The organism is Pseudomonas cichorii, from assembly GCF_003700275.1.
GTDB classification, from domain to species: Bacteria; Pseudomonadota; Gammaproteobacteria; order Pseudomonadales; family Pseudomonadaceae; genus Aquipseudomonas; species Aquipseudomonas cichorii_B.
On the sequence record NZ_RBRE01000091.1, the window covers coordinates 57260 to 114930 of the forward strand.

At 60.7% G+C, this 57671-nt stretch carries 38 protein-coding genes and 1 pseudogene (2 of these 39 running past the window's edge); 26 read left to right on the top strand and 13 right to left on the bottom strand.

The annotated features are described in order from the left end of the window. Both ALQ04_RS24345 and ALQ04_RS24350 read left to right on the top strand, forming a co-directional pair. A protein-coding gene (locus ALQ04_RS24345) for a GntR family transcriptional regulator (protein WP_122318317.1) crosses the window boundary here: on the top strand, positions 1–556 show its 3' portion. Its footprint begins 197 nt before the window's first position; 556 of the gene's 753 nt are visible here — the last part of the coding sequence; its start codon lies beyond the left edge, outside the window; its stop codon occupies positions 554–556. 1 nt (position 557) lies between these two features. After that, the gene (locus ALQ04_RS24350) at positions 558–1121 is read left to right on the top strand and encodes an NUDIX hydrolase (protein ID WP_122318318.1); all 564 of its coding nucleotides are present in this window, start codon (positions 558–560) and stop codon (positions 1119–1121) included. 125 nt (positions 1122–1246) lie between these two features. On the opposite strand, the gene ALQ04_RS24355 is transcribed toward ALQ04_RS24350, so the two are convergent. Then, positions 1247–1534, bottom strand: coding sequence for a DUF1330 domain-containing protein (locus ALQ04_RS24355; protein ID WP_122318320.1), 288 nt, complete (start codon positions 1532–1534; stop codon positions 1247–1249). Positions 1535–1630: 96 nt separating this feature from the next. Between ALQ04_RS24355 and ribBA the strand changes: the two genes are divergently transcribed. The 5 genes from ribBA (at position 1631) to ALQ04_RS24380 (ending at position 6988) form a co-directional block, all read left to right on the top strand. Continuing rightward, positions 1631–2740, top strand: a complete 1110-nt coding sequence (ribBA, locus tag ALQ04_RS24360) for a bifunctional 3,4-dihydroxy-2-butanone-4-phosphate synthase/GTP cyclohydrolase II (protein WP_122318322.1) — start codon at positions 1631–1633, stop codon at positions 2738–2740. A gap of 311 nt (positions 2741–3051) precedes the next feature. After that, on the top strand, positions 3052–4077 hold the full coding sequence (locus ALQ04_RS24365) for an ABC transporter substrate-binding protein (protein ID WP_122318324.1): 1026 nt from the start codon (positions 3052–3054) through the stop codon (positions 4075–4077). Beyond that, positions 4062–5018 carry an ABC transporter permease gene (locus tag ALQ04_RS24370; RefSeq protein ID WP_122318326.1) on the top strand — a complete coding sequence of 319 codons (957 nt, stop codon included), beginning with the start codon at positions 4062–4064 and terminating at the stop codon, positions 5016–5018. Before ALQ04_RS24365 ends, ALQ04_RS24370 begins: the two co-directional genes overlap by 16 nt. 3 nt (positions 5019–5021) lie before the next feature. Next, positions 5022–5837, top strand: coding sequence for an ABC transporter permease (locus ALQ04_RS24375; RefSeq protein WP_122318328.1), 816 nt, complete (start codon positions 5022–5024; stop codon positions 5835–5837). Further along, positions 5834–6988, top strand: a complete 1155-nt coding sequence (locus tag ALQ04_RS24380) for an ABC transporter ATP-binding protein (RefSeq protein ID WP_122318330.1) — start codon at positions 5834–5836, stop codon at positions 6986–6988. Before ALQ04_RS24375 ends, ALQ04_RS24380 begins: the two co-directional genes overlap by 4 nt. Before the next feature lie 265 nt (positions 6989–7253). On the opposite strand, the gene ALQ04_RS24385 is transcribed toward ALQ04_RS24380, so the two are convergent. The 6 genes from ALQ04_RS24385 to ALQ04_RS26995 all read right to left on the bottom strand — a co-directional run bounded on the left by ALQ04_RS24385 (position 7254) and on the right by ALQ04_RS26995 (position 11079). Beyond that, on the bottom strand, positions 7254–7655 hold the full coding sequence (locus ALQ04_RS24385; protein WP_122318332.1) for a biopolymer transporter ExbD: 402 nt from the start codon (positions 7653–7655) through the stop codon (positions 7254–7256). A 1-nt stretch (position 7656) separates the two neighbouring features. Further along, positions 7657–8382 (bottom strand): MotA/TolQ/ExbB proton channel family protein, encoded by a 726-nt coding sequence (locus tag ALQ04_RS24390; RefSeq protein WP_122318338.1) that lies wholly within the window; start codon positions 8380–8382, stop codon positions 7657–7659. A gap of 83 nt (positions 8383–8465) precedes the next feature. After that, a complete protein-coding gene (locus ALQ04_RS24395; RefSeq protein ID WP_122318340.1) occupies positions 8466–9278 on the bottom strand; it encodes an energy transducer TonB in 813 nt (270 codons plus the stop codon). Positions 9279–9501: 223 nt separating this feature from the next. Beyond that, entirely contained in the window at positions 9502–10005 is a 504-nt protein-coding gene (locus ALQ04_RS24400) for a copper chaperone PCu(A)C (protein ID WP_122318341.1), read from the bottom strand. Then, entirely contained in the window at positions 10005–10610 is a 606-nt protein-coding gene (locus tag ALQ04_RS24405; RefSeq protein WP_122318343.1) for an SCO family protein, read from the bottom strand. The genes ALQ04_RS24400 and ALQ04_RS24405 overlap by 1 nt, the downstream gene beginning before the upstream one ends. A 91-nt stretch (positions 10611–10701) precedes the next feature. Further along, a complete protein-coding gene (locus ALQ04_RS26995) occupies positions 10702–11079 on the bottom strand; it encodes a DUF2946 family protein (RefSeq protein WP_183142269.1) in 378 nt (125 codons plus the stop codon). 343 nt (positions 11080–11422) lie between these two features. Between ALQ04_RS26995 and ALQ04_RS24415 the strand changes: the two genes are divergently transcribed. Then, the gene (locus tag ALQ04_RS24415; RefSeq protein ID WP_122318345.1) at positions 11423–13918 is read left to right on the top strand and encodes a TonB-dependent siderophore receptor; all 2496 of its coding nucleotides are present in this window, start codon (positions 11423–11425) and stop codon (positions 13916–13918) included. 7 nt (positions 13919–13925) lie between these two features. Here the strand turns inward: ALQ04_RS24415 and ALQ04_RS24420 are convergent, their stop codons facing one another. Then, the gene (locus ALQ04_RS24420; RefSeq protein ID WP_122318347.1) at positions 13926–14870 is read right to left on the bottom strand and encodes an AraC family transcriptional regulator; all 945 of its coding nucleotides are present in this window, start codon (positions 14868–14870) and stop codon (positions 13926–13928) included. A 146-nt stretch (positions 14871–15016) separates the two neighbouring features. Here ALQ04_RS24420 and ALQ04_RS24425 point away from each other — a divergent pair, with 146 nt between their 5' ends. The 11 genes from ALQ04_RS24425 to ALQ04_RS24475 all read left to right on the top strand — a co-directional run bounded on the left by ALQ04_RS24425 (position 15017) and on the right by ALQ04_RS24475 (position 42808). Continuing rightward, positions 15017–17020 carry a TonB-dependent receptor gene (locus ALQ04_RS24425; RefSeq protein ID WP_122318349.1) on the top strand — a complete coding sequence of 668 codons (2004 nt, stop codon included), beginning with the start codon at positions 15017–15019 and terminating at the stop codon, positions 17018–17020. A gap of 133 nt (positions 17021–17153) precedes the next feature. Further along, positions 17154–18938: an ABC transporter ATP-binding protein gene (locus tag ALQ04_RS24430; RefSeq protein WP_122318351.1), complete on the top strand. Its 1785-nt coding sequence runs from the start codon at positions 17154–17156 to the stop codon at positions 18936–18938. Continuing rightward, entirely contained in the window at positions 18935–20680 is a 1746-nt protein-coding gene (locus ALQ04_RS24435) for an ABC transporter ATP-binding protein (protein WP_122318352.1), read from the top strand. The genes ALQ04_RS24430 and ALQ04_RS24435 overlap by 4 nt, the downstream gene beginning before the upstream one ends. A 64-nt stretch (positions 20681–20744) precedes the next feature. Further along, positions 20745–26924, top strand: coding sequence for a non-ribosomal peptide synthetase (locus tag ALQ04_RS24440; protein ID WP_122318354.1), 6180 nt, complete (start codon positions 20745–20747; stop codon positions 26922–26924). Then, positions 26921–28147, top strand: coding sequence for an MFS transporter (locus ALQ04_RS24445; protein ID WP_122318356.1), 1227 nt, complete (start codon positions 26921–26923; stop codon positions 28145–28147). Before ALQ04_RS24440 ends, ALQ04_RS24445 begins: the two co-directional genes overlap by 4 nt. After that, entirely contained in the window at positions 28134–37673 is a 9540-nt protein-coding gene (locus ALQ04_RS24450) for a type I polyketide synthase (RefSeq protein ID WP_122318358.1), read from the top strand. The genes ALQ04_RS24445 and ALQ04_RS24450 overlap by 14 nt, the downstream gene beginning before the upstream one ends. Next, entirely contained in the window at positions 37670–38752 is a 1083-nt protein-coding gene (locus ALQ04_RS24455; RefSeq protein ID WP_122318360.1) for a Gfo/Idh/MocA family oxidoreductase, read from the top strand. The genes ALQ04_RS24450 and ALQ04_RS24455 overlap by 4 nt, the downstream gene beginning before the upstream one ends. 4 nt (positions 38753–38756) lie before the next feature. Then, entirely contained in the window at positions 38757–39521 is a 765-nt protein-coding gene (locus tag ALQ04_RS24460; protein WP_183142270.1) for a thioesterase II family protein, read from the top strand. A gap of 12 nt (positions 39522–39533) precedes the next feature. Next, positions 39534–41093, top strand: coding sequence for a (2,3-dihydroxybenzoyl)adenylate synthase (locus ALQ04_RS24465; RefSeq protein ID WP_122318364.1), 1560 nt, complete (start codon positions 39534–39536; stop codon positions 41091–41093). 15 nt (positions 41094–41108) lie between these two features. Beyond that, the gene (locus ALQ04_RS24470) at positions 41109–41432 is read left to right on the top strand and encodes an isochorismate lyase (RefSeq protein WP_122318366.1); all 324 of its coding nucleotides are present in this window, start codon (positions 41109–41111) and stop codon (positions 41430–41432) included. After that, positions 41429–42808, top strand: a complete 1380-nt coding sequence (locus ALQ04_RS24475) for an isochorismate synthase (protein WP_122318368.1) — start codon at positions 41429–41431, stop codon at positions 42806–42808. The genes ALQ04_RS24470 and ALQ04_RS24475 overlap by 4 nt, the downstream gene beginning before the upstream one ends. A gap of 110 nt (positions 42809–42918) precedes the next feature. Here ALQ04_RS24475 and ALQ04_RS24480 read toward each other — a convergent pair whose 3' ends face one another. Next, positions 42919–43473, bottom strand: coding sequence for a TetR/AcrR family transcriptional regulator (locus ALQ04_RS24480; protein ID WP_122318369.1), 555 nt, complete (start codon positions 43471–43473; stop codon positions 42919–42921). A gap of 178 nt (positions 43474–43651) precedes the next feature. On the opposite strand from ALQ04_RS24480, the gene ALQ04_RS24485 reads away from it, so the two are divergent. Further along, positions 43652–44812 (top strand): efflux RND transporter periplasmic adaptor subunit, encoded by a 1161-nt coding sequence (locus ALQ04_RS24485; protein ID WP_122318371.1) that lies wholly within the window; start codon positions 43652–43654, stop codon positions 44810–44812. A 33-nt stretch (positions 44813–44845) separates the two neighbouring features. Beyond that, positions 44846–47992, top strand: a complete 3147-nt coding sequence (locus ALQ04_RS24490) for an efflux RND transporter permease subunit (RefSeq protein ID WP_122318373.1) — start codon at positions 44846–44848, stop codon at positions 47990–47992. A gap of 82 nt (positions 47993–48074) precedes the next feature. Here ALQ04_RS24490 and ALQ04_RS24495 read toward each other — a convergent pair whose 3' ends face one another. After that, positions 48075–49649, bottom strand: coding sequence for a sensor domain-containing diguanylate cyclase (locus tag ALQ04_RS24495; RefSeq protein ID WP_122318375.1), 1575 nt, complete (start codon positions 49647–49649; stop codon positions 48075–48077). A 338-nt stretch (positions 49650–49987) separates the two neighbouring features. Between ALQ04_RS24495 and ALQ04_RS24500 the strand changes: the two genes are divergently transcribed. The 4 genes from ALQ04_RS24500 (at position 49988) to ALQ04_RS24515 (ending at position 52518) form a co-directional block, all read left to right on the top strand. Continuing rightward, complete coding sequence (locus ALQ04_RS24500; protein ID WP_122318377.1) at positions 49988–50767, top strand: DUF4198 domain-containing protein; 780 nt, start codon at positions 49988–49990, stop codon at positions 50765–50767. A gap of 16 nt (positions 50768–50783) precedes the next feature. Further along, positions 50784–51158 (top strand): hypothetical protein, encoded by a 375-nt coding sequence (locus ALQ04_RS24505; protein ID WP_122318379.1) that lies wholly within the window; start codon positions 50784–50786, stop codon positions 51156–51158. Positions 51159–51522: 364 nt separating this feature from the next. Further along, positions 51523–51735: a DUF6124 family protein gene (locus ALQ04_RS24510; protein WP_122318381.1), complete on the top strand. Its 213-nt coding sequence runs from the start codon at positions 51523–51525 to the stop codon at positions 51733–51735. Positions 51736–51996: 261 nt separating this feature from the next. Continuing rightward, entirely contained in the window at positions 51997–52518 is a 522-nt protein-coding gene (locus ALQ04_RS24515) for a hypothetical protein (protein ID WP_122318383.1), read from the top strand. A 1634-nt stretch (positions 52519–54152) separates the two neighbouring features. Here the strand turns inward: ALQ04_RS24515 and ALQ04_RS24525 are convergent. Then, positions 54153–55124 (bottom strand): carbon-nitrogen hydrolase family protein, encoded by a 972-nt coding sequence (locus tag ALQ04_RS24525; protein ID WP_122318386.1) that lies wholly within the window; start codon positions 55122–55124, stop codon positions 54153–54155. Between the two features lie 530 nt (positions 55125–55654). Between ALQ04_RS24525 and ALQ04_RS24530 the strand changes: the two are divergent. Then, a pseudogene (locus ALQ04_RS24530) lies at positions 55655–56274 on the top strand (tyrosine-type recombinase/integrase). A 160-nt stretch (positions 56275–56434) separates the two neighbouring features. On the opposite strand, the gene ALQ04_RS24535 reads toward ALQ04_RS24530, so the two are convergent. Together ALQ04_RS24535 and ALQ04_RS24540 are read right to left on the bottom strand one after the other, a co-directional pair. Continuing rightward, positions 56435–57223, bottom strand: coding sequence for a nucleotidyltransferase domain-containing protein (locus ALQ04_RS24535; protein WP_122318388.1), 789 nt, complete (start codon positions 57221–57223; stop codon positions 56435–56437). A 147-nt stretch (positions 57224–57370) separates the two neighbouring features. Further along, on the bottom strand, positions 57371–57671 hold the 3' portion of the coding sequence (locus ALQ04_RS24540) for an SDR family oxidoreductase (RefSeq protein WP_122318390.1). The gene runs 521 nt beyond the window's last position; only the last 301 of its 822 coding nucleotides appear in the window; its start codon lies off the right edge, out of view; the stop codon is at positions 57371–57373.

The following is a 57671-nucleotide window of genomic DNA, read 5'->3' on the forward strand; positions in this document are numbered from 1 at the left end:
GTCCGAGGGACTGGTAGAGTTCGCCGACGCCAAGGGGCCGCGAGTTGCCATCATTACCCTGGAAGATGCCTGCGATATCTACGAGCTGCGTTGCGTGCTCGAAGGCCTGATCGTCCAGCTCTTTACCCTGCGAGCCAAGGCCAAGGATATTCGTGCCCTGGAAAAGGCCCTCGAAGAGAACCGCAAGGCCCTCAACGATGGCGAGCTGCAGCAGGTCATCGATTCGGTGCAGAGCTTTTATGACGTGCTGCTTGAAGGCTCGGGCAATCACATCGCCGCCACCCAGTTGCGTCAGTTGCAGGCACGCATCAGTTATCTGCGCGCCACTTCGGTGTCACAACTCAACCGGCGCGGTGCCAGCAGCCAGGAAATGGAGCGCATGGTCGAGGCGATCAAGAGCGGCGATCCGCTGGCCGCGCATCAGGCGTCCGTCGATCACGTACGCAATGCCGCCACCGTGGCGCTGGAATACCTGAAGTCCAAGCAGGACGACGAAGCCAAGGTCCGCGACATCGTTGCCCCGGTCGCCATCAAAGAACCCCGAATAGGTCGCTGACATGCCTGCGCCGCGCTTTTGTCCGCAATGTGGCAGCTCTGATCTCGGTCAGCGCGTTCCACCGGGCGATACCCATGCGCGGCTGATGTGCAGCAGTTGCAACTACATTCACTACGTCAATCCGAAGATCATCGCCGGCTGCATCATCGAGCAGGAAGGCAAGTATCTGCTGTGCCAGCGGGCAATCGCCCCACGCCCCGGCACCTGGACCCTCCCCGCCGGCTTCATGGAAAGCGGCGAAACCACCGAGCAGGCGGCACTGCGCGAAGTCTGGGAAGAAAGCGGCGTGCGCGCCGAAATCATCTCGCCCTACTCCATCTTCAGCGTGCCGAAGATCAGCGAGGTGTACATCGTGTTCCGGGCCATAGCCCTGGAAATCACCGGCCAGTTCGGCCCGGAAACCCTGGACTACAAGTTCTTCGCACCCGAAGACATTCCCTGGGACAGCATCTATTACCCTGCCATCCGGCAAATCCTGGAGCGCTACATCACCGAACGCCAGGCCGGGGTTTATGGGCTCTACATGGGCAATGACGATACCGGGAAGGTGCATTTCATTCGCTGAGTGCCCCTGGGAACGAATTCATTCGCGAAGAGCCAGTACATTCAGCAAAAAATTCAGTGCCTGGAATACTGCCTTCGCGGATCAATCCGCTCCCATACATCCATGAAACCTGGCAATCCGCCGGGTCAAACGCCTTCGACAATCACGATCTCGGCCTTCGCCACACCCAGACGATGACTCATCGCTTGCTGATACTCGGCCGAGCGATAACAGGCCAGTGCCTGCTCGTACGACTCGAATTCGATGACCACAGTACGTTGCGGCGTCTCGCGCCCCTCGACCGCTTCAGAGCGCCCACCGCGTGCCATGAATTTGCCACCAAATAATTTGAACGCGGCTGGCGCTCGCTGGGTATATTCGCTGTACTGATCAGGGTCGGTTACGTCAACGTTTGCAATCCAATAGGCCTTCATCGCGATCTCACTGTTTCAATGATAGGGAATCTATGAAATATTCTGTCTTATGGTATACCACAAATTTTTAATCCATAACACCGAGAGATCCTGAGCATGGCGTTCGATCGCATCGAAGACATCATTGAAGACTACCGCCAGGGCAAGATGGTCCTGCTGGTCGACGACGAAGACCGCGAAAACGAAGGTGACCTGCTGCTCGCCGCCGACCGCTGCACCCCGCAGGCAATCAGCTTCATGGCCCGTGAGGCGCGCGGCCTGATCTGCCTGACCCTGACCGACGAGCATTGCCAGCGCCTCGGCCTGGAGCAGATGGTGCCCAGCAATGGCAGCGTCTTCGCCACGGCCTTTACCGTTTCCATTGAAGCCGCCAGCGGCGTCAGTACCGGGATTTCCGCCGCCGATCGCGCCCGGACCGTACAGGCTGCAGTCAACCCCACGGCCTGCGCTGATGATCTGGTACAACCCGGACATATCTTCCCGTTGCGCGCCCGCGAAGGCGGCGTGCTGACCCGCGCCGGGCATACCGAAGCCGGCTGCGATCTGGCGCGCCTGGCAGGCCTCACTCCCGCCTCGGTGATCGTCGAAGTGATGAACGATGACGGCACCATGGCCCGCCGCCCGGACCTGGAACTCTTCGCCGAAAAACATGGCATCCGCATCGGCACCATTGCCGACCTGATCCACTATCGCCTGAGCACCGAGCACACGGTCGTGCGGATTGGCGAGCGCGAGCTGCCGACCGTCCACGGCACCTTCCGCCTGTTCAGCTACGAGGACCGGATCGAAGGTGGCGTGCACATGGCCATGGTGATGGGCGATATCCAGCGCGATTACCCGACTCTGGTGCGCGTGCATGTGGTGGACCCGCTTCGCGATCTGGTAGGCGCCGAGTACACCGGTCCTGCCAACTGGACGCTATGGGCGGCGCTGCAGAAGGTGGCCGAAGAAGGACGCGGCGTGGTCGTGGTGCTGGCCAATCATGAGTCCTCCCTGGCCCTGCTCGAACGCATCCCGCAACTCACCCAACCGCCACGCCAGTACACCCGCTCGCAGTCGCGGATCTATTCGGAAGTGGGTACTGGCGCACAGATATTGCAGGATCTCGGCGTGGGCAAATTGCGCCATCTTGGCCCGCCCCTCAAGTATGCAGGACTGACCGGATACGATCTGGAAGTGGTTGAAAGCATTCCTTTTACAGGCTGACCGTCACCCTCAAACGGGTCACCCGGCAGTCTTCAAGGTGTAACGTTTAACCCAGTAAACAAAGGCTTTCAGGGGAAAAAATTTCAAAATAGCGGTGTTCCGGCAGGGCAAAATACTTGCACAAAGTTTGGAATACCATAATATGACATTCCGTAGACCGAAGGTTTTGTCAGGTGCCCCTCCTTGCGGAAGGACAAGCCCAAACAACAGCTCCTGACACGGTCGCCAGTTTCTCGGTCCACTGGACCTACTGCTCCCGAATACGCGGGCAAGAAAAGCCCGCTCAAAACACAACAAATGAGGGCGTGAAAATGGTGTTGAACAAACGTGCAACTGCAGCTCTTGCTGCTGGCGTGTTGGCTTTCTCGAGTCTCACAGCCATGGCCGCCGAAAGCGTCAACTTCGTCAGCTGGGGTGGCTCGACCCAGGATGCACAGAAGCAGGCGTGGGCGACTCCCTTCACCAAGTCCAGCGGCATCACCGTTGTGCAGGATGGCCCTACCGACTACGGCAAACTCAAGGCCATGGTCGAAAGCGGCAACGTGCAATGGGACGTCGTGGATGTGGAAGCCGACTTCGCCCTGCGTGCTGCCAGCGAAGGCCTGCTCGAACCCCTCGACTTCACCGCCATCAAGCGCGACCGTATCGACCCTCGCTTCGTCTCGGACCACGGTGCCGGCTCGTTCTTCTTTTCCTTCGTACTGGGCTACAACGAAAGCAAGGTAGGCGCCAAGACTCCGCAGGACTGGTCGGCCATGTTCGACACCAAGACCTATCCCGGCAAACGCGCCCTGTACAAATGGCCAAGCCCTGGCGTGCTGGAACTGGCACTGCTGGCCGACGGTGTAACCCCAGACAAGCTCTACCCGCTGGATCTGGATCGCGCCTTCAAGAAACTCGACACCATCAAGAAAGACATCGTCTGGTGGGGCGGCGGCGCGCAATCCCAGCAACTGCTGGCTTCGGGTGAAGCGTCCATGGGCCAGATGTGGAACGGTCGTGTCTACGCCCTGCAACAGGACGGCGCACCCGTGGGCGTGAGCTGGAAACAGAACCTGGTCATGGCCGATTTCCTGGTTGTCCCCAAGGGCGCCAAGAACAAGGCAGCAGCGATGAAGTTCATTGCCGAAGCGACCAGCCCCAAAGGCCAGGCCGACTTCTCCAACCTCAGCGCCTATGCACCGGTCAACCTGGACAGCATCCCGCGCCTGGACTCGACACTGGCACCCAACCTGCCAACCGCCTATGCCCAGGATCAGATCACTCTCGACTTCGCATACTGGGCCAAGAACGGTCCTGACATTGCGACACGGTGGAACGAATGGCTGGTCAAGTAAAAATGACGGCTATTGCTTCCCGTCAATCCAACCCGGCCGGTGGTGCGTCAAGCACCGCTGGCGCGGCTTGCACCAAGGCAGTGACGATGCAGTCAAAAACCACTTTGTCACAACGCTGGCGCGGCAGTCGCAATCTGCTGCCGGCACTGCTCTTTCTGGGGCTTTTTTTCTTCGCACCACTGATAGGCCTGTTGCTTCGCGGTGTGCTGGAACCGACTCCCGGCCTGGGCAACTACGAACAACTGTTCGCCAACTCCGCCTACGCCCGAGTGTTGTTCAACACCTTCTCGGTGGCGGGCCTGGTGACACTGTTCAGTCTGTTGCTGGGCTTCCCGCTGGCCTGGGCGATCACTCTGGTACCACGCGGCTGGGGCCGCTGGATCCTGAATATCGTGCTGCTGTCGATGTGGACCAGCCTGCTGGCCCGCACCTATTCCTGGCTGGTGCTGCTGCAGGCTTCCGGAGTCATCAACAAGACCCTGATGGCCATGGGCATCATCGATCAGCCGCTGGAAATGGTGCATAACCTTACCGGCGTGGTGATCGGCATGAGCTACATCATGATTCCGTTCATCGTCCTGCCGCTGCAGGCAACCATGCAGGCCATTGACCCGATGGTGTTGCAGGCCGGCTCCATCTGTGGCGCCAGTCCCTGGACCAACTTCTTCAGGGTATTCCTGCCGCTGTGTCGCTCGGGACTGTTTTCCGGGGGCTTGATGGTTTTCGTCATGTCGCTGGGTTACTACGTCACCCCTGCCCTGCTCGGTGGCGCGCAAAACATGATGCTGCCCGAATTCATCGTGCAACAGGTGCAGTCGTTCCTGAACTGGGGACTGGCGAGTGCGGCTGCCGCACTGCTGATCCTGATCACCCTGGTGTTGTTCTACTTCTACCTGAAGCTCCAGCCGGAATCCCCGGTCGGCGCCAGCAATGCGAGGTAAGCCATGCTCCTGACTCCCAATGCCATGAGCACGCGCCTGCGGTTCGGTCTGTACCTGACCACCGGCCTGATCGCGCTGTTCCTGTTGCTGCCGATCCTGTTCATCGTGCTGCTGTCGTTCGGTTCCTCGCAGTGGCTGGTATTCCCGCCGCCGGGCTGGACGCTGAAGTGGTATCAGCAGTTTTTCTCCAATCCGGAATGGATGGAGGCTGCGATGTCCAGCTTCAAGGTTGCCGTACTGACTACCATCAGCGCCGTCGCACTGGGCCTGCCGACCGCCTTTGCACTGGTACGGGGACGCTTCCCGGGCCGTGACATGCTGTATGGCATCTTCACCCTGCCGATGATCGTACCGCTGGTGATCATCGCCGTGGCCGTGTATGCGCTGTTCCTCAAGCTGGGCTATACCGGCACGCTGTTTTCGTTCGTGGTCAGCCATGTGATCGTCGCGCTGCCGTTCACCATCATCTCGATCATCAACTCGTTGAAGCTGTTCGATCAGTCCATCGAGGATGCCGCGGTGATCTGTGGTGCCTCGCGCATCCAGGCAATCATCAAGGTCACCTTCCCGGCCATTCGTCCCGGCATGATTGCCGGTGCGCTGTTCGCGTTCCTGGTGTCGTGGGACGAGGTGGTCCTGAGCGTGATGATGGCCAGCCCGACCCTGCAAACCCTACCCGTTAAAATGTGGACCACTCTGCGTCAGGATCTGACCCCGGTCATTGCAGTCGCTTCGACGCTGCTGATCGCCCTGTCGGTGCTGGTCATGTTCATCGCCGCGACCCTGCGTCGCCGCAACGAAGCCCGGAGTACCTCATGAGCGCCGTAATCAAAGACAACGCGCAACACGACCCGAAAACCCTGGTCAGCCTGTGCAACCTGAACAAGCATTACGGCGACTTCGCCGCCGTGGACAATATCGACCTGGATATTCAGGACGGTGAGTTCCTGACCTTCCTGGGCTCCAGCGGTTCGGGCAAGAGCACCACGCTGTCGATGCTCGCCGGGTTTGAAACACCAAGCTCGGGGGAGATCCTGGTCAGCGGAAAATCGCTGGTCAACGTGCCACCGCACAAGCGCGATATCGGCATGGTGTTCCAGCGTTATTCGCTGTTTCCGCACCTGTCGGTACGCGACAACATCGCTTTCCCGCTGGCGATTCGCAAACTGCCGGCGGCCGAACGCGAGAAGCGTGTCGATGCCATGCTCAAGCTCGTGCAACTGGAACAGTTTGCCCATCGCCGCCCTTCGCAGCTCTCTGGCGGTCAGCAGCAGCGGGTTGCCATTGCCCGGGCGCTGGTCTATGAGCCACGCATTCTGCTGATGGATGAACCGCTGGGCGCGCTGGACAAGAAGCTGCGCGAAGACCTGCAGGATGAGTTGCGTCAGTTGCATCGGCGCCTGGGCATCACCATTGTCTACGTGACTCACGATCAGGAAGAGGCCATGCGCCTGTCGCAGCGTATTGCGATTTTCAGCCATGGCAAGATTGTCGGTCTGGGGACCGGTTACGATCTGTACCAGAATCCGCCGAATGCATTTGTCGCTTCGTTTCTCGGTAACTCGAACTTTCTCAAGCTCAAGGCTCAGGGCAATGCGGTGGCGACTTTCGAGGGTGCGCCGCTGTCGATTCGCCTGACTTCCGGGCTGAAGACCGATCAGGACGTTTTGTTGATGATCCGTCCGGAGAAAGCTCAGGCGCTGAGTCTTCAACAGGCTGCGGCGACACCGCTGGAGCAGGGTTGGAACGAGGTCACGGCCAAGGTTACGGAGGTGCTGTTCCTCGGCGAAAGCCAGACTTGCGCAGTTGTCACTCCGGGTGGCACGGCCATGACGGTCAAGGCGCTGTCGGCCACTGGCCTGCAGTTGCAGACGGGTGATCCGGTCCGGGTTCGCTGGGCGACGGCTGATGCCTGTATCTATACCGAATGGGCTGAAGGCGATTTGAACAAGGCGGCCGGGGCGCATTGAGGTAGCAGCTTTTCGGTATTCCCGGCAGCACAGATGTATCAAGGCTGCTAATGGTTCCGCCTTCACGACGGGCCCCTTTGTTACGACAAAGGGGCGAAACCATGGACTCCGGTTCGGCCCAGCCTGACGGCTGGATTCCCTTGCGTCTTGGCCGCGAGCAATCTGTAGGCGCCAATTCATTCGCGAAAAACCCGCAGGCAAAAAAAAGGCCGTACCTACCTGGGAGTACGACCTTAAAAGCTTCACTGTCTTGAAGGGGGTTGCGCTATTTGGCGGTGATCACCGACAACTTGGTAATCCCTGCCCGTTCGATAGAGGCCATGGCCCGGGCCACTTCGCCGTAGTTCACATCGTTGTCGGCCTGGAGCTGTACGCGGACCTGTGCGTCTTTGGCCTTGGCGGCCTGCAGATTGGTTTCCAGCAGGTCGGCCTGGATTTCATCTTTGTTGATGAACACCTTGCCCTGTCCGTCGATGCTCACCACCAGCGGGTCTTTCTGTTCTGCCGGGGCGACGGCCTCGGTCTTGGGCAGGTTGATCGGGATCGAGTTGGTCAGCAGTGGCGCGGTGACAATGAACACCACCAACAGCACCAGCATCACGTCCACCAGCGGCGTCACGTTGATTTCGCTGAGCACTTCATCGCTGTCTTGAGTGGAGAAAGCCATATCAGGACGCCTCCTTCACTTTCTGGCCAGCAGCGGTAGCGCCATTCTTGGTCAGCACCGGATGCAGCAGGACACGGAAGGCATTTTTCTGCGCCAGGCTGTAGAAGTCATGGGCGAAGTCGTCCAGATCGGCAGCGGTCAGCTTGAGGCGACGCAGGAAGTAGTTGTAGACCAGCACTGCTGGCACCGCGACGGCGATACCGACACCGGTAGCAACCAGTGCCGCACCGATCGGGCCAGCCACCGTTTCCAGGCTCGCAGAACCCGCCGCGCTGATGCCCTTGAGCGCCGACATGATGCCCCACACCGTGCCGAACAGGCCGATGAAGGGCGAAGTGCTGCCGATACTGGCGAGAATTGCCAGGCCGGTTTCAAGCGAACGACGCTCACGTACGATCTGCTGGCGCAAGGCGCGCTCCAGACGATCCTGATGGTTGATCGACTGGCTGAGGTCAGTCTGCTGATTGCCCTCGTGCACCTGAATCGCCGCATAACCGGCCTGGGCAACGCGAGCGGCAGCGCCCGGTTGCTGATGGGCCAGCTCAGCAGCCGAATCGAGGCTCGAAGCCGCCCAGAACTGCTTGTGGAACTTGCGATCCTGGGATTTCAGGCGGGAAAACTGGACGCCCTTGAGCAAGGCCAGGCCCCAGGTTACGACGGAAAAGACCACCAGCAGCCAGATGACCGCGTGTTCGATTGATTCAAAAGGGGATGCCAGTAAGTTCATGTCTGTGCTCTCGTGCTGATACGTCAGGTCTGGTGTCGCGATGCTCCTTTTGTCAGGTGGCCCGCATTGAATCGTTGAAACCGTTATTTGATCTTGAAGTCGATGGGTACGCTGACCCAGCCGTCCTGGGCGACATCGCCCTGTTTGGCCGGAACGAAACTCCAGCGCTTGACGGCCGCCAGTGCGGCTTCATCGAGCGATTCACGACCACTGCTTTTCTGAATCTGGATCTCTCCGGGCTTGCCGCTGGCCAGTACATGCACCCGCAACAGCACCGTTCCTTCCCAGCCCCGGCGCATGGCCAGCGCCGGATATTCCGGAGCCGGGTTGCGCAGATAACCGGCGCTGGCCGAGGCCGGTGTCACCGGAGCTGGCGCGGGTGGTGCCGGAGGTGCAGGCGCGGCGACCGGTTGTGGCGGCGCAGGTGGCGCGGGAGGTTGCTCCACCGGCTTGGCAACAGGCTTGGGAGTCGGCGGCTTGACCACCGGTTTGGGTTTTGGCTTGGGCGGTGGTTTTACGGCCAGCTCATCCTCGACCGGAGGCGGCGGCTCGACCACAGGTTGTACGACAGGCTCGGGCGGCGGTGGCGGAGTTTCCACTACGGGCGGCGCGGGCCGGGAAAATTCGATGGTCATCGGCGGGATTTCCGGCGGTACGACCGGCAGCACAGGTGTCGGGGTCTGGCTCAGCCAGTAGATCACCGCGCCATGCAGTACCAGAGCAAATGCGCCGAGCAGAATGGCTTCACGGCGTGCCAGGATCGGCTTGGGCGTGCGGTGTAACCGCGACAGCAGCAAGGGTCCCCGGAAAGGACGCCCCAGATCGACCAATTCGCCGCTCGGCGTTTGGCGCCAAGGCACTTCATGTGCACTGGCTGCGGTCTGGACATTGCCCATTGATACACTCCTGCATTTTTTTCAATAAAAAATCCAGGTTCTGTTGGTATCAGTCACCTTTCAAAGTTGATAGCGCAGGGCAATCATCTCCGATCCTTCTTGCTCCCGAAAAGAATATTTAGTTCTCCTGTTATTCATAAAAAGAATATAAAAACACTCCAGCCATGAAAAAGCCCCGGCATGCACAAGCATGACGAGGCCTGGAGGAAGGAGCCTGGCGTAATCAGTGACCGCTATGATCACCGTGGCCGGAATGCCCCTGAGTCGTCAGCGCCCGGGCAGGCGCAACCACCTGGATCGACTCGCGCACGCCCTTGTCGTTTTCCACGGTCAGGGTCAGTGGCACTTTATCGCCCTCCTTCACCTGAGCCACCAGGCCCATGAGCATCACGTGATAGCCGTCAGAATCAAGCGTCACGGTCTTGCCGGCTGGCAGGTCGATGGACTTGACCTGCTGCATGCTCATCACATCGTTCTTCATGCTCATCTGGTGAATCTGCACGGTTTTAGCCGCAGGCGAGCTGACTTCCACCAGTTTGCCGCTGGTGGTCGAGGTGATGTTCATGAAAGCGCCGGTTGCAGGCTGGCCGGCAACCGTGGCGCGTACCCAGGCGTCGTCCACGGTGGTCTGCGCCTGTGCCGACAGGCTTGTGCCCAGCACGGACAGGGCCAGCAACAGGCTTTTGCAAGGAGTGACGTTCAGGGCATTACGAATCAGAGCATTCATCAACAGACTTCCATAAGAGTGAGCAGGTCTTCTGCACATTGTTGGGCGGTCAACTTGTGCGACAGTCCCAGGCGTAATACGCCACGGGTGTCGAATACATAACTGGTGGAGGTGTGGGAGATGGTATAGGTATCGCCCAGCGGCACCTTCTCGTAGAACACCCCGAATTCCTTGGCGGTGGCTGCGGTTTCTTCCAGCGTGCCGGACAACGCTATAAAGCTTGGATCGAAGGCCTTCACATAGGCATCGATAACCTTCGGCGTGTCCCGCTCCGGGTCCAGGGTAATAAACACCACCTGGAAGGTATCGGAATCGGCGCCCATCAGTTTCTTGATCTGCGCAGCACGGGCCAGCGCGGTCGGACAGACTGCCGGGCACTGGGTAAAGCCGAAGAACACCATTGGCATATAGCCGCGGAAACTCGACAGGCTCATCACCTCGCCCTGCAGGTTCCTGAGCTTGAAGTTGCGTCCCAGAATCTGGTTGCTCATGTCCTTGCCGTGCTTGAACGGCAAGGCATTGGAGTTATTGCAACCGGTCAGCACGCCAAGGCTCAGCAAGGAGAGGCCCGCGACCACTTCGCGACGGGTCAGGTATTGAGTCATGCACTACAGTCCTTTAAAGGGAAACAGGCAAGGCATGCAGCGCGTCACAGGCTTGATGCGCTACAGACAACCAATCAGGCAGGACCGGGAGTCAAGGCGCCTGAGGCACCAGCCCTGGCGAAGTGTGGCGGGAAGATTCGCGCATCAGCCCGGGCGGGATGAGCAGCCTGACATTGCGCGCGCGCAACAGCCAGCCCAGGCCGATGAAGAACACCACGATGCCGGTGAGTTTGCCGGCAAAGGTGCAGTCGAGCATGGCCAGTTGCATGACCAGCGCATGTCGGGTCTCGTCCGGTGCCGTCATCGACAGTGACGAGTCCGCCTGATCCCCACAGATTTCCGCAGCCGGTGCGGAAGAAAACGCCGCCAGCATCTGCCCGTGGCTGATGCTGCACATGAGGCCATTGAACAGGATGAAGCCATACAGCATCCAGGCAATGAGCGAGCGGTGGGTTCGGACGAATTTCATGGCGGCAAATTTAACATTCCCGCGCCCGGGCGAACACCGCGAATACGTAAGCGGCGTATGGCGCCGGGCACGAACCGTGCGGTTCCGGGCCATTGCCGCAGGTGCGACAAAGTGGCGCAGGCTGGGCAAACGAGATCAGCACGCGCGAAAAAGCAGGATTCGCCAAAGCTATAAATGCAATTTATGCATTATAAAAAACAACTTAAATTCAAATTATTAATAATTAGCTTATACCGAAAAGAACTTTCACATGACTCTTTCATAACCTTATATTCCGCCCACAGACCGACCCTTACCCGTGGAGGCTCAGAAAACTTTCCTAACCCGACAAGGATCACCCTCCATGGCCGTCACTGCCCGCGCCTGCGCAACACCTCTGCCCCCTCACCTTTTCAAAGGCATGGCCCTCATTGGCCTGGGGCTGATAAACCCGGTCCAGGCGGCTGAAGAATCCGGCACTGACACCCGTCTGGACAAGGTCACAGTGATCTCTACCGGGATTCGCGGCAGCGAACGCAGTGTGACCGACAGCCCAGCGCCCATCGATATTGTCACCAGCGAACAACTGCTCAAGACCGGACGCGCCGACCTGACCGAAGCCATCGCCAAGCTGCTGCCTTCGTTCAACTACGGCACCAACGTCGCGGGCTATAACTCCACCATCCGTCCCCTGTCCAACCGCAGCCTGGCACCGGCCTACACGCTGGTGCTGGTCAATGGCAAACGCCGTCATAACAGCGCCCTGCCCGCCAACGGTTCGACCGACAGCAGCGGCGCCAACTCGGTGGACATCGACATGATCCCCATCAGTGCGGTGGAGCGGATCGAAGTCCTGAAAGACAGCGCCGCCGCTCAATACGGCTCCGACGCCATCGCCGGGGTCATCAACGTGATCCTTAAATCCAGCTCCCAGGGCGGCCACCTGGGCGTGACCTACGGCAAGCTCTACAGTGGCGAAGGTGAAGTGACCAAGTTCGAGGGCAATAGCGGTTTTGAGCTGGGCGATGGCGGCTTTCTGCATCTGTCGGCCGATGCCCGCAAGCGCGGGGATGCCAGCTGGAATGAAAAGGCGACCAACAACGCCTACTTTCCCGGCGACCCGCGGGAAGCCACCTGGGATCGGGTCGGCGTCAAGAATGGCGACCCACAGATCAAGGCCTTCAACCTGGCCTACAACGCCGAACTGCCGCTGGATGAACAGACGCGGCTGTATTCCTACGGCACCTATGGGCAGCGCGACGCCATCATCAATAACTATTTCCGCTACCCCAACGGCAACGCCAACATCCCCGAACTGTTCCCCGATGGCTACTACCCGCTGAATAACCTGGACGACACCGACTATCAATACCTGATCGGCGCCAAGGGCGAATCCCTAGGCTGGAACTGGGACCTGAGCACCACCTACGGACGCAACAACAACCATCAATACAGCGACCGGACTATCAACCCGTCGCTGGGCCTCGCCACGCCGACCTCATTCGATGACCTGGCGACCTACCGTTTCGAGCAGTGGGTGAACAACCTGGATATCACACGCGCCTTCGATGGGCTGTTCGGCGTGCCCTTGCAGGTTTCCGCCGGGCTGGAACATCGCTGGGAACGCTTCCGCACCTTCTCCGGCGATCCTCAGGCTTATCAGGTGGGCGGCTATCGTTTCCCGGCCAGCCTGCCCAATGGCCAGCCCAACCCGCTGGCAGGTCAACTGGCGTCGATTGCCGCACAGGCTGCGGCCGTCATTTCCCCGCAGGACGCCACCAGCATCAAGCGCAATAATTATGCGGCCTATGTCGATTTCGGCATCACGCCCATAGAGCCACTGTTTATCGATCTGGCCTTGCGCGCCGAGCACTTCGATGACGACTCGGGCAACACCCTCAGCGCCAAGCTCAATTCGCGTTATGAGTTCACCGACACTTTTGCCGTACGCGGCACCGTGGGGACCGGCTTTCGGGCGCCGTCCCTGACCCAGATCGGCTACAGCATCTCCGACAACCGGGTCGGCGCAGCACCGGACGGCACCATCGTACCCGCCGTGACGCGCATCGCACCGGTCAATTCGGCGCTCGCCCAGGCGCTCGGTGCGACCACACTGGAGCCGGAAAAATCGCGCAATCTGGGCCTTGGCCTGACCTGGCAACCGGCAGCGCGTACCAGCCTGACCGTGGATGCCTACTGGATCGAAATCGCCGACCGCATTGCGCGCACCGAAAGCCTGTACGGCCCCGCACTGGCACCGATTCTCACGGCACAGGGCGTGGACACCAGCACCTGGACGTCCTACTACGCCAACGCCTTCGACACCCGGACCCGTGGCCTGGATATCGTGCTCGACCATTCGAGCCGCTATGGCGCCTTTGGCGATGTGCGCTGGAGCGCCGGATTCAACTACAACAAGACCGTGATCACCGAGGTCAAGAGCGACCCGGCCGCCCTGCAGGGACTGGGCGACAACACCGGCGGCAGCCTGACCTGGGTCGGCCGCGCCCGGGAAGGCGACCTGACCGATGCCCAGCCAAAGACCAAATGGGTATTGGGTGCCAACTGGACCCTCGGTGATCTGAACGTAAACCTGCAAACCACCCGCTATGGCAAGGTCAAGACGCTTCAGCAACTGGAAAGTGGCGACCGCAGTTTCGGTGCCAAATGGATCACCGACCTGGACCTTTCATACACCATCGAGGACAACATCACCCTCAGCCTGGGCGGCACCAATATCTTCGATGTGCGCCCGGACAAGAACGCGGTTGCCTCGGCCAACGGCCTGAACCTGTACAGCAACCCGCCCTTTTATCCAGGTGGCGGGTTCTGGTACAGCAAGATTGCCTATGACTTTTGAGCATGGGTCATAAAGGTTCCACTCCGGCCAGAATCGCCACCTCATCCATCCCGTCGGCGGCCAGTGAGCTGAAGTGCAACGGGTTGATGCCGTAGTAACGTCGAAAGACCTTGGCGAAGTGGCTGGCATTGGAATACCCGACCGCAGCCGCCACTTCGCTGACCGAGCCCTGCTGCTTGAGCAATTGCGCGGCCCGCTCGATACGGACCTTTTGCAGATAGCCATACACGCCGCTGTCATAGACGTCGCGAAAACCCTGCTTGAGCTTCTTGGTATTGAGTTCCACGCACTGGGCCAGCGACTCGATGGTCCACTCCTGTTCGGGATGGGCCTCAAGCAACTTGCGCGCTCGCTCCACCCGGGCCAGATCGCGACCACCGGCGTTCAGCCCCGTGAAACGCGCAAGGTCCTGAATATGCGCAGTCAGCTGTCCGAGCATTTCATAAGCCTTGCCACGCAGCAGCAGGTCCCTGGCAACGCCTTCCAGACGACAGCCGAGCATTTCCTGACCGATACGTCGGACCACATGCGGCGCAGGAAACTGCGCCAGCCGTGCAGAGCTGTCTGCGCTGCGGGTTTTCTCCCATGGGCCGTCGTACTCGAACAATTGGGTCGCCAGGTCCAGCATGCCCAGCCGGTGAGCGGCAAAGCTGATATTGACGCCGCGCCAGCGAGTGCCGGCGGGCACAAAACCCACGCCCTGCAATGGCACGGTCGAGTGAAACAGGCAGCAGTGATCTTCGCGCCAGCTCAAGGGAGAGGTGTCGGCAAAGCTGCGCCAGCCTGCGCAGTTGGCATGGTAGGAGACCGTCAACGAGGCTTCGCAAGAGGCGTCCAGGTGCCGGTCTTGCTCGACCTGCCATTCGATCAGGCGGATATCGAGTTCATCGCCCACCTCCTCGGTCAGCACCTTGGGCAACTCATAATCAGCGTGGTAATGATTGAGGCTCATGGGCACCTACTCTTTTGGGAATCAGACTCAAATGATAACACTTATCAACTATAGTGCCGATTGCGCGCATTAATACCCCGATCGCACGCGCAACAACATAACCATCGCAAGAAGATAGCGGCTTCCATTTACAGCCGAGTCTTCCCATGCAGCGCTCTATTCTCAGCATCGCGATCATGTGTGCCATATCCGGGCAAACCCTGGCGGACGATGTACTGACCTTGCCGGAAATGCAAGTGACCGCCAGCAAACGGACCCAGGCCCAGAATCAGACCGATCTGGCGCTGTCAGTGGCCAGCGATGCCGACCTTGAGCGTGCCAACGTCTATAACAGCGGCGATCTGGAACGGGTATTCCCCGAGCTGCTGATACGTAACACCGGCGCCAGCGTGTTTCCAAGCCTGAGCATGCGCGGGATTTCCTCTTCGGACCCTTACAATGCACCGGTCGCGGTCTACGTCGATGGCGTGCCGCAATATCTGGGCACCTTCAACCAGCAGTTGCTGGACGTCGAACACATCGAACTGCTCAAAGGACCGCAAGGCACCCTGTACGGCCGCAATGCTCATGCCGGGGCTCTGAACATCATTACTCGCCAGCCGGACAACACCCCGACCGCGACCCTTCAGAGCCGCTTCAGCAATCTGCATCAACAGGTCGCCGCCAGCGGCTCGGCACCGCTGATCGATGACAAGCTATTCATTCAGGGCACTGTCTACCATGACGACACCGATGGCGAGCTGACCGGCAGCGAGCACCATGGCGACAGCGACAACGGGGGCGGCAACGTCGCGCTGACATTCAGGCCCAACGAGGATTTCAGCCTGAAACTGGCCTATGCCCGTGACCGCCTGACCTCCTACAACGAGCAATACCTGGCTGACGCAACCTATGAAAAGCGTCGGGCCAGCGTGCCGCTGATGGAGTCGGTCTATGTCCGCCGGGTGGAAACCAGCAGCGCAATCATGGACTGGAATCTCAGCGACTCGCTGAAACTGACCTCCATCACTTCCTTGCAGAACTATCGCCACGAGCGGCTGTTCGGCGACATGGGGTTTCTCTGGCCGGAAAGCCAGCGCACCGTCAGCCAGGAACTGCGCCTCTCCACCCAGGGTGCCGACCGTGCCTGGGATGCAGTGGGCGGCCTGTACTGGCAGAAGAGTCGCAGCCATTCACAGCGCGAACCTGAAAATGGCGCGCCGTTGCTCGGTTCCTTCGGACTCGCCGACAGCCGTATCGAAAATACTGAAAAAGCCGTATTCGGTGAATTCACCTGGCATCTGGCGCCGCGCTGGGACCTGACTCTGGGCGCCCGCCACAGCGAGGAGAAAGCCGAAACCACCTACACCCAGGCCGATGCGCTGTTCACTCCGGGCTTCGTCTATACCGGCAACGACACCTTCACCAGCACCACCCCAAAAATCGCACTGGGCTTCCAGGCTACGCCGGATACCCGCCTGTATGCCTCGGTCAGCAAAGGCTTCAAGGCCGGTGGCTACAACCGCATCGGTTCGATCACCTCCGACTCGGTGGCTTACTCGCCGGAGAAATCGCTGAACATGGAAGTCGGCGTCAAATCCAGCCTGCTGGACAAGCGCCTGTGGCTCAACGCCGCGCTGTACCGTATCGATATCGACGATGTGCAGCAGTTCATCGGCGCCGCCGGCACCGGTACCCAGGCCTTGAGCAACATCGGCAAGGCGCGCAGCGAAGGCGCGGAAATGTCCCTCGACTGGCGCGCCGACGACGCCACGCTGATTCGCCTGGCCGGCACCGTCAATCGCAACCGCATGCTCGACTCCGACCGTCAGGGCAACAGCCTGACCTATACACCGGGACGCACCCTGCGCGCCTCGGCCGAACGCAGCTTCTACTTCGACAATCTGCTGGGCGAGCTGCGCCCCAGTGTCGGCATCAGTTACACCGGCCAGCACTACTTCGATGTCGACAACGAGGTTTCCCAAGGCGGCTACAGCCTGGTGGATGCACGCCTTGCCTGGCTGCCGAAACCGGATCTGGAGCTGGCGCTGTACGGCAACAACCTGGGCGACAAGGACTACCGGACTTACTCCTACATCTCCTCCGGCGCCCAGTTCAGCCAACCGGGCCAAGGCCGCGAGTTGGGGCTGAGCACCAGAATCACTTTCTGACACCCAAGGTGTAACGAGCGAAGCCAATCCCTTCGCTCTCTCAACGGGGCAGTACCTGCGGCCACGGCCTTTGAGCCGTCAGCCCGGCCCCGTGCACCCTCCTGAAAGGCCCGAAAAACCACAGGAATGTTGAATGAGCACACAACACGACACTGCCGACATAACGCCAACCGAACCCTTGAGCCATACCGGACTGCTGAAACTGGCCCCCGGCATGTTCGCCATCGCCATCGTTTGCGCCGTGGCGGCAACCCTGCTCAGCCTTGTGCCGCTGTGGTGCATCTACAGGATTGCCCAGACCCTGCTGAGCCCGGTTCCCGATGCGGCAAGCGCCTTTTCCTGGGGAGTGATTGCGCTGGTCGCAGTCGCCATGCGCTGGCTGATCATGACTGTCAGCCATGTCACAGCACACCTGGCAGCCTTTGAGCTGTTACGCCAGTTGCGCAGCCGGATTGCCCGGCGCCTGGGCGAAGTGCCCTTGAGCTTTTTCAGTCGCCACAACAGCAGCGACCTGCGCCGCACGCTCAACGACGATGTCGGCTCCCTGGAAGGCTTCTTTGCCCACTCACTGCCCGACTCGATCGCCGCAGCGGTAATGCCGCCCCTGAGTCTGATCGTGCTGTTCATCGTCGACTGGCGCCTGGCGCTGGCCTGTATGGCGCCGCTGCCGCTGGCCTTCCTGGCGCAGATGCTGATGGTCAAGGGCTCGGCCGAACGCATGGCCCAGTGGCAAAGCCTGCAACAGCGGATTTCCCAGAGTTTCAGCGAGTACCTGCAAGGCATTCAGGTGGTGAAAAGCTTCGGCCTGACCAGCCTGCGCTTCGGCACCCTGAGCAAGGACATTCGCGGTGCCGCCGACTGGGTGGCCGGTTTTGCCCGCAGGAGTTCGCTGTTCTGGGTGGTGTTCTCGGGCCTGCTCAGCGCCAACCTGATCATCGTCGCGCCGTTGGGCGCCTGGTTGCTGCTGGCCGGCAAGATCACTCTGGAAACCCTGCTGCTGTTCATTCTGCTGGCCCCTGCCGTGCTGATGCCATTGCTGCGCCTGACCTACATGCTCGGCGATCAGGTCCAGCGCAATGCAGCGTTGGCGCGCATCAACGACGTGTTGCTCAGCCCGCGAATGAGTGAAAACCCCAACGCACACATCCCCGCTGCGCCGCTGGACCTGCATCTGGAAAATGTCTGCCACGCTTATGGCGAAAGACAGGCACTGAATCAGGTCAGCTTTACCGCTCAGGCAGGCCAGTTGACCGCGCTGGTCGGCCCCAGCGGCTCGGGCAAGAGCACCGTGGCGCAACTGGTCTGCCGCTTGTTCGACGCCGACAGCGGCAGCATCACGCTGGGCGGCACGGAACTGCGCGACTGGCCGCTGGATGCCTTGCTGGCACGGGTTGCAGCGGTGTTCCAGCATGTTCATCTGTTCGACGGCAGCGTGCTCGACAACCTGCTGCTGGCAAAACCTGATGCCGATCAGGCCAGCGTCGAAGCCGCTGCCCGCGCCGCCTGTGCCCACGACTTCATCATGCGGCTGCCACAGGGTTACCAGACCTCCATCGGCGAAGGCGGCGCGCAACTGTCCGGTGGCGAACGCCAGCGTCTGTCGATTGCCCGTGCCCTGTTGAAAGACGCGCCGGTGCTGATTCTCGACGAAGCCACCGCCTATGCCGACAGCGAAAACGAAGCGCTGATCCAGCAGGCGCTGGCCAACCTGTGCCGTGGCCGAACCGTGCTGATGATCGCTCACCGCCTGCACACCGTGACCGCCGCGCAATGCATCGTGGTGCTGGATCAGGGCCAGGTGCGCGGCAGCGGTCGCCATGAACAGTTACTGGAAAGCTGCGAGCTGTATCGCCAGCTCTGGCAGGACCACACCCGTATTCGTCAATGGCAACTGAGCAGTGCAGGAGTACCGGCATGATTTCCAAACTGATGCGTGCCGGTGAACGCCTGGCCGGCCAGCGCGATCCTCATCTGAACCGGGGCCTGCGTCTCGCAGTACTCGAAGGCCTGCTGAGTGCGGCGCCCTATCCATTGTTGTACTGGCTGCTCGACGGCCTGTTCAACGGCACCGCCACAGGCCTCGGCGTGTTCTGGCTGGCGCTGGCGATGCTGGCCTGTCTGGTTGCACGAATCGTGGTCGGGGCAATCGGCACACCGCTGATTTTCACCGGTGCCTACGCCATGATGGCCAGCGCTCGCCTGCGCCTGGTCGACCATCTGCAAAAGTTGCCATTGGGCTGGTTCGGCAAGACCAACAGCGGCGAAATCAGTGCTCAGGTCACCGGCGACCTGGCATTGGTGGAACATCTCTGGTCGCACTTTCTCGGCGTGTTCGCCCTGTCGCTGGCGAAACTCGGCTTTCTGCTGATCTTCCTGTTCTGGCTGGAGCCGGTGCTGGCCTGTGCCGTGCTGACCATGCTGCCGTTGGCCTGCCTGGCCATCTATGTGGCGATTCGCAAGACCCTGCTGCATGCCGACCGCATGCTGGCCAGTAACAACCGCACCCAGGCCGCGCTGCAGGAATATATCCAGGGCATTGCGGTGATCCGCAGTTTCGGTCGCTTCGGCAGCGCCCTGCAACGTTTGAACAGGGTGATGGATGCGCAGCATCGGGCCATGGTCAGCATCGAACTCAAGCCGGCGCCCTGGGTTGGCCTGTTCGGACTGGTGATCGAAGCCGGATTCATCCTGATGGTGCTGCTCGGCTGCAACCTGCTGCTGGATGGGCAGTTGAGCACTCATAGCCTGCTGATCTTCAGCGTGCTGTCGCTGCCGTTGTATCGCCAGGCCATCGACCTGGGTTTCTCCACCCTGCTGCTGCGCTTCGGCCATCTGGCCTTGTCGCGCACCGAGCAGTTGCTGGAGCACAAACCGATGCCCGAGCCTGCTCAGCCACGTCAGCCCCAGCACTTCGATATCGAGTTCAAGAACGTCCGCTTCAACTACGCCGAACGCGACGCAACGGTGATTGACGGCCTTTCCTGTCATTTGCCGGCGGGCACCCTGACCGCTCTGGTCGGCCCCAGCGGCGCGGGCAAAAGCACCCTGGCGCATCTGGTGGCGCGGCTCTGGGACATCGACAGCGGCCAGTTGCAGATTGGCGGTATCGAGGCACGTGAGATTGGCAGCGAAAACCTGCAGCAACACATCTCGATGGTCTTCCAGGACGTCACGCTGTTTTCCGGCACGGTGCTCGACAACCTGCTGGTCGGCAAACCCGACGCCAGCGAACAGGAAGTGATCCACGCCGCACGTCTTGCCAGGGCTCACGACTTCATCGAAGCCCTGCCGGAAGGTTACGCCACCCGTATCGGTGAAGGCGGCGGCTGGCTGTCGGGCGGTGAACGGCAACGTCTTTCGATTGCCCGCGCACTGCTCAAGAACAGTCCGATCCTGCTGCTCGACGAGGCCACTTCCAGCGTCGATCCGTCCTCGGAAGCCGCCATCCAGTTCGGGCTCGATGCGCTGGTGCGTGATCGCACGGTGCTGGTCATCGCCCACCGCCTGCACAACATCCAGCACGCCGACCAGATTCTGGTCATGGATCGCGGGCGCATCGTCGAGCGCGGCTGCCACGACGACCTGCTGGCACTCGACGGCCTGTATGCCCGCCTGTGGCGGCAGCAAAGCCAGGCACGCCACTGGAACCTGAACACCTGAACCTACACAACGCGCCGCGCCAATACCTGCGCGGCATGAGTACTTGTCTGGATGGAGTCTTACCATGTACACATCGACCAGAAAAGCCTCGACTACGCACGCCACAGCGCTTGCAGAATTCAACCCCGCAACATTGGTTGATGAACTCGCCAAGCAACTCCGCCTGCCCGTCGACCAGCTACCAGGCGATGCAAATCTTCTGCGGCTGGGCCTGGATTCAATGCACCTGATGGCCTGGCTCAATCGCTTTCGGCGCCTGGGCTTCAAGGTGACCCTGAGCGAGCTTTATGATCATCCGACGCTGGAGGGCTGGCAAAACCTGCTGGGCAAGGCCGGCATCGGCAGCCAGAACCCAACGCCAGTTGCGGCCAGCGAAGCACTGCCGTGCATGACCGACGCCCAACCCTTCGCGCTGACTGCCGTGCAGCACGCCTATCTGGTCGGACGTTCCAGCGAGCAGCCATTGGGCGGTGTCGGCTGCCACCTGTATCAGGAGTTCGATGGCCGTGGTTTGACGGCACAAGTGCTGGAGCCGGCGATCTACCAACTGATCGAACGTCATCCGATGCTCAAGACCCGTTTTCTGGCCAACGGCCGCCAACAATGGCAGCCACAGTCGGCGTGGCCGGGGCTGAAGGTGCACGACCTGCGCCAGCACGACGAAACCTCGCGCCAGCAAACCCTGCTGCAACTGCGCGAGCAACTGGGCCATCGACGCCTTCAGGTCGAGCTGGGCGAAACCTTCGATTTCCAGCTGTGCCTGCTGCCTGAAGAGCAGCACCGCCTGCTGGTCAATATCGATCTGCTGGTCTGCGATGCGGCCAGCTTCAATCAGTTGTTCGAGGAACTGATTGCCCTGATCACCGAGCAACCGCTGCCCGCAGCATCCGACGAGTACGATTTCTGCAGCTACCTGACTCAGGTCCAGCGCAACGACCAGCAACGCATCGAACAGGCCAGGGCATGGTGGATGGCGCGTCTGGACGACCTGCCACTGGCCCCGCTGCTGCCGCTGGCGCAAGAACCCGAGCGCATCGAACAAGTGCGCATCAGCCGCCGTCGCGGGCAGCTGGACGCCGGGCAATGGCAGGTTTTCAAGGCACAGGCCGGCAAGCATGGCGTCACCCCGACCATGGCACTGGCCACGCTGTTCGGTGCAGTGCTGGGCCGCTGGAGCGGGCAACAGAGCCTGCTGCTCAACCTGACCCTGTTCGACCGCCAGCCGCTGCATCCAGCCGTAGCCGGAATGATTGCCGACTTCACCAATATCCTGCCGCTGCCTGTGGAGTGCGAAGGTCAATCCTTTGCCGAACTGGCACTGGCCAACCAGCGCTCGTTCGCGCAAGTTCATGAGCACAGCGCCTGGTCCGGCGTTGAAGTGCTGCGCGAACTCAAGAAGCGCCAGCGCCACCCGCACGGCGCGCCACTGGTGTTCACCAGCAACCTGGGCCGTCCGCTGTATGGCGAAGCCGAAGAAAGCACGCTTGGCGAACTGGGCTGGGGCATTTCCCAGACCCCGCAAGTGTGGATCGACCACCTGGCGTTCGAGCACCGCGGCCAGGTCATGCTGCAATGGGACAGCAACAACGCACTGTTCCCCGCCGGCCTGACCGACACACTGTTCGAGGTGTATTTCGAGCAGGTGCTGGCCTTGATTGCCGATCCGGCCGGCTGGTCGCGCCCGTTGCCGGAACTGATGCCCGCCAGCCAGTGCGTGGTGCGCGAACTGGTGAATGCCACCGCTCAACCGCTGCCGAGCGGCCTGCTGCATGATGGCGTATTTGCCCAGGCGCAACGCACGCCGCAGGCCATCGCCCTGATTCAGGGGCAACGCCAGTTGAGCTTTGCTGACCTGATCGAGCAGGCCAACCGTCTGGCGGGCAGCCTGCAAGCCAGAGGCGTGCAGGCTGGCGATACTGTCGCGGTCAGCATGCTCAAGGATATCGGGCAGATCATCGCCGTACTGGGCATCCTCAAGGCCGGGGCCATCTACGTTCCGGTGCCACCGGATCAGCCTCTGGCGCGACGCCTGGGAATCTATAAGGGCGCCGGAGTCAAATGCGTCCTGACCAGCGCCGATGAACCGCGCGAAAGTGAAATCGACAATCGTCTCGACTGGCAGCAGGCAATCCTCGCTGAGCCGCTGCTTCAGCAGGTTGAAGTCGATGTGCATCAGCCGGCCTACATCATCTACACCTCAGGCTCCACCGGCGAACCCAAAGGCGTGGTAATCAGCCATCAGAGCGCCCTGAACACCTGCGTGGATATCAGCCAGCGCCATCAGGTCGGCGGCAACGACCGGGTGCTGGCTCTTTCGGCGCTGCATTTCGACCTGTCGGTCTACGACATCTTTGGCGTACTGGGTGCCGGTGCCTCGATCGTACTGGTCAACGAACAGCAGCGCCGTGACCCGGCATTGTGGTGCGAACTGATCGTCGAGCATGGCATTACCCTGTGGAACAGCGTGCCGGCGCTGTTCGACATGCTGCTGACCTACAGCGAAGGCTTCGAGCTGCACAGCCCGGCGCATCTGCGCGTGGTCATGCTGTCCGGCGACTGGATCGGCCTCGATCTGCCCGACCGCTATCACCAGTTCCGTGCCGACGGCCAGTTCGTGGCCATGGGCGGTGCGACCGAAGCGGCGATCTGGTCCAACACCTGCACCGTGGCCCGCGTCGAACCGGACTGGCGCTCGATTCCCTACGGCCAGCCGCTGGCCAACCAGAGCTATCGCGTGGTCGACGAACTGGGCCGCGATTGCCCGGACTGGGTCGCCGGTGAATTATGGATCGGTGGCGTCGGCGTCGCCCAGGGCTACTTCAACGACACCGAGCGCAGCGCCCGGCAGTTCGTCGAAGTCGACGGTGAACGCTGGTATCGCACCGGCGACATGGGCTGCTACTGGCCCGATGGCACGCTGGAGTTTCTTGGGCGTCGCGACAAACAGGTCAAGGTCGGCGGCTATCGCATCGAGCTGGGCGAGATCGACGCGGCATTCAATCGTCTGCCAGGCGTCAAGAGCGCAATCAGCATGGCCCTGGGCGAACGGGAAAAAAGCCTGGTGGCCTTTGTCGTGCCGCAGGGCTCAAGCCTGTGCAGCCCGGTGCAAGCCGATCCGCGGACACCGACCGACTATGCCGACTGGTTGACCCCGACCGGCATGACGGATCTGTCGACAGCGCCGGATACATTGCTGGCCGACTTTCTGCTCCAGCATCTGGCCCTCAACGGCGTAAGTTTCGATGCGCCTACAAATCCTGACGAGGTAATGCAGGCCTATGCCTGTCCGCAGCAATGGTGCCCGCTGCTGGGCCGCTGGCTGGGCTGGTTGAGCGATCAGGGCCGCCTGCAGAGCAACGCCGATGGACAATGGCTGCGGGTAGCGATTGCCGAACCGGACACCAACAGTACGGACGACGAATCGACTTACGCCCTCAAGGAAGCCCTCAACGCTCACCATGACGCGCTCAGCGACATCCTGCGCGGCCAGCGCCAGGCCCAGACCCTGCTCGACCATCCGTACTGGTCCCCCGAGCATCTGTTGATGCAAAGCCGTGGCAGCAACGCAGCTCTGGAACAACTGGCAACCTCGATCACCCGCCTGAGCCAGCGCCTGCAACGCCCGGTGCGCCTGATCGAAGTGGGTGCCCGCAGCGCGCTGGGCGCAGTGCATCTGCTGCAACGCCTGAGCGCCAGCCAGGTGCAATACACCGCTCTCGATACGTCCCAGGCGCTGGTGCTCAAGGCCCGGGAACGCCTGGCCCGCTTCACCCATGCCAAGGCCTGTCGTGACAGCGACGCCGAACTCCAGAACCTGCTGCACAGCGCCGATGTGCTGCTGATCAACAACCAGTTGCACCGTATCGAGCAGCCGGAGCAGAACCTGCAACGCTGGCTGAAACTCTGCGCGCCGGGCGCTGCGGTCTATGTGATGGAACTGGCACAGGCTTCGCCACTGGCGCTGGTCAGTGCCGACCTGCTCAGCGACGGCCAGAGTGCCGCGCAACAACTGCGCGACACCGCCCATTGGCAGCACATGCTGACACAAGCCGGGCTGAGCGCCGGGCATAGCGATTGCCTGGGCGATCTGCAGCGGCTGGTACTGCGCGCCAGCGACAACCTGCAAAAACCCGACCCGACACGACTGGCCAAGGCCCTGGCAGACGAGCTGCCCAGTTATATGGTGCCGCAGCGTCTGTACTTCCTCGACGCCCTGCCGCTGACTGCCAATGGCAAGATCGACCACAAGGCTTTGTCTCAACTGTGCAAGCCTGGCGTCGAAGCCGTCGATGACACCCAGGCGCCGGGCACGCAAAGCGAGCAATTGCTGGCGCGGCTCTGGGAAGAGTTGTTACAGGGCGGCCCGGTGCATTGCCACAGCCAGTTCTTCCAGCTTGGCGGCGACTCGCTGCTGGCCACCCGACTGATTGGTGAACTGGGCAAGCACGGCTACCGCGCACGCCTCGATGACCTGTTCAACTTTCCGACCCTGCAGGCTTTCGCTGCCACTCTGGTTGCCGATCACAGCGCTCCCGCGACAAACCTGGAGCACGACCCGGCAGCCCGCTACCAGCCGTTCGCCCTGAGCGATGTGCAGGAAGCCTATCTGGTAGGGCGTCAACCGGGTTTCGTGCTGGGCGGCGTGGGTGCGCATTTCTTTGTCGAATTCAACGTCGAGCACCTGGATATCCAGCGTTTCGAGGCGATCTGGCAACAGTTGATCGCCCGCCACGACACGCTGCGCGCTGTGGTCCGTGACGGCTGCCTGCAAGTGCTGGAGCAGGTTCCGGCCTTTGCTGCGCAACGGCACCGCGTCAGTTCGCTGGAGGGTCCGCAAACCCTGGCGCTGCGCGAGCGTCTGTCGCATCAGGTGCTGAACCCCGAGCAATGGCCGTTGTTCGACGTGCAGATTGCTGAAGATGGTAGCAACCACAGCCGGATCTTCATCAGCCTGGACAACCTGTTGCTCGATGGCATGAGCATGCAGATTCTGCTGGCCGAGCTGGAAGTCCTGTATCAACAACCCGAGCGCGTGCTGGAACCCATCGATATCGGTTTCCGCGACTATCAGTGCCTGCGCGCCGCGCAACCCGCTGCCGTCAACGCCCAGGCTTACTGGCAGCGCCGGCTGGACAGCCTGCCCTCCGCGCCGCGCCTGCCATTGATGCGTGAGCCGAGCGAAATCGGCACACCACGCTTCGTGCGTCTGGCCGAGCGCATTTCGGCGGATACCTGGGAGCGCTTGAAAGCCCAGGCACACCAGCATCAACTGACCCCTTCGGGCCTGCTGCTCAGCGCCTTTGCCGCAGTGCTCTCGGCCTGGAGCAGCGAGCGCGAACTGTCCCTGAACCTGACCCTGTTCGACCGTCAGCCATTGCATCCGCACATCGACCGGGTTCTGGGCGACTTCACCTCACTGCTGTTGCTGGCCTGGCAACCGACGAATCACTGGCTCGGCAGTGCCCAGCGCCTGCAACAGCGCCTCTGGCGCGACCTGGCACAACGTGATCACTCGGCAATCCGGGTCATGCGCGAGCTGGCCAGACGCAACGGCATGGCCGCCGCACAGATGCCGGTGGTGTTCACCAGCGCGCTGGGCTTCGACAAGGGCCGTTTCATGGCCGAATCGTCCTGGCTCAAGCCGGTCTGGGGCATTTCCCAGACTCCGCAGATCTGGCTGGACCATCAGGTCTATGAGTCGGAGGGCGATCTGTGCCTGAACTGGGATGCGGTAGAAGCCCTGTTCGAGCCGGCCATGCTGCGCGCCATGTTCGAGCAGTACATTGCGCTGCTGCGCCAGTTGGCCGACCAGCCACAGGCTTGGGCCTTGCCGCTGGAACAACTGGTCGCGCGCAATCAGACCAGCGCCTTGATCACCGCCCTGCCACGCACGCCAACCGCGTCCGTAACAGTGGACAACGGCTGTCAGGTCGATGAGCACATCGTCGAGCTGATCCGCCAGTCGTTCAGCGATGTCATCGGCCTGAAGCTGCATGACGCCCGGCAGAACTTCTTCGATGCGGGGGCCAGCTCTCTGAAACTGGTGCAATTGCATATCCGCCTGAGCCAGCTGGGCTATCCGCAATTGCAGGTCACCGACCTGTTCGGCTATCCCAACGCCCATGCGCTGGCCCAGCATCTGAGCCAGGCACCTCTGGTCTCGGACGAGCAGGACGAAGCGCGCCGCACCCAGTTGAACCAGCGCAACGCCAGACGCCTGCGGCGCATCGGGAGTGTTTCATGAGCCGCTACCTGCCTTATTGGTGTTACTACCTGCATCAAGGCATGCTCACCGCCCTGATGCTGCAAGGGGTAGTCGGCTACTTCCGGCATCACGGGCTGGACCTGGCCAGCCTCAGCCTGTTGTCGCTGACGTTCCTGCCCTGGGTCGGCAAGTTCCTCTGGGCACCGTGGTGCGAACGTCACAGCATCAGCCTGCGTGGCAATCGCTACCTGGGCAGTCTGGTGCTGTTGCAACTGGCCATGGCCGTGACCTTGCTGGCCCTGGGCTTTCTGGCGCCGGAACACTCGATCTATCCGATCATGGCCGGTCTGATGCTGCTGGCGTTGCTGTCGGCCAGTCACGACATCTACGCCGACGGCATCACCATCACCACCTGTGATGCCGCCAGCCGTCCCTACGCCAATACCGCGCAAGTGGGTGGCAGCTATCTGGGCGTTGTGTTCGGTTCCTTCGTGTTCCTGTTTCTGGCCGAGCGCTGGGGCTGGCAAGCGGGCTTTACCGGGATGGCGGCGGTTTCACTGCTGCTGTTGCTGCCGGTGGGCCTGTTACCGGCCAGTTGGGCCTTGACCGAGCTGACAACGCGCCCAAGGCTGGATCGCAGCAGCTTCACCGCGCTGTGGCCCGCCCTGTGCCTGACCGCCATCTACTACCTGGCGATGCGCGGCCTGATGACCGTGCAAACCGTACTGCTGCTGGATCAGGGTTTGAGTCTTGGCGATCTGGGGCTGGTGTCGACGCTGTACGGCACCCTCGCCAGCGCCCTTGGCGTGCTGCTCGGTGGCTGGATGGCCAGACGCTTCGGTGCCTGGCGCTGCCTGTTGCCGGCCATGGCCATCCATGCCGCGATTGCCGTGGCGGCGGCCCTGGGTGCCACGCTCTACAACCTCACGACCTGGCTGGCGCTGTTCGCGCTGGTCAACGTCGCGGCGGCCATCAGCTTCGTCACGCTCTACAACCTGTTGATGGGCGTCGTGCGTCCACATCAACCGGCCTCGGACTATGCCTTGCTGCAATCGGTGGATGCCGCCATTGCCATGCTCGGTTCGATGGTCGCCCTGCAAGTCGCCCATCACCTGGGCTATCCATCGTTGCTGGCCATTCTGGCGGCCATTGCCTGCTTCTCCATGTGGCCTGCGCTGCGACTGCGTCGCCGCCTTGAACGCAGCCTATCCGTATCCAATTTCTCCGCTCCTGCCCAAGAGGTCATTCATGCACACCTTTGAAGAGTTCTATGGCACCAGTGAACCTGTCGCAGTCATTGGTCTGGCCTGCCGGTTCCCCGGTGCCGGCGACAGTACCGAGTACTGGCAGAACCTGCTGGCCGGCCGCGAATGCAGCCGCCGTTTCAGCCGCGAAGAACTGTTGGCCGCCGGGCTGGACCCGGCCCTGATCGACAACCCCGATTTCGTCAATGTTGCTTCGACCATCGATCAGCCCGAGCACTTCGATGCCGCGCTGTTCGGCTATTCACGCCAGGAAGCCGAGTCCATCGACCCGCAACAGCGGCTGTTCCTGCAGACCGTCTGGCATGCCCTGGAGCATGCCGGTTTTGCTCCGCGGGATATCCCGCACAAGACTGGCGTATTCGCTTCCGCACGCATGAGCACCTATCCGGGCCGCGACAATATCCGCGTTACCGAAGTGGCGCAGGTCAAGGGCCTGCAAGCGCTGATGGGCAACGACAAGGATTACCTGGCCAGCCGGGCCGCCTACAAACTCAACCTGCGCGGTCCGGCGCTGACCGTGCAGACCGCCTGCTCCAGTTCGCTGGTCGCCGTACACATGGCATGTGAAAGCCTGCGCAGTGGCGAATGCTCCATGGCCGTGGCGGGCGGAGTCGCGGTGTCGTTCCCGCAACAGGCCGGCTACCTCTACCAGCCGGGCATGATCTTTTCCCCGGATGGACGCTGCCGCCCTTTCGACGCCAATGCCCAGGGCACCTTTGCCGGTAACGGCGTGGGGGCCGTGACCTTGCGGCGCCTGGAAGATGCCCTGCGTGACGGCGATCCGATTCTGGCCGTGCTGCGCGGCAGTGCGATCAACAACGACGGCCACCACAAGGTCGGCTACACCGCGCCGTCGGTAGTCGGCCAGCGTGAAGTGATCAGCGATGCGCTGCTGCTGGCCGATGTCGAATGCACCAGCATCGGCATGATCGAAGCCCACGGCACCGGCACGCCACTGGGCGACCCCATCGAAGTCCAGGCCTTGCGCGATGTCTTCGCCGCACGCAGCGATATCGGTGGCTGTGCGCTGGGCTCGGTCAAGGGCAACCTCGGGCATCTGGATACCGCAGCCGGGATCGCCAGCCTGATCAAGACCGTGCTTGCCGTCAGCCATGGACAAATTCCGCCGAGCATCAACTTCGCCCAGGCCAACCCTGCACTGCAACTGGACAACAGCCCGTTCCAGGTGCCGGTGCAAGCGCGGGACTGGCCGGCAGGACCACGGCGCGCCGGTGTGTCTTCGTTCGGCATCGGCGGCACCAACTGCCACGTGATCGTCGAAGCCATGCCGGAAACCCTGCGCAGCGTTCATCCGCAACCGGAGGCCGGCGCCCTGCTGCTGAGTGCCGCCAGCCAGGCATCGCTGCGGCAACTGGCAGGCCGTTATGCCCTGCAACTGAAGAACGGCAACTCAGCGGCCAATCTGGCGCATACCGCGCTGCATGGTCGTCAGCTCGATCTGGCCTATCGTCTGGCCGTGCCGCTGCATGATGAAACAGCCCCGGCCCTGGAAGCCTTCGCCCAGGGCGAACGCGATGCCCTGCTGCACGATGGTCATGCGCAACAAGGCACTCAACTCTGGCTGTGCAGCGGTCAGGGCAGCCAATGGGCCGGCATGGGCAAAAGTCTCTACGGTCAGGCCCGGGCCTTTACCGAAAGTCTGGACCGCAGCTTCGCTGCCTGCGCCGCACACCTGCAACCGTCGCTGCAATCGGTGATGTTCGGCGAGCACGACGCGCTGATCGACCGCATGGATTACGCCCAGCCGGCCATCGTCGCCTTTGAGGTGGCCATGGCCGCCCATTGGCGTGAGCAAGGCCTGACCCCGGAGTTGCTGGTTGGCCATTCGGTCGGTGAGTTTGCCGCAGTGGTCATTGCCGGCATCTACCGTCTCGAAGACGTGCTGCCGCTGGTGATTACCCGTGGTCGGCTGATGAACCAGAGCGCCGCCGACGGCGCGATGCTCGCGGTGTTCTGCGACGAGGCGAGTCTGGAACCACTGGCCCGCCAGCATGGGGTCGAGATAGCCGTGCATAACGCCGAACGGCATCTGGTGGCCTCGGGCAGTCGTCAGGGCATCGAGGCCTTGGCGCAGACACTGCAAGACCAGCAGATTCGCCATAACCGCCTGAGCGTGGCCGGTGCAGCACACTCGCAATTGCTCGACCCGATCCTCGACGAGTTCCAGCAGGCCTGCGCCCGCTTACAGGCCAACCCCGGCAGGATTCCGCTGATCTCGACCCTGACCGGCCAACCCTTGACCCAGGCCGAACTGAACAGCGGCGATTACTGGCGCAGGCACATGCGCGAGCCGGTGCGTTTCCATCAGGCGCTGCAACTGGCGTTGCAAGGCGGCGTCAGCATCGGTCTGGAGCTTGGCTCCGATGCACCGCTGACCGGCATCGGCAGCCGTCTGGAACAACCGGGCGTGCACTGGATCGCCAGTGCACGACGCCACAAGCCGGCACAAGCTGTCTTGCAAGACAGTCTGCTGCGCCTGTTCGCCGCCGGTGCCAATCTGGCATGGCGCGAATTGCTGCCCAGCAGCGGACAGCGTATCCAGGCGCCGCTGTATGCCTTCGATGAGCAACGCTACTGGTGCGATACGCCACGCCAGGCACTTGCCGTGGCGCAGCAGGATCCGCTGCTGGAAGCCGGTCGCAAGGCCGTTATTCAGGAAGGAGCGAGCCTCGACCTGCCGCGCCTGGAACGCCTCTACGAGTGCGTAACCAGGCTGCATGCCATCTATGTCGACCAGATGGTCCGCCAGTGCGTGGGCGAGCGCATCGACAGCGGCGCTGCGGCGCTGGATATCCTGCGCGGCGGACGCTTGCTGCCGCGTCACCGGCAACTGCTGGTGCGCCTGCTCAATGCCTGCGTGGAAGACGGCTATTACGCACTGGAACAAGGCAGCTATCGCACGGCCAGTCTGGTGCCTTACGAACAGCGTGCGGCCCTGCTCAAGGAACTGCGCGACTGCTGCGAAGGCCTGGACGTGATCGCCGAAACGGTCGAGCGTGCCGGTGAACAACTGTTCGCGATGATGAATGGCTCGGTCGAACCGGTAGCCGTGATTTTCCCGGAAAGCGCCTCCAGCGGCGTGGAAGTGCTGTATCAGCAGTTCAGCTTTGGTCGCTATTTCAACCAGATCGCGGCAGGCGTGATCACCGGGCTGGTCAATCAGCATGAGCACAATGGCGGTGGTCCGTTGCGCATTCTGGAGGTCGGTGGCGGTACGGGCGGCACCACAGCCTGGCTGTTGCCCGAGCTCAGGAACGTGGCGGATGTACGTTATTGCTTCACCGACATTTCCGCGCTGTTCAGCCGTCGTGCCGAAGAAAAGTTCAGCGAATACGATTTTGTCGACTACGCCCAGTTCGACCTGCAGAAGCCGGCCAGTGAACAGGGTTTCCAGGTCGGGCACTATGACCTGATCGTCGCCGCCAACGTGATTCACGCCACCCAGCACGTGGGCCAGACCCTGCAGAATCTGCGTCCGCTGCTCAAACCCGGCGGCGGTCTGTTGATGCGCGAGATCACCCGCCCGATGCGCCTGTTCGACTTCGTGTTCGGCCCGCTGGTGCTGCCGCTGCATGACGAACAGGCGCGTGGCGGCGAACTGTTCCTGAGCACCGGGCACTGGCAGCAGCAATGCAGGGAAAGCGGTTTCGAGCGCCTGGACTGGCTGCCGGACGATGGCAGCGCCACGGCCAATATCAGCGAACATATTCTGCTGGCCCGCACCCAGGCCGCGAACATCACCGCCAGCCCGGCCAGTGCCGGTCATGACAGTGGCAGCGCGGTCCTCGGTCGGCAACTGGGCGAAAGCCTCTATCAAGCCGACTGGCGCGATTGCACCGGCCAGCCACAACGCTGGCAGAACCGTCTGCTGGAAGCCTGTAAAGAACTGACAGCGCGACATGGCGACCCGCGCCAGGTGCCGGTCTTCGCGCAGAGCCCGGACCTGCCCGAGCGGCTGGACGGTCTGGCGCTGGAATGGTGTGCCAGTCCGTTCGGCATCGCCCGGGTCACCCTCAAGCAGCGCAACGAGCAAGGAGAATGGCAACTGCTGGCCTGTGCCGATAATCAGCCTGCGACCAATAACTCCTTGCCGGCCCTGAAAGCCGCACCGGGCACCCATTACGCCTGGCAGTGGCGGACACTGGAGGCGCGAGACGCCTGTGTTCCCGCACTGCGCATTGAGCCCGCCAGCGCCCGCCCGGCACTGGCGGCCATAGGTCTGGCCCATGATCCCGAGGCCGAGACTTGTCTGCTGATCGTGGAAAGCGGCGAGCTGCAAAGCATCAGCGCCGATGTGCTCAATGCCTTGAGCCAGAATACCGATCAACCTTTGCTGGTAGTCACCCGCAACGCTTGGGCACCGACTGCCGACAGCGCTGTAGCCCCTGAACAACGGGCGATCTGGGGGCTGCTGCGGGTTGCCAGTGCCGAACAGCCAGACCGTGAACTGGCGGGTATCGACCTGGATGGTAGTGACGACTGGCAGCCATTGTTGGTGGGGTTGAATGCGGTATTCGCGGATAAATCCGCTCCCACAGACACCACACAAATCCCCCTGACCGAACGCTGGATCGCCATCCGCAATGGTCAGGTTCACGCCCAGAACCTGGCCGTGCAAACACACCCTGCCGCCAAACTTCCCGCACAAAGCTTCAAGGGCAATGGCTGGCATGTGGTAACCGGGGCCTTCGGCGGGCTTGGCCGCTTGAGTGTCGAGTGGCTGGCGCATCAGGGCGCGCAACGTATTGCCCTGCTCGCCCCTCGCTGCCCTGAAGACGCCGGGCAGTGGTTCGCCCGCCTGCAACAGCAGCACAACTGCGAGTTGCGCTGGCTGGCCTGCGATGTCAGCGACCCGGCCGCACTGGGCATGTGCCTGGAAGACCTGCAGATCGACGGCGGCCTCAACGGCGCGATTCATAGCGCCGGGCTGCTGGACGATACGCCGCTGGCCAATCTTGACAGCCAGCGCATGCAGCCGCTGTTGCAAGTCAAATGCGCGGCGGCCAGCCAGTTGCAGTCGGCACTTGCCGATCAGGGCCGCTACCTGCTGCTCTACTCCTCGGCCGCCGCCAGCCTTGGCGCGCCGGGCCAGGGCGCCCACGCACTGGCCAGTGCCTATCTGGACGGTCTTGCCGAATCCAGCCCGCAATCCGGCCTGCGCACCATCAGTATTGCCTGGGGCGCCTGGGGCGAAGTCGGCCGCGCCGCCGAAGACCAGTTGCATGCCAAGCTGGCCCAGGCCGGCATGGGCACACTGCAAACCGGTGAAGGCCTGTGGCATCTGGAACAGGCCATCATGCGCGGTGCGCCATGGCATCTGGCGATGCGCGTGGAGCATGAGCGCATCGACCCGCGTCGACGCCTGTTCTCTCAGGCAACCGAGCAACCGGTGGTCCGGGCGCAGGCCAGCAATACCCGGCAGACCGACGCCATTGCGACACCGGTCCTGAGTGGTGAAGCACAGGCTGATCGGCAGGCCCTGAGCCAATGGCTGAGCGCTTCGATCTGCCGTCAGTTACGACTGGGCTCCGACTCGGCACCGGGCGAAAACCAGGACCTGATGCAACTGGGCCTCGACTCGTTGCTGTTCCTGGAACTGAGCAGCGATATCCAGCGCCAATTGGGCATTCGTCTGGACGCCGAACAGGCTTATCGCGACCTGAGCATCCGGGGCCTGAGCGCCCTGCTGCTGGCCGCTGCCGGGCAAGCGCCGGTCGCCTCGAACGCCGCGCAGATCGTGCCCGATCCGGCTGCACGCTTCGAGCCGTTCCCGCTGACACCGATCCAGCACGCTTACTGGCTGGGCCGTACCGACCTGATCGAATACGGCGGCGTGGCCTGTCATGTGTTGTTCGAGTGGGACAAGGCCTATGCCGACTTCGACCTGCAGCGTTTCGAGCGCGCCTGGAATGCGCTGATCACTCGCCATGACATGTTGCGCATGGTGGTCGACAGCGACGGTCGACAACGCATCCTTGAACAGACGCCGTGGTACAGCCTGCCGCGCAATGACCTGCGTGACCTGCCTCAGGAGCAACAGCAACAGCGTTTGCTGGGCATTCGTGAAGAGATGTCCTATCGCGTGCTGCCGGCCGACCGCTGGCCGTTGTTCGAGGTCACGGTCAGTGAACTCGACAGCGGGCATTGCCGCCTGCACATGAACCTCGATTTGCTGCTGTTCGACGTGCAGAGCTTCAAGGTGATGATGGATGACCTGGCCACCGCTTATGCCGGCCAGGATCTCGCACCGCTGCAATTAACCTTCCGCGACTATGTGCTGACCGACCTGGCGCAGCGCGACAGCCTGCAATGGCGCCAGTCCTGGCGCTACTGGCAGGACACTCTGGAGCACTTGCCAGCCGCGCCACAGTTGCCGATGGCCGCCAGCGCGCAACAGGGCCAGCCACGTTTCCGTACCCTGCAGGCCACACTGGGTGCAGAGCACTGGAGCCGCTTCAAGCTGCAATGCCAGCAATCGGGAGTGACGCCTTCGGCGGCGCTGCTGGCACTGTTCGCCCAGACCCTGGAGAGCGTCAGCCGCACACCGGACTTCACCCTCAACCTGACCTACTTCAACCGCCGTCCGCTGCACCCGCAGGTCCAGCAGTTGATCGGTGACTTCACCTCGGTGCTGCTGATCGACTTCCAGCTGGGCCACGGCGACAGTCTGCGCCAGATCATGGAAACCACTCAGGCGCGCTTGTGGCAACGTCTGGCCCACACCGGCGTCAACGGGGTGGAACTGATGCGCGAACTGGGCCGTCGTCAGGGCCATGGCCGACAACCGGCCATGCCGGTGGTGTTCACCAGCATGCTCGGCATGTCGCTGGACGGCAAAGCCATCGATCAGGCCATGACTTCGACCCTTGGCGATCCGGTGCACGTGTTCACCCAGACCCCGCAAGTCTGGCTCGACCATCAGGTCATGGAGATCGACGGTGAACTGGTGTTCAGTTGGTACTGCATGGAAGAGGTGCTGGCCGACGGTCTGATTGACAACCTGTTCGAGGCTTACAGCGGGCTGTTGCAAACCCTGGCCAGCCAGCCGCAGGGCTTCGATGAACTGCCTGCCCTGCCGCGTCACGACTGGTCGCTCAACCTCGATGGCGAGCGCTTCGATCCGCAGGCACTGGAAGCCCATTTGCGTCGTGCCACCGGCGTGCAAGGCGCGAGGGTCAGTGTCGACAACGATGGCCGCACGCTGCTTGGTGAACTGGTCGCCAGGGAGCCGCTTGCCCTTGATGACAGCATCCTCTCCCCGCTGCCTCTGCCATTGAGCGAGTTGCCGGACCTGAGCGAGGCCCAGCGTCAGGAAGTCGACCGGACCTGGCAGGCACTGGAAAGCCGTGCGCGCCAGGGCATTCTGGCAACCCTGCAAAAACACGGGCTGTTCACCGAAGCCGGTCAGAGCCACGACCTGGCTCAGGTAATGACCCGTCTGGGCGCCTTGCCACAATTCGCTGGTCTGTTGCGTCAATGGCTGGCCATGCTATGCCAGCAAGGCTGGGTAAAGCAGGACGGTCAACGCTATCTGACCGTGCAACCGCAAGCAGCCCCGGCAACAGAGCAGACCCTGCCCGCTGCCGACTGGAGCCAGACGCTTTCGACTTATCTGGAGGCCTGCATCGAGTTGCACGGCGAACTGCTGCGCGGTGATCGCTCGCCGCTGAGCCTGTTGTTCGGCAACAGCGATGCGGTGGTCAAGGCGCTGTACAGCAATAACCCGGTCCTGCATTGCCTGAACAGTACCCTGGCGCTGACCGCCAGGGCGCTGGCCGGTAAACGGCGTGATCTGCGGGTGCTGGAAGTCGGTGCCGGAACCGGCGCGACAACCAACCATCTGTTGCCGATGCTGGAAAGCCATCTGAGCGAATACCGCTTCACCGATGTGTCCAGCCTGTTCCTCAAGCAGGCTCAGGAACGCTTCGCCGCCTGGCCGCAACTGACCAGCTCGATTCTGGACCTGAACCAGCCTGTGGATTTCAGCCAGCATCCCGCGCAGGGCTACGACCTGATCGTTGCCGTCAACGTGATGCACGATGCCTCCCACGTGACCCGTTCGCTCAAGCGTCTGCATCGTTTGTTGCGCAGCGGCGGGCATTTACTGCTGCTGGAAGCCACAGAGCGCGACAGCGCACTGCAACTGGCCAGCATCGGCTTCATCGAAGGCCTGAGCAACTTTGAAGATGAGCGCAGCGAGGACGACAAGGCAATGCTCGACCTGCCGCGCTGGCGCAGCGCCGTACAGGCCTCGGGCTTCAGTTGGGTGATGAACTGGCCAGAACAGGCCAAGGACAGCATGCGTCAGCACTTCATGCTGGCCAGAGCCGAAGGCAATACTCATCTGGATCTGCAAAGCCTGCAGGCCGCTATTGAGCAGCCGACCCACTGGCCGCTGGCCTTGCGTCAGGTCGAACATTTCAGCACCGCAACCACCAGCCAGGCTGACCAGGAAACTGCAGCACACGCCAGACCCACGGCAGTCGTCGACCCGACAGTGCTGAGCGCCGTTTGCGGCCTGTGGCAGGAACTGCTCGGGCAGACGCTGGACGCCGGGAGCGACTTCTTCCTGAGTGGCGGCGACAGCCTGATTGCGACCCGCATGATTGCGCGCCTGAACCGCATGGGCTATCCCGGCAGCAGCCTGCGCAACCTGTTCGACAACCCGCGTTTGGGCGACTTCTGCGCCACCCTGAAGAGCACCGAAACCCGCCCCGACGATAATCCGCTGGCGCTGGCCCGTGGCCGCAACAAGCTGCCGCTGTTCGTGTTCCATGCCTCGGATGGTGAAATCGGCGCTTACCTGCCGCTGGCTCAGGCGCTGGATCTGCAGGTTTTCGGCCTGCAGGCCGCCGATGCCCTGGCCAGTCACTCCTTGCAGGAACTGGCAGCGCACTACGTACGAGCCATTCGCCGCCAGCAGGCCAGCGGGCCGTATGTGCTGCTGGGCTGGTCCTACGGAACCTTCGTCGCCGAAGCCGCAGCCCATCTGCTGCAAGGCGATGGACAACAGGTGCGGCTGATCCTGCTCGATCCGGTCTGCCGCCAGGACTTCCGCTTCGAGAACCGTTCGGGCCTGTTGCGCCTGATGGCTCAGGGCGCGAAGACCATCGAGTTGCCAGACGACCTGGAGCAACTCTCGCCGTCCAGGCAACTGGAGATTTTCATGGCTAACGCAACCCGGGCCGGCGTGTTGAAAAACCCGCCGGAGCCAGAACAGGCGCAGCAATGGCTGCAACGCATCGAGCACTTGATGAAGTTGCTGAGCGGCCATTCACGCCCGCAAAACCTGAGCATTCCCTGCCTGTGGCTGACCGCCGAAGGACGTCCGCAGCACTGGCAGCCTGCCGAGCAGGACTGGCAGGCCTGGGCACCGCAGGCGCGCCGCGAATCCATGGCCTGCGATCACTGGCAACTGCTGCTCGAAGCGCAACAGGTCGAGCGCACCGCCAGCGTCATCAACGCCTGGCTGGCAGAAACCCATGAGGAGCATCAAGCATGAGTACACCTTTGAAAGTCCTGATCGTCGGGGCCAAATTCGGTGAGCTGTACCTCAACAGCTTTCTGGACGAACAACCCGGCCTGCAACTGGCCGGCCTGCTGGCCAAGGGCAGCCCGCGCTCCAGGGCGCTGGCCAATGCCTTCGGCATCCCGCTGTACACCGACATCGAGCAATTGCCGAGGGATCTGGACATTGCCTGTGTGGTGGTGCGTTCGGCAATCGTTGGCGGGATCGGCGGCCAACTAACGGAAAGCCTGCTGCGCCGTGGCCTGCATGTGATTCAGGAGCATCCGGTGCACCCGGACGAAATCGCCCGCCATCAGCAACTGGCCACCGAGCTGGGGCGTCACTACATCGTCAACAGCTTCTACCCGCACACCGAAGCCGGTCGCTGCTGGACCGGCGCAGCCCAGCGGGTCAGCCAGTTGCTGGACGGCCAGAAACCGAAACTGGCGCAACTGACCACCAGTCGCCAGTTGCTCTATTCGAGCCTGGACCTCCTGCTGCAAGCCCTGGGCTGCGAACTGGCGGAACAAGTCAGTGTGAACCTGGTGGATCGCGACGCGGATTTCCATACCCTGTCGCTCAACCTGCCCGACAGCCGCGTGCTGCTGCGCCTGCAAAGCTGGATGGACCCGGACGATCCGGATCTGCACAGCCTGGTCATGCACCAGTTGACCCTGGCCTGGAGCAGCGGCTATCTGTCGCTGGACGCCAGCTATGGCCCGGTCAACTGGACCCCCGCGCTGCACACCGAAAATCACAGCGATGACCGCCAGACGCTGTACGCCAGCAACGCCAACTACCTTGAGCGGGCCACGGCATTGCCGCTGCACCCGGCAGCCAGTCACTGGCGCAGCGCTCATGAAATCGAAGGGCCGGCGGGCGTCGGCTGGCTGTTGCAACGCATGGCGGCCTATATCCAGGGCGAACCGGTCGCCGCCAGCCTGAGTGCCGACTATCAACTGGCACTGGCCCGGCTCTGGCAGGAAACCCTGCGTTGCGCCGGACCTGCCGAGCAGCGTCCAGCACCGCCACCGAGAATCATCGATGCGGCGCAACTGCGGGCGGAGGTCTGAGTCCATGGGCATGTTGCGACCTTATCTGCAGGCCGGGCACTCCGACACCCATGTGCTGCTGTGCCCGTTCGCCGGGGCCAGCGGCGGTGCTTTCCAGAGCTGGCGCGGCCTGGATGAGCTGGGCCTGGACCTTTCCCTGGCGATCTATCCGGGCCGCGATCAGCGCATGCATGAACCTTGCGTGCGCCAGGTCCTGCCACTGGCTGAAAGCCTTGCCGCAGAAATCCAGGCATTGAGCAACCCGCAGCGCCAGAAGCTGATTCTGGCCGGGCACAGCATGGGCGCCCAGGTGGCGTTCGAGACCTGCCTGCTGCTGGAAAAAGCCGGTACACCGCCCGCCGGGCTGGTGTTGTCGGCCTGCCATGCGCCGCACCTGAGCGGCAGGCGCCTGCTCAGCCATCTGGATGACCAGCGCTTTATCGAGCAACTGGTCGCCATCGGTGGTTGCAGCGAAGCGCTGCTGGCCGACCGAGACCTGCTGATGCTGTTCATGCCTTTGCTGCGTGCCGACTTCCAGGCCACCGAGAGCTATCACCGCCTGCTGGATCCGCAGCGCCAGCGGCTGCGCACCCCGACTCTGCTGCTGCACGGCAGCCACGATCCCGAGGCGGATGCCGAGGAAGTCGCGGCCTGGAGCCAGTGGTTGTGCGGCGACCACCAGCAGCACGTCATGGCTGGCGATCACTTTTACCTGACTCAGCGTCCCAGGGCCTTTGCGGCCCGTGTTCTCGGTTTTATCGAGAACAGCATCAGCCCTTTCCATCACTAACGGAAACCGGACATGAATACCACACACGATCCGCTGCAACCTTACCTTGACCTGACCCTGCCCCAGCGTTTGCTGCATTGGGCACAGATCCAGGGCTCGCGCACTGCGCTGGTATCCGGCACGCAGCGCATGAGCTACACGCAACTTCACCAACGGGTCGAACGCCTGGCCGGCGGCCTGTCGGCACTGGGCATCGTTGCCGGTGACCGGGTCATGCTGCAATTGCCCAACAGCATTGCTTTCGTCAGCGCCTTTTTCGCGGTGATGCGCATCGGCGCACTGCCGATCCTGACCATGCCCACCCAGCGCGCCCAGGATATCGAAGCGCTGTGCCAACTGGCCGAGCCGGTGGCCTACCTGATCCCCGAGCGCATCCGCGAATTCGATTACCGGGAAATGGCAGCAGGCATCGTCGAGCGCCAGCCTTCGCTGCGCCATGTGATCGTCGATGGCGAGCCGGGCGCATTCACGGCGCTGTCTTCGCTGGATGCACCCTCTCCCGCCTGGCCGATCATCGACACACGCGACACCGCGCTGTTGCTGCTTTCCGGCGGCACCACCGGCACGCCCAAGCTGATCCCGCGCAGCCATGCAGCCTACGCCTACAACTTTTCCCTCTCGGCAGAGCTGTGCGAAATCGACAGCAGCAGCGTGTACCTTGCGGTGCTGCCGACCGCGCATAACTTCACCCTGGCCTGCCCGGGCATTCTCGGCAGTCTGGCGGCGGGCGCCACGGTCATTCTGGGACAAAGCGCCAGTTGCGATCAGGCCATGCCGTTGATCGAACGTGAGTCGGTCACCCATGTGGCGCTGGTTCCGCCGCTGGCGCAACTCTGGGCACAAGGCCGGGAATGGGAAGACAGCGATCTGTCGAGCCTGAAACTGTTGCAGGTCGGCGGCTCGCGACTCGACCCGATTCTGGCCCATCAACTGCTGGACGCCCTCGACTGCCGTCTGCAACAGGTGTTCGGCATGGCTGAAGGCCTGCTGTGCTACACCCGCCCGTCCGACTCGCTGGAAGTGGTGCTCAATACCCAGGGCCGTCCGTTGTCGCCCCATGACCAGGTGCGTCTGGTGGATGCCGATCTGCAGGACGTTGCGCCGGGCCAGACCGGCGAACTGCTGACCCGTGGCCCCTACACCATTTCCGGTTATTACCGCGCCGAAGCGCACAACGCTGTCAGCTTCACCCGGGATGGCTTTTACCGCAGCGGCGACCTGGCGCGCTGGACGCCGGAAGGCAATCTGGTCGTCGAAGGCCGGATCAAGGAACAGATCCAGCGCAGCGGGGAAAAGATCTCCGCCGCGCTGATCGAATCCCACCTCAATACCCTGCCCGAAGTCGAAGCCGCCGTTGTGGTTGCGGTGCCGGACAGCCTGCTTGGCGAACGCATCTGCGCCTTCATTCTTGGCGAACAGCCACCGGGCGCGGCGCAGCAGGTACGCGAGCAATTGCGTGAATGCGGATTGGGCGAGGACAAACTGCCCGATCAGTTCGAGTGGGTCATGGCCTGGCCATTGACCGCCGTGGGCAAGATCGACAAACGCCAACTCGCCGTCATGGCCCAGTGAATCCGGGAGTCTTCCATGAGTGCCATCAAGTCCGCATCAGACTGCCAGAGCCTCGGTGATATCCGCCAGGGCATCGACAGCATTGACCAACAGATCGTCAACCTCCTGGCCCGGCGCCTGACCTATGTCAAGGCGGCCACCGGCTTCAAGGCCAACGAGCAGAGTATTCCGGCCCCAGAGCGTGTTGCAGCCATGCTTGAAGAGCGTCGCCAATGGGCCGCCGAAGCAGGATTGCCGGTCGATCAGACCGAAGACTTTTTCAAGGACCTGATCCACTGGTTCATCAACCAGCAGATCACTCACTGGCGCAGCCTGCATCCGGAGGCAAGTGAACAATGAACCTGCTCCCTTCCTTCGACGGACTGCTGGAATGCCTGAACGAAGCCCGCCAGCGGGTCAGTGCGCAGCGGCCTCTGGTGCTGGCGTCGTTCTCGACGCCTTCGCCGGAAGTCGAGCCGCTGAGCCTGTTCAGCGCCAACCGCCAGCACCTGCAACCCGCCAGCCTTTGGCACGTCAAGGCTCAGGCGCAATATCGCCTTGGGCTGGGCCTGGCCCATGAGTTCACCGCCGACAGCAACGACAGCTGGCCAATGCTTGAGGAACGCTGGCACGGTATGGCGACAAATGCCGTGGTGCATGGTGCGCATCGACCGGTGCTGTTCGGTGGTTTTGCCTTCGACCGGCACCATCACCGAACCCGCTTGTGGCGCGACTTTCCCGATGCCGCGCTGACCCTGCCGCGCTTCGAGCTGCACGAGCAAGAAGGCCAGACCCGGCTGATCGTCAATGTGCTGGTCGGGCAAGATACAGCCTGTGCGCCGTTGGCAGAAAGCCTGGCCAGCGAATGGGCGAGCATTCTTGCCCGACCGGTGCCCGGCGATTGTGCGCCCGCCGACAACTATGTACGGCTGTCGATGGCTCATCTGTGGAAACAGGACGTGAGCAATGCGGTAAGCCGCATCCAGCGCAGCGATCTGCAAAAGGTCGTGCTGGCCCGCTCGCAGAATGTGCCGGCCGCACAGCCGGTGCATGTGGTGATGCAGAATCTGCTGCGCAAACAGCCCAATGCCTACCTGTTTGCCTTCGCCCGGGACAGCAGTTGTTTCATCGGCGCGTCGCCCGAATGCCTGCTGACCGTGCAGGGCAACCGGTTGCAGACCATGGCCCTGGCCGGTAGCGCACCGCGCGGTCAGAACGCCCCCGACGATGCCCGGCTGGGAGAGCAGTTACTCGCCAGCCAGAAGGACAACGCCGAGCATGCCATGGTGGTCGCCAGCCTCAGGGAATGTCTGGACCGGCATTGCCTGGAACTGGAAATTGCCCGGCAACCGCGCCTGCACAAACTGGCGCATATCCAGCATCTGCTGACCCCCGTCCAGGGTACGCTTGCGCCGGGTGCCAGCCTGCTGGCCATCGCCGAAAGCCTGCACCCGACTCCAGCGGTGGGCGGACTGCCGCGTAATCAGGCGCTGGAATACATACGCAATCATGAACATCTGGATCGGGGCTGGTACGCCGGGCCGGTGGGCTGGCTGGATGATCGCGGCAGCGGCGAGTTTGCCGTCGCCCTGCGCTCGGCCCTGCTCGATGGCAACCGCGCAACACTGTTCGCCGGATGCGGGCTGGTCAGTGAGTCGGAGCCGGAAAGCGAATACCGCGAGAGCGACCTGAAGATGCAGACCATGCGTGAGGCGTTGGCAAGGATCCAGGCCTGACTGGCACTCCAGGGAGCGAATTCATTCGCGAAGAGGCTGGTACATCCATCCATGATGTGGCGCCTGAAGACAGTCTTCGCGGATAAATCCGCTCCTTGCTGCTGGAGTGGCTATTTCACTGCCGCGCCCTGCAGGAAGAACTGCATCAGCAACGGCGCCATGCCAGAGCGGGCCACGCGGCCGCGGCGTTCGGCATCGACCAGGCCGAACAGCAGCGATGCAAAGCTTTCGGTCAGCACCGGCGCGCTGATATCGATTCTGAACACGCCCTCACGCTGGCCGCGCAGGAAGAAGGCATCCAGCGCATCCGAATATGGCATCCAGCGGCTGCCGCCACAACGCTCGTCCAGGGAATCGGGGCGCCACTGGAAGCACAGGAACACCAGCATTTCCCGATGGGTCAGGTGCCCTTCGATCAGGCGGTTCAAGGCATCGAGCGGTGCCGCATGTACCAGGTCGGACGCTTCAATGACCTTGTTCATCAAGGTCGAGCCATGGTTGAGCAACATTTCGATGAGGTTGCTGCGCGTCCCGCAGAAACGATTGAGCGTGGCCTTGCTCACTCCGGCAGCCTGGGCAATGTCCTTGACCGTACCGGCCGGGTGATCGACGAGTGCGATAGCCAGGGCTTTCAGGAGTTTTTCATCAGCAGCGGGTAAATCCATTGGGTGCGTCTTCACTCGTCAAAATGGCATGGCGGGCATTGTGCAGAAAAAGCTCATTTTCTCAAAGGACGTTAACAATTACTCACAAAAGATCCATATGAGTCAATATTGACTCATGTGACTACAAAAATAGATCATTCGCAACTTTAGCGACTAATGGGCCATGCCCGGGTGGAAAATGAGTACGTTGCGCGAATGGCGTGTTATTCCGGTAGTCACGCTGCTGGCCGCTCTGGGTCTGGCAGGCTGTGAACAAGAAGCCCAACCGGGCTTGGGAGCATCTGGCGCACCTCGGGAAGTCGAATCCATTGCCGTGAAGACCGAGTCTTTCACCGTGGTGAATGAGCTTCCCGGACGTATCGAACCCGTCCGGGTCGCGCAAGTACGGGCGCGGGTCGCGGGTATCGTGCTGAGCCGCAACTTCGTCGAAGGCGCCGATGTAAAGGCCGGCGACATCCTGTTCCAGATCGACCCTGCGCCGTTCAAGGCTGCATTGTCCAAGGCCCAGGGCGATCTGGCGCGTACCGAAGCGACGCTGTTCGAGACCCAGACCACGGTCAAGCGCTACGAACCGCTGGTGAAGATCGAAGCAGTCAGCCAGCAGAATTACGACACCGCCAAAGCCGCGCTGCAGAACGCCATTGCCGCCAAACGCTCGGCCCAGGCCGATGTCGAGACGGCCAGGCTGGACCTCGGCTACGCCACGGTCAAGGCGCCGATTTCCGGCCGCATCGGTCGTGCCACAGTGACCGAAGGTGCGCTGGTCGGCCAGGGCGAAACCACGTTGATGGCAACCATCCAGCAACTGGACCCGGTGTATGCCGACTTCACCCAGCCGGTGGCCGATGCCTTGCGCATGCGCACCGCGATCCAGAACGGCAACCTGCCAAAAGGCGGTGAAGATGCCCTGTCGCTGAGTGTCGAAGGCACTGACTACCAGAGCCGTGGCACCCTGTTGTTCACCGACATTGCGGTCGACCGCACCACCGGCCAGGTTTCCCTGCGTGCGCGCTTCGCCAACCCCGAAGGCATCCTGCTGCCGGGCATGTATGTGCGGGTTCGCACACCACAGAGCATGAACGATAACGCGATTCTCATTCCTCAGCGCGCAGTCAAGCGCGGTAACGATGGCGCCGCCCATGTGCTGGTCATCGGCCAGGACGGCACGGTCGAGAACAGAGCGGTGCAGACCGGCGCAATGCAGGACTCGCGCTGGCAGATCACTGAAGGGCTCAAGGCAGGCGAGCAGATCATCGTCGGCAACATGAGCGGTCTCAATCCTGGCGACAAGGTAGTCCCCAAATCGCAACCCGCTCCACAGCAGGCCAAGGCCCAGTAAGGCCGACTTCAGCGCGATCGAGGATAACGTTCTATGTCCCTGTTTTTTATCAAGCGCCCCAACTTTGCGTGGGTTGTCGCCTTGTTCATCCTGCTGGCGGGCCTGATGGCCCTGCCCGCCTTGCCCGTGGCGCAGTACCCGGTGGTGGCACCGCCGCAGATTACGATCACCGCCACCTACCCCGGCGCCTCCGCCAAGGTACTGGTCGATTCGGTCACCAGTGTCATCGAGGACGAACTCAACGGCGCCAAGGGGATGCTGTATTACGAGTCGACCAGCAACTCCACCGGCAGCGCCGAAATCAACGTGACCTTCAATCCGGGCACCAACCCGGACATGGCTCAGGTCGAAGTGCAGAACCGCATCAAGAAAGCCGAAGCACGCTTGCCGCAGCCTGTGCTCAGTCAGGGCTTGCAGGTCGAACAGGCCAGCTCCGGGTTTCTGATGATTTTCACCCTGAACTACAAGGAAGGCTCGGGCAATCAGGACACCGTTGCCCTGGCCGACTATGCGGCCCGCAACATCAACAATGAAATCAGCCGCGTGCCCGGCGTCGGCAGGCTGCAGTTCTTTGCCTCAGAAGCCGCCATGCGCGTATGGGTCGACCCACAGAAACTGGTGGGTTTCGGTCTGTCCATTGACGATGTGAATGCTGCAATTCAGGGCCAGAACGTTCAGGTACCCGCCGGCAGTTTCGGCAGTACACCCGGCTCTTCCCTGCAAGAGCTGACCGCGACCCTGGCGGTCAAGGGCACGCTGGATAACCCCGAGGAATTCGGGCGCATTGTGCTGCGCGCCAATCAGGATGGTTCCACGGTGCATCTGGCCGATGTCGCACGCCTGGCCGTGGGCAGCCAGGATTACAACTTCGAGTCGCGCCTGAACGGCAAGCGCGCAGTCGCCGCCGCAGTCCAGTTGTCGCCGGGCGCCAATGCCATCGAAACCGTAAGAGCGGTCAAGCAACGCCTGACCGAACTGTCGGCCAACTTCCCGGATGATGTCGAGTTTTCGGTTCCCTACGACACCTCACGTTTCGTCGACGTGGCCATCGACAAGGTGATCTACACCCTGATCGAAGCCATGGTGCTGGTGTTCCTGGTGATGTTCCTGTTCCTGCAGAACATCCGTTACACGCTGATCCCGACCATCGTGGTGCCAGTCTGTCTGGCCGGTACGCTGGCGATCATGTACCTGCTGGGTTTCTCGGTGAACATGATGACCATGTTCGGCATGGTCCTGGCCATCGGTATTCTGGTCGACGACGCGATTGTGGTGGTCGAGAACGTCGAGCGGATCATGGCCGAAGAAGGCCTTTCCCCGGCGGCAGCGACAGTCAAGGCGATGGGTCAGGTATCGGGCGCGATTCTGGGCATCACCCTGGTGCTGGCTGCGGTGTTCCTGCCGCTGGCGTTCATGGGCGGTTCGGTCGGGGTGATCTACCAGCAGTTCTCGCTGTCGCTGGCAGTGTCGATCCTGTTCTCCGGCTTCCTGGCCCTGACCTTCACCCCCGCGCTGTGCGCCACCCTGCTCAAGCCGATCCCGGCCGGGCATCACGAAAAACGCGGCTTCTTCGGCGGCTTCAACCGCCTGTTCGGCAAACTCACCCAGCGTTACGAGCGCCTCAATTCCAGCATGGTCAAACGCTCTGGCCGCTACATGCTGGTGTATGTCGGCATTGTCGGCCTGCTGGGTTTCTTCTACCTGCGCCTGCCGGAATCCTTTGTGCCGGTCGAAGACCAGGGCTACCTGATCATCGATGTGCAACTGCCACCCGGCGCAACCCGGGCGCGTACCGATGCGACTGCGCAGTTGCTGGAAAACTACATGGTTTCCCGGGAAACCACCGCTTCGATCACCATGCTGCTGGGCTTCAGTTTCTCGGGCATGGGCGAAAACGCCGGCCTGGCCTTCCCGACGCTCAAGGACTGGTCCGAGCGTGGCAAGGGGCAATCGGCCGCCGACGAAGCCGCAGCCTTCAACCAGCAGTTCGCCGGGCTCAGCGACGGTACGGTCATGGCCGTGACGCCACCGCCGATCGAAGGCCTCGGCACTTCGGGCGGCTTCGCCCTGCGCCTGCAGGACCGTGCCGGCCTGGGCCGTGAAGCCTTGCTGGCGGCGCGTAATGAACTGCTCGGCAAGGCCAATGGCAACCCGAAGATTCTCTACGCGATGATGGAGGGTCTGGCCGAAGCGCCGCAACTGCGCCTCAATATCGACCGCGAGAAAGCCCGCGCCCTGGGGGTGAGCTTCGAGTCGATCAACAATGCGCTGTCGACGGCGTTCGGCTCTTCGGTGATCAGTGACTTTGCCAACGCCGGTCGTCAGCAGCGAGTGGTGGTGCAGGCCGATCAGGACTCGCGCATGACCCCTGAAAGCGTGCTGAAACTGCATGTGCCCAACAGCAGCGGCACGCTGGTGCCGCTTGGCGCCTTCGTCACCACTCACTGGGAAGAAGGCCCGGTGCAGATCGCCCGCTATAACGGTTATCCGGCATTCAAGATCGCCGGTGATGCGCCGCCGGGTGTGAGTACTGGCGAGGCCATGGCTGAAATCGAGCGGATTGTCGCCGAGCTGCCACCGGGCATTGGCTATGAATGGACCGGCCTGTCGTATCAGGAAAAAGTCGCCAGCGGCCAGGCCACGGGGCTGTTCGCCCTGGCGCTGGTGGTGGTGTTCCTGTTGCTGGTCGCCCTCTATGAAAGCTGGGCCATTCCGCTGGTAGTCATGCTGATCGTACCGGTCGGAGCCCTGGGCGCCGTGCTGGCCGTGACTGCCGTGGGCATGCCCAACGACGTGTACTTCAAGGTTGGCCTGATCACCATCATCGGTCTGGCGGCGAAGAACGCGATTCTGATCGTCGAATTCGCCAAGGAACTGTGGGATCAGGGACACTCGCTGCGCGATGCGGCACTCAAGGCTGCGCACCTGCGCTTCCGTCCGATTGTCATGACCTCGCTGGCCTTTATCCTCGGTGTCGTGCCGCTGACCATCGCCACTGGCGCCGGTGCAGCCAGCCAGCGCGCGATCGGGACCGGCGTGATCGGCGGCATGCTCAGCGCGACCCTGCTGGGGGTGATTCTGGTGCCGATCTTCTTCGTCTGGGTGCTGTCGGTACTGCGCCGCAAGCCGCATACAAGTGCACAGACTGAAACTCCGACCCTCACCAAGACTCAGGAGTAAGCGTCATGCTATCGAAGAACTTCATCTGGCTGGCGCTTGCGGCCCTTGGCCTGGTTCTGGCGGGCTGCTGATCACTGCCGCGTCATGACGATTCGGGCGGTGCCGTCTCCGGCCTGGTTGCTATCTGCGACCAGGCCGGACTGGCATCGAAGGTAAACTCCGAGGCCATGTTCACCCGGTTCTTGCCCTGCGACTTGGCCAGATAGAGTGCCCGGTCGGCCAGCTCGATCAGTTCCTTCTGATCCAGCGGCTCGTTGCGGTCCAGCAGCGTTGCAACGCCCAGGCTGATGGTCACGATGCCGAAGGGACTCGACGGGTGCTCGATGCCTTGCTTGCGCAGGTGTTCAAGAATCGCCTCGGCCACTGAGCAGGCACCTGCTTCGTGGGTATCGGGAATGACCACGGCAAACTCCTCACCGCCATAACGGGCGGCCATGTCACCGGGACGCCGGATGCAATGTTCGATGGCCCGGCTGATGGTTTTCAGGCATTCGTCGCCTGCCAGATGGCCGTAGTGATCGTTGTAGAGCTTGAAGTAATCGACATCGATCAGAATCAGCGACAAGGCACGCCGGTCGCGTTTGGCGCGCTTGAACTCAATATCCAGAAACTGATCGAAGCGCCTGCGGTTGGCCAGTCCGGTCAACTTGTCCTGGGAAGCGAGCAGTTCCAGGCTCTGGTTCAGCTCGATCAATGCCGCCTGGGAAACCAGCAGTTCGTTTTCGGCCCGGATGCGGCGATGAATATGGCCTATCAGGCGACTGCCCAGCGCGACCAGCAAGCCCAATAGCAGCAGCACGACCACAATCGTCTGCCGGGCCTGAACCCACCAGATCTGCATGGCTTCGTCGCGCCCCACTGCCACCGTGGTCACCAACGGGTATTGCTCGCTTTTCTTGAAGGCGTACATGCGCAGGACGCCATCCACATTGGAGATGAACTCGGCGGTGCCGGACAGCTTGTTGCGGGTCATGGCAAAGATCGGCGCCATGGACAGATCGCGATTGATGTCCTCCTCACGAAACGGATACCTGACCAGCAAGCCGCCCCTGGACGAACTGAGGCTGATCACTCCCGTTTGCCCGACATCGATATTGGAATAGAACTTGAGTAAATGGTCGATGCCGATGGTGATCAGCATGACACCGGCAAACCGGGAGTCCGGATCATCGATCCGACGACTGATCGAAACCAGCCAGGCACCGGTGACCCGACTCTGAAAGGCCGGGCCGATGAATACGCCACGATCACGGTTATCCCGGTGGTACTTGAAGAACTCGCGATCCGCACCACTCATTCTTGGGATATGCCGGTTGCTCAGGAAAATCCCGTCACCATTGGCGTCATACAGCACCACGCTGTTCAAGGGCTTAAGGGTTGCCATTTCCTGGGCGACTACCTGTCTCAGGCGATCAATCTGCTTCTCGCCGACGCCCTCTTTTTCCACCCTCTCGATAAGCCCGACCAGCATCAGCTCACTCTGGCGGAACATGCCCTCGGTGTAGTTGCTCAAGGCACTGGTCAGGTTGACGGTCCCGGTTTCGATATTCACCAGCGTATTCTGCCGCACCGTCACGATCTGCCATGTCATCAGCGAGACAACGCACAGGCACACGACAATGAGCAGCAGCGAGGCAAGCCGAAGATCACTCTTCAAAGGCAGCCTCCAGGCAGGTTGAAAGAATCGTCGACACGCATGAGTTCAACATGGAAAGCCATGTATTCATGATCTGCACCAACCCCGCACCACCTTTTTGCATGATTTCCAAGATTTGCTCGCATCCTTCGCGTGTATCACTACTGCAACAGTAGACGTGTTCCTGCCATCAACAGAAAAAGCTTTGAGCCGCATACGAAAAAAACTGCCTGACAGATCATTGAGGCCTGGAAAGGTTGCAGTTCAGGGCGGCAAGGGCGACAGCAGAGCCTTCGCTGGGTATTCTGGTCGGCCTCATCGGGTCTGCACCCATCGCCAACAAGAACTCTGGAAACCTCATGAAGAAAACCCTAAGTACCTGGCTCGCCGGCTCGGCACTGCTGCTCGCGGCCAACTCGGTCCAGGCTCACCAGATCTGGTTCGAGCAATCCCCTGACCGCACCATGACTTTTTACTACGGCGAGTACGATGAAAACATGCTGGAAGTCACTCCCGGCGGCATGGATCGTTTCAAGGCTCTCGAAGGGCAATGGCTGAGTACCGCAGGCACGGCACCCCTGACGATGAAACTGCATCGTGACCATTTCACAGTGCTACAAAAGCCCGGCAAGCAAGACTCTCTGCTGGCCGCCGACAAGCAATACCCGATCTTTCAGGTCAAGGACGAAGGCAAGACCGTCAATGCCTTCTGGACACCGGCCACCCGCTGGGTAAGCGACTTTAGTGCCCGCGAACCCGAGCTTGACCTGGATATCGTGCCGACCGGCGTGGTGAACGGCGATCAGGTCGAATTCCAGGTCTTTCACCTGCATGATCCCTTGGGCAATGTGCCGGTGAAGATGTCGTCCGCTTCCGGCTGGGTACTGCAGGCCAACACCGATGGCGAAGGCAAGGTCAGCTTCAAACTGCCGTGGAAAGGCACTTATGTGCTGGGTATCGAGTACCGCGACCGCTCAGAGGGCGGAGAGCGTGCAGGGCTCGATGGCAACAAGGAAAAATACGACATCCTGGCCTATAGCTCGTCGCTGTCGTTCCACAAGGCGACCGGCCTTGAACCGCTGCCCCGCGCCGACTCGACCCTGCCGGCTTCGGAAATCGCACGCCTGAACAAGAAGTGATTAGGAAGAGATGCCAATGAAAGCTGTTTTCCATTGCCTGCTGGTTGCCTGTGCACTGTTCATCGGGCAGGCCAATGCCCATGGCATTCCCAAGCCACAACATGGCGGCCTGATCGAGGATGCCGGGCTGGTCGCCATTGAGATGGTTGCCAACGGCGATACGGTTGATCTGTACCTGACCGATCACGATCAGGCGGTCAGTGCCGAGAACGTCAGCGGCGTGCTGACCATCACGACTCGCCATAAACGGGTAAAGACCGACATTGTTGCGGTCAGCGGCAATCATCTGCAAAGCAAGGGCGTGAGTTTCCAGTCCGGTTCACGGGTCAGCGCCCTGCTGACCCTGGCAGACGGCGAGACCAAGGTCAGCGCCCGCTTCAAGATTCCGTGACGGGTTTGAATGTGCCTTTGTGGGGTGATCGGTGTTACTTGAGCTAACGAAAATGCCCTGCTTGCAGGGCATTTCTTACGGACTTATCTCTATCATCCGCACGAAGTTTCCTAGAAAATCCCATCCCCTTGCGTGGGTGTTTTTAGCTCTCTAGGCTGTGCCGGTCACTGCTCATCAGTGATCGGGTTTAGCAGCCTGTTTAGCTCGACTACGCAAGGAATCACGCCTATATGGCGGCTTTGCGTGGGGCACCTTCGGGTGCGCCGGTTTTGGTTGAGTTACCGGTCTGCTAACCCGCGTCAAAGTCGCCACCCTCATTCGTTTAGCAGCGATTGGCAGGTGGCCCGATATAGGTAACTCGACCGTGAAAAAAGTAACCCCCGATCCACCTGTTCCTTCCCTCGAAGAATCCCTGCTGCATATCTCCGAACTGCTGCGCTGCGCAGCCGCCACCGCCTACGAATCCGGCGACAGCCTCAACGGCCCGAAACGTGATCTGGCTTTTTCTGTTGTTCACTTGATTGGGATGGCCCGGAGCGAACTTGATCGCTCGTTGGAGCGGGTGGAGCTGCGTTGAAGCAATAGTTACTGTGTGGGACCGGATTGGCGGTGCTCTGCTTATCCGGTACGACGACAAAAATGTTTTCCGGTCCGTACAGGCAAGGATGGGGTAAGAGATCAAAGACTGGAAATGTGATCAGGAACGAAGAACATCCTTGTCCAGACCATTTCCTTAATACTGGTTGATACATCACCGCATCCATTATCATCAGCCCGCTATTCGGCGGTCCCATACCCCGGAATGGTCAGGACACTCAATGGAATCCGGGAGAGATGGATGTACCTCAATAAAAAGTCCAGTCGCTGTATCTTGCTGGCAGGCGCGTTGGTAATTGGCGGTTGCACTTCTTTTTTGCAGGGCAAGCAGTATGTCATTCCCGGTCCAGATGAACCCTCCGCAACGGTTCGCCTCAAGGCTGGAAATGGCGCGCGACTGGATGCCATGACGTTCAGCGACAATGGATGCTATGCGGGTTACACCATCCTGCCCTCTAACGGCGACTATATCGAATCTCGGGTCGCCGTGAACAAGGAACTGATCCTGACCTATTGGCAGACCGCAGGAAGCAGCGTTTGCCAGATACCGTTCTCCTTTACGCCCAAGGACGGCGCCACCTATACCTTGATCCAAGGCTTCTGGAGCAAGCCCCAGGCAGGCATTCTTCCGATCTTCAACCGCGAGCAACATTTCTGTGGAGTAGGCGTCATCAGGAAAGTTGGCGACCAGGAGGAAATCGAACCCATTCAACAACTGAAAATCAATACCGGGTTCGCATGCCTGAAGTTTGTTAATAAATAGAGGCACCGCAAGGTATCCGCTGCGAGTTGGTTGAACCATTCCGAGTGGATACCGCCCTCTCCGAACAACGACACCGATGACCACGAATGTGCTGTGAGGTCGTCTTTAGGCTAATTCTGTTGAAAAAGTCGATTCTTGGAGACCGCGCACATACTGATCGCTGAAAATGCGTCTTTTGCGCGCTGCTGCGCGAAATCTGAGACTGGAAATCCGCTGTTCAATGTAAAGATTTCAATCTCAAGCGCGTACTTTCTACCGTGGAAATCAGGGCCGACTGTTTTCAACAGATCGACCCAAAGCTGTCGGTCAGCAACGGCAGAGCTCGGTCAAAAATGACCGGTAGACAGAATAATGTCAAATAGATATCATTATTAACAGTCAATAGAGCTACTATCGTTCATGCCGCGTTCCCCATACGCAGGTGTGGTGGATTGTTATATCCACATTGGTCGCGATCGGCCAACTCTATTTATAACAAAGTGCTCAATACCGGTTGTTCCGCTTGCGGGGCTCGGAAAGCGAGGCGTTTGCTCGCCTGTCAACTCAATCGTTAAATAATTGGAGATTCAATGAACCACTTTGACTCACTCATGAAGAAAGCATGGCTTATGCTCCTAATTATTGGAGCGATCATTATAATTCTGCCCTCCCCAAAAGCATCATACTCAGTAGAGTTTATTTTGACAGGTATCATCGTGCATGCCATATGTAGTGCACTTATTATATTCTTATTGAATAAATTAGTTACCGAAGACGGCCTCTTGAAATCAAACAAGCCCATATCAGTATGGGGCTACATTTGGCGTGCAATGATTGTGTACTATATTTCATCGAGTTTAGCTGTACTCACTACTTTTATGACCCTTGGGACACAACCGCAGCCGCCAATCCTTGCCTTATTTTCTGTAAGCATACTACAGTCGCTGTTCTCCGTAGTCGCGATTTGGAGCATATTTTCAAAAAACAGAAAGTCTCAGATTCTCTGGCTTTTCTCGTTGGCTCGGGGCCATTAAAATCCAACTAGCGACTTACACCTTTCGTATCACTTCCTGGGGCTAACTAAAGCCCTAGCGAGCGCCTAGTAAAAGTGGCATTTCGGTTACAAACCAACAAGCAATAAATGCAATTAACAAAAAACTGCTCTTGTATTTAGCAATTTTTAGTGAATGCCTCCTTAGTGACTTTTTATCCTTGAACATCTACACTAAATAGCCAATTAAAATCCCACCAGACCCAACTCAGCCGACGCAACTTTGCGTAGATTATGAAGGGAGCCAATATTTCAGTGGTACTTCTGCCCCCTAGGCTGTATCGGCCTTAGCAACCTATTTAGCTCGTCCATGCAGGAGTCACGTCTATATAGCGGCTTCGTGTGCACCGGTTTTTGGTGAGTATTCCAGGTCTGCTAACCCGCGACAAAGCCGCCCCTCTCATTCGTTTAGCAGCGAGTGAAAGGTGGCAGATAAGAAATACTTATCATGAAAAAGCTAACCCCCGATCCACCAGCCCCGTCGCTCGAAGAATTCCTGCTGCACATCTTCAAACGTAAGCGGCTGGCAAACCTTTTGATTTTTTTGGGGGGGTTAACCGAATGTACCGTAAAACAGACCTCCCGCTTGCTTGTTCAGCTTATATCAATCTTCAAACGTCACAACATTTTGACGGCGCCGGTCAACTACGAGTCGCGTCACGTCTGGTCGCGAATAATGCCCGACTTGATCAAGATTCTGCCGCTCACGACGTACTTCATTGCGGTCGAGCGTCGCGACCAACAGACACTCTTCACCGACGGCGGGCGGAATGACCCAGTTACCATTTGGCGCAGCAATACATGATCCGCCGTTTGCCAGGATCTCTGGGCAATTTGCGAGTATCAAGTCCAAGTGCGGCGTATCGGATGGAAAATCTTCACGCCGCATCAGCGCCGACACCGAGATAGTGAAGCAACGCCCCTCTTTGGCGATGAAGCGCGTGATGTCGTCGGTGTTGCGCAGATTGCCAGGCCATAGAGCGACGTGCAGATCTTCTCCTTGAGCATACAATGCAGCACGCGACAGGGGCATCCAGTTTTCAAAGCAGTTGAGACCGCCGACAGTAAATGACCCGACGGGGTGGACTTGCAAACCATGCCCGTCACCCGGCGACCATGTCAGGCGTTCTTCGTAGGTAGGCATCAACTTGCGATGCACCGAACCAATCACGCCATCCGGCCCGATATGAACTCGTGAACAATACACGCTGTAGCCGCCACGATCCGCTGGCCGCTCGATACAACCGAGCATGACGGCGATGTTGTGTTTGGCTGCGGCAGCACAAACGGCATCAAGATGCCCTGCCTCGATTTGTACTGCCTGCTTCAAGTAGTAAGCGTGGATATCTTTTTGTATGGCGCAATTGAAGCGAGCCCCATCGGTCAGTTCCAGCCAGAATGGGTAGCCGGGCAACAGGGCTTCGCCGAACGTGACAAAGCGGCACTGTTGCTCTGCAGCACGCCCGATGTAATCGACTATTTTCTCGATAGTTGCTTCGCGGTCAAGCCAGATTGGCGCGATCTGTGCCAGCCCAACAGTTAATAGATCCAGATTATTAGTTTGACTGGATGACATTGCTTTATTTCCTCAAGGGATTGAAATGGCTCGCCCGCGAGCGAGATTAGCTTGACAAATAATTCGCACGAATCGGGTAGGCATTGGTTTCAAGGCAATAACGTAGCGTTCACGGAGTGTCTTCACCCGCTCAGTGATCTAGCTATTAACGCGGCATATAGATTGCTCAAAATATCAACTGAGCCACATCGATTAGTTTCGGAAAAACTGTTTGATACTTGAAAGCACAATAATTGCCATGGAGTTCCTCTCTACGAGTCATATCCTACCCGGTGCAGCGTTAGCTGCCAGCCCCTCACAAATCAAATGCGCAAGATTATGCAAGTGACCGTTCGGGACGGAACCATTAATGATACGTCTGGATTTATATCACTCAGGGCATCTTCGAGGCATATACGCCCGGCCAACACCCCTTCCTGGCCGCTAAATGTATGCGTCCGGGCATTACGCATTGCGTTTTCTCTGGTTGGCCTTTAGCGACCGTTGCTCTGATTGGCCATCCTTGCCCTTCCACACGTGGAGGACTTGTCATGAACATCATCGCTACCAGCAGCCGTCAGCCCTGGAACAAAGGAAAACTGGTCGGGCAGAAAACCCCACTCCGACTGAGAGATATCTGGGCCATCCGAGTAAGGCTTCAAATTGCGGAAAGAACCCGAGACCTAGCTCTCTTCGATCTGGCCATCGACAGCAAGCTTCGAGCTGCGACTTAACCAAGCTTCGCGTGCGCGACGTCGCTCATGGCGAGCACGTATCATCACGAGCGATGGTGATGCAGCAGAAAACGCAGCGGCCAGTACAGTTTGAGATCACTGAGCAAACCAGGTTCGCCCTTGCGGCCTGGATACATCGGGCCCAGCTACGCAGGGAGGACTGCCTTTTTCCTAGTCGGCTGCATACTTCAGACCATCTATCCACTCGCCAATACGCTCGTATCGTCAAAGGCTGGGTGAAAGCCGTAGGCCTTGATCCAGCCATGTATGGCACCCATACAATGAGACGTACGAAGGCATCACTGATCTATCGCAGGACGAAGAACCTGCGGGCGGTTCAGTTGCTGCTAGGCCATACGAAGCTGGAGAGCACTGTTCGATATCTGGGGATTGAGGTCGATGACGCCCTGGAGATGGCGGAACAGACTGAGGTTTGACAACGCATAGCGACGGCCGAAGTCAGACCGTCGCTAACCGGCCATAGCTGCCACTGGTGTAGGCAGCTACCGCCCCAAAGCGGACGGTCAAAGTGAACGCGTGTGCATTGCTTTGACGATCCGTCATCGGTTTTTCAAACGCTTTATTCCACTGGGCACCTCATCCCCAGGTTTCTTTGAGTACAGTTCGAAACAGTTCCGAAAGTAATGGCTCAACGTCTTTGCGCTCGGTGCGTATCGGCTTAATCGACTCAAGTCGATTAAGTTCACGCTCAATGAATTGTTGAATGGGAGTGATCTGGGGTGATAACCCCATCTCCGGAGACGCGCGCTTGATCGCAAGCAATTCATCAATGGCCTGCTGGAGCCCGGACTCTCGCTCGATGACACCGCGCAGCTTCTCAAACTCTATGGGGGCAGGTGTACCAAACTGCTCAAGCCACCGCACCGATAACAGCGGGCGCAGAACGTAGAAGTATTTTTTCAGCGGTACCTGAGGGGCCTGCAAATATCCCCTATAGTTGGTTTTGGCCATGCTGCGATAGTGGTAGATGCCACTCTCCACCGAATACACCTGCAACAATAACTCCTTTGCCCGCTCGTGGAAACAGCCAGCATGCTCGTAAATGATGGTCGACTGTATCCACTCCACAAAGCCTGGATTGGACTTCCAAAATAGCCTGAGTGCCTTACGTAGATCCCAGCCATTGATATCCATGTCGTCAATGATCGGATACTCGATGACGTCGCGTTGCTCCTCGAGGCCGACAGAGAGATACCACTCGGGTTTATTTACGTAGATGAAGCGTGCGTCGTAGTCGCTGTTGGGAGAGGCAAATCCCCAGGCACGACTGCCAGACTCAATAGCTAAAAGAACTTTCACGTCATGCTCGTTCTCAGCACGACGTAGCCGGTCTCGAACCTCTTCTTGAACAACGATAGAAACCATGAGCCAACTCTAATTAGACGATGTTTCGAGTGCACGCTACTCATTCCGCGGGGGGCTGTCCAGCGTCCGCTTCTGGCCGACTCCCGCCTGTCGTAACGGGCAGAGAGCGGCCAGATACGTTTTTTGCGCGAGCCCTCCACAGCTGAGTTACGTTGCGCTGTCGTCTATTACCGAGGGAGAGGCAACCGTGCCGGCCAGGAGGCCGCCGTCAATGTTGAACTCACTGCCGGTAATGTACGTCGCGTCATCCGAGGCGAGTAACAATGCCAGGGCCGCAACTTCTTCGGGCATCCCGAACCGTCGAAGGGGAGTATCTCGAACCAGTGCTGACATTCGGTCTTCTCGCCCCGCACCAGTACCCAACATAGGCTCCCAAATTGGCGTAAGGATGGCCGCTGGATGAATCGAGTTGCACCTGACGTTGAGACCTTGTTCAGCGCAGTAGAGA

Bases quoted from the DNA above. Each gene is read 5' to 3' on its own strand.
- ALQ04_RS24350 (WP_122318318.1), top strand. From the start codon at position 558: ATGCCTGCGCCGCGCTTTTGTCCGCAATGTGGCAGCTCTGATCTCGGT.
- ALQ04_RS24355 (WP_122318320.1), bottom strand. From the start codon at position 1,534: ATGAAGGCCTATTGGATTGCAAACGTTGACGTAACCGACCCTGATCAG.
- ribBA (WP_122318322.1), top strand. From the start codon at position 1,631: ATGGCGTTCGATCGCATCGAAGACATCATTGAAGACTACCGCCAGGGC.
- ALQ04_RS24365 (WP_122318324.1), top strand. From the start codon at position 3,052: ATGGTGTTGAACAAACGTGCAACTGCAGCTCTTGCTGCTGGCGTGTTG.
- ALQ04_RS24370 (WP_122318326.1), top strand. From the start codon at position 4,062: ATGGCTGGTCAAGTAAAAATGACGGCTATTGCTTCCCGTCAATCCAAC.
- ALQ04_RS24375 (WP_122318328.1), top strand. From the start codon at position 5,022: ATGCTCCTGACTCCCAATGCCATGAGCACGCGCCTGCGGTTCGGTCTG.
- ALQ04_RS24380 (WP_122318330.1), top strand. From the start codon at position 5,834: ATGAGCGCCGTAATCAAAGACAACGCGCAACACGACCCGAAAACCCTG.
- ALQ04_RS24385 (WP_122318332.1), bottom strand. From the start codon at position 7,655: ATGGCTTTCTCCACTCAAGACAGCGATGAAGTGCTCAGCGAAATCAAC.
- ALQ04_RS24390 (WP_122318338.1), bottom strand. From the start codon at position 8,382: ATGAACTTACTGGCATCCCCTTTTGAATCAATCGAACACGCGGTCATC.
- ALQ04_RS24395 (WP_122318340.1), bottom strand. From the start codon at position 9,278: ATGGGCAATGTCCAGACCGCAGCCAGTGCACATGAAGTGCCTTGGCGC.
- ALQ04_RS24400 (WP_122318341.1), bottom strand. From the start codon at position 10,005: ATGAATGCTCTGATTCGTAATGCCCTGAACGTCACTCCTTGCAAAAGC.
- ALQ04_RS24405 (WP_122318343.1), bottom strand. From the start codon at position 10,610: ATGACTCAATACCTGACCCGTCGCGAAGTGGTCGCGGGCCTCTCCTTG.
- ALQ04_RS26995 (WP_183142269.1), bottom strand. From the start codon at position 11,079: ATGAAATTCGTCCGAACCCACCGCTCGCTCATTGCCTGGATGCTGTAT.
- ALQ04_RS24415 (WP_122318345.1), top strand. From the start codon at position 11,423: ATGGCCGTCACTGCCCGCGCCTGCGCAACACCTCTGCCCCCTCACCTT.
- ALQ04_RS24420 (WP_122318347.1), bottom strand. From the start codon at position 14,870: ATGAGCCTCAATCATTACCACGCTGATTATGAGTTGCCCAAGGTGCTG.
- ALQ04_RS24425 (WP_122318349.1), top strand. From the start codon at position 15,017: ATGCAGCGCTCTATTCTCAGCATCGCGATCATGTGTGCCATATCCGGG.
- ALQ04_RS24430 (WP_122318351.1), top strand. From the start codon at position 17,154: ATGAGCACACAACACGACACTGCCGACATAACGCCAACCGAACCCTTG.
- ALQ04_RS24435 (WP_122318352.1), top strand. From the start codon at position 18,935: ATGATTTCCAAACTGATGCGTGCCGGTGAACGCCTGGCCGGCCAGCGC.
- ALQ04_RS24440 (WP_122318354.1), top strand. From the start codon at position 20,745: ATGTACACATCGACCAGAAAAGCCTCGACTACGCACGCCACAGCGCTT.
- ALQ04_RS24445 (WP_122318356.1), top strand. From the start codon at position 26,921: ATGAGCCGCTACCTGCCTTATTGGTGTTACTACCTGCATCAAGGCATG.
- ALQ04_RS24450 (WP_122318358.1), top strand. From the start codon at position 28,134: ATGCACACCTTTGAAGAGTTCTATGGCACCAGTGAACCTGTCGCAGTC.
- ALQ04_RS24455 (WP_122318360.1), top strand. From the start codon at position 37,670: ATGAGTACACCTTTGAAAGTCCTGATCGTCGGGGCCAAATTCGGTGAG.
- ALQ04_RS24460 (WP_183142270.1), top strand. From the start codon at position 38,757: ATGGGCATGTTGCGACCTTATCTGCAGGCCGGGCACTCCGACACCCAT.
- ALQ04_RS24465 (WP_122318364.1), top strand. From the start codon at position 39,534: ATGAATACCACACACGATCCGCTGCAACCTTACCTTGACCTGACCCTG.
- ALQ04_RS24470 (WP_122318366.1), top strand. From the start codon at position 41,109: ATGAGTGCCATCAAGTCCGCATCAGACTGCCAGAGCCTCGGTGATATC.
- ALQ04_RS24475 (WP_122318368.1), top strand. From the start codon at position 41,429: ATGAACCTGCTCCCTTCCTTCGACGGACTGCTGGAATGCCTGAACGAA.
- ALQ04_RS24480 (WP_122318369.1), bottom strand. From the start codon at position 43,473: ATGGATTTACCCGCTGCTGATGAAAAACTCCTGAAAGCCCTGGCTATC.
- ALQ04_RS24485 (WP_122318371.1), top strand. From the start codon at position 43,652: ATGAGTACGTTGCGCGAATGGCGTGTTATTCCGGTAGTCACGCTGCTG.
- ALQ04_RS24490 (WP_122318373.1), top strand. From the start codon at position 44,846: ATGTCCCTGTTTTTTATCAAGCGCCCCAACTTTGCGTGGGTTGTCGCC.
- ALQ04_RS24500 (WP_122318377.1), top strand. From the start codon at position 49,988: ATGAAGAAAACCCTAAGTACCTGGCTCGCCGGCTCGGCACTGCTGCTC.
- ALQ04_RS24505 (WP_122318379.1), top strand. From the start codon at position 50,784: ATGAAAGCTGTTTTCCATTGCCTGCTGGTTGCCTGTGCACTGTTCATC.
- ALQ04_RS24515 (WP_122318383.1), top strand. From the start codon at position 51,997: ATGTACCTCAATAAAAAGTCCAGTCGCTGTATCTTGCTGGCAGGCGCG.
- ALQ04_RS24525 (WP_122318386.1), bottom strand. From the start codon at position 55,124: ATGTCATCCAGTCAAACTAATAATCTGGATCTATTAACTGTTGGGCTG.
- ALQ04_RS24535 (WP_122318388.1), bottom strand. From the start codon at position 57,223: ATGGTTTCTATCGTTGTTCAAGAAGAGGTTCGAGACCGGCTACGTCGT.